The 47783-nt window shown below is 71.2% G+C and carries 43 protein-coding genes, 1 tRNA gene, 3 pseudogenes and 1 riboswitch; of the genes and pseudogenes, 27 read left to right on the plus strand and 20 right to left on the minus strand.

Annotated elements, in window-relative coordinates:
* Positions 1-55 precede the first annotated feature (55 nt).
* From FCN22_RS21935 to FCN22_RS22560, 4 genes and pseudogenes are all read right to left on the minus strand, one after another.
* A pseudogene (locus tag FCN22_RS21935) lies at positions 56-373 on the minus strand (ATP-binding cassette domain-containing protein); the annotation flags it as partial.
* Positions 322-702, minus strand: a complete 381-nt coding sequence (locus FCN22_RS21940) for an ATP-binding cassette domain-containing protein (protein ID WP_338016660.1) — start codon at positions 700-702, stop codon at positions 322-324. The gene FCN22_RS21940 and the pseudogene FCN22_RS21935, both read right to left, overlap by 52 nt.
* Positions 703-751: 49 nt before the next feature.
* A complete protein-coding gene (locus FCN22_RS16345; RefSeq protein ID WP_137122630.1) occupies positions 752-1123 on the minus strand; it encodes an ABC transporter ATP-binding protein C-terminal domain-containing protein in 372 nt (123 codons plus the stop codon).
* Positions 1124-1156: 33 nt separating this feature from the next.
* Positions 1157-1282 (minus strand): hypothetical protein, encoded by a 126-nt coding sequence (locus tag FCN22_RS22560; protein ID WP_274381615.1) that lies wholly within the window; start codon positions 1280-1282, stop codon positions 1157-1159.
* A gap of 74 nt (positions 1283-1356) precedes the next feature.
* Between FCN22_RS22560 and FCN22_RS22725 the strand changes: the two are divergent.
* Positions 1357-1626: pseudogene (locus tag FCN22_RS22725) on the plus strand (FCD domain-containing protein).
* A 155-nt stretch (positions 1627-1781) separates the two neighbouring features.
* Here FCN22_RS22725 and FCN22_RS16350 read toward each other — a convergent pair.
* Positions 1782-2999, minus strand: a complete 1218-nt coding sequence (locus tag FCN22_RS16350) for an MFS transporter (protein WP_137122631.1) — start codon at positions 2997-2999, stop codon at positions 1782-1784.
* Between the two features lie 3 nt (positions 3000-3002).
* Positions 3003-3488: a MarR family winged helix-turn-helix transcriptional regulator gene (locus FCN22_RS16355; protein ID WP_137122632.1), complete on the minus strand. Its 486-nt coding sequence runs from the start codon at positions 3486-3488 to the stop codon at positions 3003-3005.
* Positions 3489-3591: 103 nt separating this feature from the next.
* Here FCN22_RS16355 and FCN22_RS16360 point away from each other — a divergent pair, with 103 nt between their 5' ends.
* Positions 3592-4347, plus strand: a complete 756-nt coding sequence (locus FCN22_RS16360) for a lysophospholipid acyltransferase family protein (RefSeq protein WP_137122633.1) — start codon at positions 3592-3594, stop codon at positions 4345-4347.
* A 37-nt stretch (positions 4348-4384) separates the two neighbouring features.
* Here the strand turns inward: FCN22_RS16360 and FCN22_RS16365 are convergent, their stop codons facing one another.
* Positions 4385-5623, minus strand: coding sequence for an MFS transporter (locus tag FCN22_RS16365; RefSeq protein ID WP_202911633.1), 1239 nt, complete (start codon positions 5621-5623; stop codon positions 4385-4387).
* A gap of 67 nt (positions 5624-5690) precedes the next feature.
* On the opposite strand from FCN22_RS16365, the gene FCN22_RS16370 reads away from it, so the two are divergent.
* Positions 5691-7790 (plus strand): RecQ family ATP-dependent DNA helicase, encoded by a 2100-nt coding sequence (locus tag FCN22_RS16370; protein WP_137122635.1) that lies wholly within the window; start codon positions 5691-5693, stop codon positions 7788-7790.
* Between the two features lie 43 nt (positions 7791-7833).
* Here FCN22_RS16370 and FCN22_RS16375 read toward each other — a convergent pair whose 3' ends face one another.
* Positions 7834-8121, minus strand: a complete 288-nt coding sequence (locus FCN22_RS16375) for a hypothetical protein (protein ID WP_137122636.1) — start codon at positions 8119-8121, stop codon at positions 7834-7836.
* A 79-nt stretch (positions 8122-8200) separates the two neighbouring features.
* Between FCN22_RS16375 and FCN22_RS16380 the strand changes: the two genes are divergently transcribed.
* Entirely contained in the window at positions 8201-9259 is a 1059-nt protein-coding gene (locus FCN22_RS16380) for a glucose 1-dehydrogenase (RefSeq protein WP_137122637.1), read from the plus strand.
* Between the two features lie 107 nt (positions 9260-9366).
* On the opposite strand, the gene FCN22_RS16385 is transcribed toward FCN22_RS16380, so the two are convergent.
* Positions 9367-10194, minus strand: a complete 828-nt coding sequence (locus tag FCN22_RS16385; protein WP_137122638.1) for a UbiA family prenyltransferase — start codon at positions 10192-10194, stop codon at positions 9367-9369.
* A 95-nt stretch (positions 10195-10289) separates the two neighbouring features.
* Here FCN22_RS16385 and rsgA point away from each other — a divergent pair, with 95 nt between their 5' ends.
* Positions 10290-11081 carry a ribosome small subunit-dependent GTPase A gene (rsgA, locus tag FCN22_RS16390; RefSeq protein WP_137122639.1) on the plus strand — a complete coding sequence of 264 codons (792 nt, stop codon included), beginning with the start codon at positions 10290-10292 and terminating at the stop codon, positions 11079-11081.
* Positions 11082-11090: 9 nt separating this feature from the next.
* The gene (locus FCN22_RS16395) at positions 11091-12440 is read left to right on the plus strand and encodes a DNA polymerase IV (protein ID WP_137122640.1); all 1350 of its coding nucleotides are present in this window, start codon (positions 11091-11093) and stop codon (positions 12438-12440) included.
* Positions 12441-12510: 70 nt separating this feature from the next.
* Here the strand turns inward: FCN22_RS16395 and FCN22_RS16400 are convergent, their stop codons facing one another.
* Positions 12511-13767: a threonine/serine exporter family protein gene (locus FCN22_RS16400; protein WP_137122641.1), complete on the minus strand. Its 1257-nt coding sequence runs from the start codon at positions 13765-13767 to the stop codon at positions 12511-12513.
* A 124-nt stretch (positions 13768-13891) separates the two neighbouring features.
* Between FCN22_RS16400 and FCN22_RS16405 the strand changes: the two genes are divergently transcribed.
* Complete coding sequence (locus tag FCN22_RS16405; protein ID WP_137122642.1) at positions 13892-14845, plus strand: anti-sigma factor RsbA family regulatory protein; 954 nt, start codon at positions 13892-13894, stop codon at positions 14843-14845.
* A 72-nt stretch (positions 14846-14917) separates the two neighbouring features.
* Here the strand turns inward: FCN22_RS16405 and FCN22_RS16410 are convergent, their stop codons facing one another.
* Positions 14918-15955, minus strand: coding sequence for a zinc-binding dehydrogenase (locus tag FCN22_RS16410; protein ID WP_137122643.1), 1038 nt, complete (start codon positions 15953-15955; stop codon positions 14918-14920).
* A gap of 71 nt (positions 15956-16026) precedes the next feature.
* Between FCN22_RS16410 and FCN22_RS22565 the strand changes: the two genes are divergently transcribed.
* The 4 genes from FCN22_RS22565 (at position 16027) to FCN22_RS16430 (ending at position 27699) form a co-directional block, all read left to right on the plus strand.
* Positions 16027-19011, plus strand: a complete 2985-nt coding sequence (locus FCN22_RS22565; RefSeq protein WP_137122644.1) for a helix-turn-helix transcriptional regulator — start codon at positions 16027-16029, stop codon at positions 19009-19011.
* Between the two features lie 283 nt (positions 19012-19294).
* Positions 19295-24814: an ATP-binding protein gene (locus tag FCN22_RS16420; protein ID WP_137122645.1), complete on the plus strand. Its 5520-nt coding sequence runs from the start codon at positions 19295-19297 to the stop codon at positions 24812-24814.
* A 50-nt stretch (positions 24815-24864) separates the two neighbouring features.
* Positions 24865-27276: a flippase-like domain-containing protein gene (locus FCN22_RS16425; protein WP_137122646.1), complete on the plus strand. Its 2412-nt coding sequence runs from the start codon at positions 24865-24867 to the stop codon at positions 27274-27276.
* A gap of 177 nt (positions 27277-27453) precedes the next feature.
* On the plus strand, positions 27454-27699 hold the full coding sequence (locus tag FCN22_RS16430) for a hypothetical protein (RefSeq protein WP_137122647.1): 246 nt from the start codon (positions 27454-27456) through the stop codon (positions 27697-27699).
* A gap of 76 nt (positions 27700-27775) precedes the next feature.
* Here the strand turns inward: FCN22_RS16430 and FCN22_RS16435 are convergent, their stop codons facing one another.
* Both FCN22_RS16435 and FCN22_RS16440 read right to left on the minus strand, forming a co-directional pair.
* Positions 27776-28201 (minus strand): RNA polymerase sigma factor, encoded by a 426-nt coding sequence (locus tag FCN22_RS16435; protein ID WP_137122648.1) that lies wholly within the window; start codon positions 28199-28201, stop codon positions 27776-27778.
* Positions 28191-29426 carry a S8 family serine peptidase gene (locus FCN22_RS16440; protein WP_137122649.1) on the minus strand — a complete coding sequence of 412 codons (1236 nt, stop codon included), beginning with the start codon at positions 29424-29426 and terminating at the stop codon, positions 28191-28193. The genes FCN22_RS16435 and FCN22_RS16440 overlap by 11 nt, the downstream gene beginning before the upstream one ends.
* Before the next feature lie 194 nt (positions 29427-29620).
* Positions 29621-29826, plus strand: a riboswitch (cyclic di-AMP (ydaO/yuaA leader).
* A gap of 11 nt (positions 29827-29837) precedes the next feature.
* On the opposite strand from FCN22_RS16440, the gene FCN22_RS16445 reads away from it, so the two are divergent.
* Together FCN22_RS16445 and FCN22_RS16450 are read left to right on the plus strand one after the other, a co-directional pair.
* Positions 29838-30650 (plus strand): C40 family peptidase, encoded by an 813-nt coding sequence (locus FCN22_RS16445; protein WP_137122650.1) that lies wholly within the window; start codon positions 29838-29840, stop codon positions 30648-30650.
* Positions 30651-31052: 402 nt separating this feature from the next.
* A complete protein-coding gene (locus FCN22_RS16450; RefSeq protein ID WP_137122651.1) occupies positions 31053-31886 on the plus strand; it encodes a hypothetical protein in 834 nt (277 codons plus the stop codon).
* A gap of 45 nt (positions 31887-31931) precedes the next feature.
* Here FCN22_RS16450 and bfr read toward each other — a convergent pair whose 3' ends face one another.
* Positions 31932-32417, minus strand: coding sequence for a bacterioferritin (gene bfr, locus FCN22_RS16455; protein ID WP_137122652.1), 486 nt, complete (start codon positions 32415-32417; stop codon positions 31932-31934).
* Positions 32418-32548: 131 nt separating this feature from the next.
* On the minus strand, positions 32549-32752 hold the full coding sequence (locus FCN22_RS16460; RefSeq protein ID WP_137122653.1) for a (2Fe-2S)-binding protein: 204 nt from the start codon (positions 32750-32752) through the stop codon (positions 32549-32551).
* A gap of 225 nt (positions 32753-32977) precedes the next feature.
* Here FCN22_RS16460 and FCN22_RS16465 point away from each other — a divergent pair, with 225 nt between their 5' ends.
* Positions 32978-33421, plus strand: a complete 444-nt coding sequence (locus tag FCN22_RS16465; RefSeq protein WP_137122654.1) for an OsmC family peroxiredoxin — start codon at positions 32978-32980, stop codon at positions 33419-33421.
* Between the two features lie 86 nt (positions 33422-33507).
* On the plus strand, positions 33508-34731 hold the full coding sequence (locus tag FCN22_RS16470; protein WP_137122655.1) for a glucose-1-phosphate adenylyltransferase family protein: 1224 nt from the start codon (positions 33508-33510) through the stop codon (positions 34729-34731).
* A gap of 675 nt (positions 34732-35406) precedes the next feature.
* Here FCN22_RS16470 and FCN22_RS16475 read toward each other — a convergent pair.
* Positions 35407-35676 carry a hypothetical protein gene (locus FCN22_RS16475; protein WP_137122656.1) on the minus strand — a complete coding sequence of 90 codons (270 nt, stop codon included), beginning with the start codon at positions 35674-35676 and terminating at the stop codon, positions 35407-35409.
* A 649-nt stretch (positions 35677-36325) separates the two neighbouring features.
* Here FCN22_RS16475 and FCN22_RS22855 point away from each other — a divergent pair.
* The 3 genes and pseudogenes from FCN22_RS22855 to FCN22_RS16485 form a co-directional block, all read left to right on the plus strand.
* A pseudogene (locus FCN22_RS22855) lies at positions 36326-36754 on the plus strand (tyrosine-type recombinase/integrase); the annotation flags it as partial.
* 13 nt (positions 36755-36767) lie between these two features.
* A complete protein-coding gene (locus FCN22_RS22305) occupies positions 36768-36932 on the plus strand; it encodes a site-specific integrase (protein WP_238384794.1) in 165 nt (54 codons plus the stop codon).
* A gap of 243 nt (positions 36933-37175) precedes the next feature.
* Entirely contained in the window at positions 37176-37454 is a 279-nt protein-coding gene (locus FCN22_RS16485) for a hypothetical protein (RefSeq protein WP_137122658.1), read from the plus strand.
* 89 nt (positions 37455-37543) lie between these two features.
* Here the strand turns inward: FCN22_RS16485 and FCN22_RS16490 are convergent.
* Positions 37544-37628: transfer RNA gene (locus tag FCN22_RS16490), tRNA-Leu, on the minus strand.
* Positions 37629-37779: 151 nt separating this feature from the next.
* Here FCN22_RS16490 and FCN22_RS16495 point away from each other — a divergent pair.
* Positions 37780-39129 (plus strand): M20/M25/M40 family metallo-hydrolase, encoded by a 1350-nt coding sequence (locus FCN22_RS16495; RefSeq protein WP_137122659.1) that lies wholly within the window; start codon positions 37780-37782, stop codon positions 39127-39129.
* Between the two features lie 9 nt (positions 39130-39138).
* On the opposite strand, the gene FCN22_RS16500 is transcribed toward FCN22_RS16495, so the two are convergent.
* The gene (locus FCN22_RS16500; RefSeq protein WP_202911634.1) at positions 39139-39324 is read right to left on the minus strand and encodes a DUF5703 family protein; all 186 of its coding nucleotides are present in this window, start codon (positions 39322-39324) and stop codon (positions 39139-39141) included.
* Between the two features lie 38 nt (positions 39325-39362).
* Between FCN22_RS16500 and FCN22_RS16505 the strand changes: the two genes are divergently transcribed.
* Positions 39363-39701, plus strand: coding sequence for a hypothetical protein (locus FCN22_RS16505; protein WP_137122661.1), 339 nt, complete (start codon positions 39363-39365; stop codon positions 39699-39701).
* Between the two features lie 70 nt (positions 39702-39771).
* Here the strand turns inward: FCN22_RS16505 and FCN22_RS16510 are convergent, their stop codons facing one another.
* The gene (locus tag FCN22_RS16510) at positions 39772-40710 is read right to left on the minus strand and encodes an aldo/keto reductase (protein WP_137122662.1); all 939 of its coding nucleotides are present in this window, start codon (positions 40708-40710) and stop codon (positions 39772-39774) included.
* 63 nt (positions 40711-40773) lie between these two features.
* Here FCN22_RS16510 and FCN22_RS16515 point away from each other — a divergent pair, with 63 nt between their 5' ends.
* Both FCN22_RS16515 and FCN22_RS16520 read left to right on the plus strand, forming a co-directional pair.
* Positions 40774-41838, plus strand: a complete 1065-nt coding sequence (locus tag FCN22_RS16515) for an LLM class F420-dependent oxidoreductase (protein WP_137122663.1) — start codon at positions 40774-40776, stop codon at positions 41836-41838.
* A 45-nt stretch (positions 41839-41883) separates the two neighbouring features.
* Positions 41884-42735 (plus strand): undecaprenyl-diphosphate phosphatase, encoded by an 852-nt coding sequence (locus FCN22_RS16520; RefSeq protein ID WP_137122664.1) that lies wholly within the window; start codon positions 41884-41886, stop codon positions 42733-42735.
* 31 nt (positions 42736-42766) lie between these two features.
* Here the strand turns inward: FCN22_RS16520 and corA are convergent, their stop codons facing one another.
* A complete protein-coding gene (corA, locus tag FCN22_RS16525) occupies positions 42767-43765 on the minus strand; it encodes a magnesium/cobalt transporter CorA (RefSeq protein ID WP_137122665.1) in 999 nt (332 codons plus the stop codon).
* Between the two features lie 61 nt (positions 43766-43826).
* Here corA and FCN22_RS16530 point away from each other — a divergent pair, with 61 nt between their 5' ends.
* The 5 genes from FCN22_RS16530 to FCN22_RS21660 form a co-directional block, all read left to right on the plus strand.
* Positions 43827-44528 carry an Rv2135c family putative phosphatase gene (locus FCN22_RS16530; RefSeq protein WP_137122666.1) on the plus strand — a complete coding sequence of 234 codons (702 nt, stop codon included), beginning with the start codon at positions 43827-43829 and terminating at the stop codon, positions 44526-44528.
* 97 nt (positions 44529-44625) lie between these two features.
* Positions 44626-45183, plus strand: coding sequence for an Rv2134c family protein (locus FCN22_RS16535; RefSeq protein WP_137122667.1), 558 nt, complete (start codon positions 44626-44628; stop codon positions 45181-45183).
* Between the two features lie 35 nt (positions 45184-45218).
* Positions 45219-45992: an Rv2133c family protein gene (locus FCN22_RS16540; protein ID WP_238384795.1), complete on the plus strand. Its 774-nt coding sequence runs from the start codon at positions 45219-45221 to the stop codon at positions 45990-45992.
* A 35-nt stretch (positions 45993-46027) separates the two neighbouring features.
* A complete protein-coding gene (gene mshC / locus FCN22_RS16545) occupies positions 46028-47296 on the plus strand; it encodes a cysteine--1-D-myo-inosityl 2-amino-2-deoxy-alpha-D-glucopyranoside ligase (RefSeq protein ID WP_137122669.1) in 1269 nt (422 codons plus the stop codon).
* A 274-nt stretch (positions 47297-47570) separates the two neighbouring features.
* A partial coding sequence (locus tag FCN22_RS21660; RefSeq protein WP_162308237.1) for a hypothetical protein occupies positions 47571-47783 on the plus strand: 213 nt, incomplete at its 3' end.

The raw sequence follows: 47783 nt of genomic DNA on the forward strand, positions 1-47783 counted from the left end.
ACCTATGACGAAGCAGTCGCCTGGGCACACCGCCAACCAGCAGCCGCTTGACGGATCAGAGCCCTGGGATATCTAGGTGGCTCTCCTGCACGCGGCTGTCGGCGAGCAGGTCCGCCGCCGGGCCGGACAACACGACGTGACCGGTCTCGAGGACGTAGGCGCGTTCGGCGACGGTCAGGGCCGCGTCGACGTCCTGCTCCAGCAACAAGATCGCCGTGCCCGAGCGAGCCACCTCCGGAAGGCGCTCGAGGATCTCGTCGACGACGACCGGGGCCAACCCGAGGGACAGCTCATCGATCATCATCAGGTCGGGCTCGCTCATCAGGCCGCGGGCGATGGCGCACATCTGCTGTTCCCCGCCTGACATGCTGCCGGTGACCTGGGCCCAGGCGTTCGCCCAGGCGGGGGAACAGCTCCACCACCCGGTCGATGTCGCACTTGCCCCGGCGCCAGCCCCCGAGCAGGAGGTTGTCGCGGACGGTCAGGCCGGCGAAGAGGCGGCGGCCCTCGGGCACGTGCGCCATGCCGAGGTCGACGATCGACTCGATCGACCTGCCCTGCAAAGCGGTACCGCGGAAGGTGGCGGCCGTCCACGATCCTCGCCATCCCCGAGAGGGCCCGCAGCAAGGTGGTCTTGCCCGCGCCTTTCGGACCGACCAGGGCCACGATCCCCGCTCGTCCACCTGCAGGTCGATGTTCCACAACACCTGCACCCGGCCGTACCCGGCGGACAGGCCGGACGTCTCGAGCATCATGTCTGGCTCCTGCGCCGTTTGGCGTAGCGGTGACCGAGATAGGCCTCGATCACCCGGTCGTCGGCGAGCACCTCCTGGGGGCCGCACTGGGTGAGCACGCTGCCCTGGTGGAGCACGAGGACCCGGTCACTCACCGCGAGGATCGCCTTCATCACGTGCTCGACGACAAGGATGGTCATCCCCTGCTGCTTGAGACGGCCGATGAGCTCCAGGCTGGGCTCGATCTCGCTGTGTCGCAGGCCCGCCATCACCTCGTTGAGCAGGAGCAGTCTCGGCTTGAGCGCCAGTGCCTTGGCGAACTCCAGCCGCCGCGCGTCTGCGACGGACAGCTCGCTGGGTGCCCGGTCGCCCTGCGCGGCCAGGCCCACCCGCTCGAGCACCTCGTCCGCGGCCTCGAGGGCCTAGGACATCATGCCGGTGCCCTCGGGGCCACAGAGCACGCCGACCGCGACATTCTCCCAGACGGTCATGCCGCGGAAGGGTTGGACGATCTGGAAGGTCCGGGCCACGCGGGCCTTGGCGATCACCCAGGGACGGGCGCCGGTGAGGTCCTTGCCATCTCACCGAGCTGGCCCTGGCAGACCTGCTCGAGGTCTACCGGATCCGGGAGCTGCTCGAGGAGGAAGCAGTGCGCGCCGCCGTGCCGGTGCTCACCGCCGACGACCTCGACCGGTTGCACGAGCTCGAGCTCGACGTGGGTGCCGCGGCTGCAGACGAGGACGTCATCGCGATGACCTAGGCGAACCGCCGGTTCCACTTCGCGCTCATCGACGCCTGCGCGCTGCCTCGGCTGACCCGCCTGATCGGCCAGCTCTCGGATGCCACCGAGGTCTACCGATCGGTCTACTACAACGAGGTGCCCCATCGGTAGCTCGTGCTGGACGAGCACCGTGCGGTGGTCGTCGCCGTGCGCGCGGGCGACGTGGCGCACCTCCGCTGGCTCGGGGAGCACCGCCAGCACGCGGTCGCCGCGCTCCGCCCGGTGCTTGCCCCTTCGCAGCCCTAGCTGCGCTGCCTCCGGAGGGGTCATGCGTCGCCGACGGTGACCGCCTCCGCCTCTGCCGCGCTGTGCGCCGGCTCGGCGCCGTGGTCCGGCTCGGTGTCGATGTGGTGCAGGACGGCCCGGCCAGTGTTGAGCATGATGACGGCGAGCACCACGGCTCCGGCTCCGACCCAGAACGGCAGGTGGACGCTGATGCTCTCACCGAGCTTGCCGGCCAGCCAAGGAGCCACGGCGCCGCCGCCGAAGCGGACGAAACTGTATGCCGCGGAGGCGACTCCGCGCTCGACCGGCGCCGCCTTCATGACCGTCTCGGTGATCAGCGTGTTGTTGACGCCCAGGCACGCGCCCGCGAGGATGACGCACACCGCGAGGACGGCCTTGCTCGACGTGAATACCGCCATGATGGCGAGCAGCACCGCGAAGGCGCCCAGTGCCGCCGAGATCGAGTTGAGCGTGCCGAACCGGCGCTGCAGGCGCGGCGCGACGAAGACCGAGGTGATGGCGAGCAGGATTCCCCAGCCGAAGAAGATGAACCCGATCTGGATCGCGCTGAGGTCCAAGGGAAACGGGGTGAAGGCCAACAGCGTGAAGAAGCCGAAGTTGTAGAGCAGCGCGGTCAGTCCGGTGACCAACAGACCGCGGTGCCGCAGCGCCCGCAGCGGGTCGAGCACGGAGGTCGCCCTCGGAGCACGCGGCGTGGAGGGGAGCAGGAAGACGGTGGCGACGAGGGCGATCAGCATCAGCGCGGAGACCCCGAAGAACGGCCCGCGCCAGGAGATGTTGCCGAGCACCCCGCCCACCAGCGGTCCGGCGGCGATGCCGATGCCCAGTGCCGCCTCGTAGAGGATGATCGCCTGTGCCACCGACCCCTTCGCGGACTGCACGATGGTGGCAAGCGCGGTCGCGACGAACAGCGCGTTGCCGAGTCCCCAGAGGGCTCGCCACGCGATGATCCCGTTGACCCCGTGCTGGGTTCCGGCCATGCCGGCGCCGATGATGATGACCATCAGGCCGAGCAGGAGAGTCCGTTTCGCGCCGAGGCGGCTGGAGACCGCGCCCGTGATCAGCATGGCCAGCCCCATGATGGCCATGTAGCTGGTGAACAGCAACGAGACCTGCGACGGAGTGGCGTCGAGCTGGTCGGCGATCGGCTTGAGGATCGGGTCCACGAGCCCGATGCCCATGAACGCGATCACGCTCGCGAAGGCGACGGCGAGGACGGACTTGGGTTGGCGCCACATGCGTTAGGACTCCTGCGAAGGTCGGGCGGGTTGCCGGTGGTGGGTGGGGTCGGCCGCGCGTTCGGGGCGGTCGGCGGCCTCGAGCAGCCGCCCGAGGCTGGTGATGGCGGTGCGCAGCGCGCGCCGGTCGGCGGGGTCGAGCCGGTCGATGAGCGGCGCGAGGACTGCCGACCTGGCGGCTCTCACCCGTTCCAGCGCTGCGCGGCCGCCCTCGGTCAGCTCGACCAGGGAGGCCCGGGCGTCCTCGGGGTCCTGCCGTCTGGTCGCCAGCCCGCAGGCCTCGAGCCGCTGCACCTGTCCGGTCATGGTCGGTTGGCTGCTGTGGTCGGCACGGGCCAGGTCGCCGATCCGAGCCGGACCGAGCTCGTCGAGCTGGGCCAGCAGCCTGGCCTGGGCGGGCAGCACCTCGAGGTCCGCCTCACGGGTCGCCCAGCGGTTCAGCCGCGCGATGACCGTGAGCAGCTGGGCTCCAAGGGGATTGGTGGACACGACGCCATACTATACATAGGAAACCTATATAAAGCGAACGGTCATCACCCGCTTGCCTGCCTGCGGTTCTCCGTGGCGGGTCCGCGGGCTCTACGGTGTTGCCATGGAGCTCGTCTACTCACCTGTCATCGCGGCGGCCCGCGCACTCTTCGCCGCACAGGGGCTGCGCTTTCGCGTGGAAGGGGCCCAGCACGTGCCGACGAAGGGCGGCGCGGTGATGGTGCTCAACCACATCGGCTACATGGACTTCACGTATGCCGGGCTGGCTGCCCGCCCGTCCGGGCGCCTGATCCGCTTCATGGCCAAGGACGACGTGTTCCGTCACCCGATGAGCGGGCCGTTGATGCGGGGGATGAAGCACATCCCGGTCGACCGCAGTGCGGGGTTGGCGTCCTTCCGCGCGGCCCTGACGGCCCTCAGGGCTGGGGAAGTCGTCGGGGTGTTCCCGGAAGCCACCATCTCGCGCTCGTTCGAGCTCAAGGAGTTCAAGAACGGCGCGGTGCGCATGGCACAGGCGGCACGGGTCCCCTTGATCCCCACGGTGATCTGGGGTTCCCAGCGGGTCTGGACCAAGGATCATCCCAAACGGCTCGGCCGCACGCGGACGCCGATCAGCCTGTCCGTCGGCGAGCCGCTGGTCGTCGACCGCAAGGACGACGCCGACGAGGCCACCGCCCGGCTGAGGCAGGCGATGCAGGAGCTCCTGCACGCAGCCCAGGAGGTCTACCCACCCATGACGGGCGACGACGCGGTCTTCCTGCCCGCGCGGCTGGGCGGGCGCGCCCCGACCCCCGAACGTGCCGCCGAGCTCGATGCGGCCGAGGCTGTCGAACGGGCGGCTCGCCGGTCCGCGGACTGATCGCGAGCACCGGCCACCCGTCCGTGTCGAGGACTGGTCAGGGAGGGTACGCGGCGGCCAGCCGTCGGATGAACGGCAGCGCGACCACCAGGGCGAGGGCCATCGCGCCGAAGGCCGTCGCAGGGTGGTGGACCAGCGCCTGGACGGCGAGAGCGAGCGCCAGACCACCGAGGTTGCCTGCCAGCCAGAGCAGACCCGTGGCCGTGGCGGCACCCACCCCGGCCCGGCGCTCGGCCAGACCCAGGATCAGCGGCAGATCGGTGAGCAGCAGTGCGCCGACGACCACCAGCACGATCAGGGCCGTGAGCGGACCCGGCACGACGGCCAGCACGAGGCAGCCCAGGGCGGCGACCACGACCGAGAGCGCCAGGAACGCCGGCTCCGCGGACCGCTCGGCCACGCGAGGCGGCAGCAGCGCCGAACCGAGCACCCCGGCGACCACCATGAGCAAGAGGAAGAGCCCGGCCTGGGTCTCTCCGACGCCGGCCGGCTCGAGCAGGGCCTGCAACCACGTGGTCAGCGCGACGAAGACCCCGAACCCGATCAGCACCAGTGCCACCAGCACGCGCAGGTAGCCGTCCGCCCACAGGTCTCGCAGGGTGACGGCGCGAATGCCTTCCGCCTGCCCTGGCTGCACCCGCGGGCACGGCTCCGACTGCTCCGGTCGTGTGTCGGGTGGAGTCGCCCGACCCCGGCGTGCCGTCAGGGCGGCGGCCAGCGCGAGTGCCGCCGCGACGGACACCGCGGCCTGGACCCGCAGCAGCGCTGTGAGGTGACCGTCCCCGAACGCCGCTCCCGTGGCGAACGCGAGGACCATACCGGCGAAGATGCCCGCCGAGGAGATCGCGATCCCGGTGGTCCGGTCGGCCGGTCGCAGGTGTTGTCGCGACACGGCGGTCACCGCGTTGAGCACGAGCGGCTGGGCGATGGCGACCAGCAGCTGTCCGGCCAGCGCGACGGTGAAGGACTCGCCCATCAGCCGCAGCAGCGCTCCGCCGGCGGTCAGGACTGCTCCGGCACAGAGTGGGCCGGGGAGGGAACGGTCCAGCAGCCGGCCCGCGGGCAGGGCCAGCACGACATACAGCAGGGGAAACAGCTGGGCGAGCCAGCCGATGGCACCCACGCCGACCCCGTAGTAGGCGGCCGCGCCGGTGGTGACCGGCGCGAAGGTGAGCCAGAGCATCTGGTTGGTGGCGCTGACTGCGGCGTAGGCGAGGACGGGGGCCCAATGGCTGGCCGAGGGCGTGCCGGTCACCACACCGACCTGGTCTCTCACGCGTGGCAGCGTACGACACGCGAATGCCACGGCGGAGGTGTCGGTTGCGGACCGTAGGGTCGCCACCATGGCGATGACGACGACACGGACCGACGTGGCGCAACGCGTGATCGAGGCGCTGGCCGGGCCGGGAGCGCAGCTGCGTCCCGACCAGGTCGAGGCCGTGGCTGCCCTCAGCGAGCCGCGGGCGCGGGCACTGGTGGTGCAGGCGACGGGGTGGGGCAAGTCCGCGGTCTACTGGGCCGCCACCGCAATCCGGCGCGCCGAGGGCGCCGGGCCGACCCTGGTGGTCTCGCCGCTGCTGTCCCTCATGCGCGACCAGGTCGTGGCGGCAGGACGTGGCGGTTTGCGGGCCAGGACGCTCAACTCGAGCAACATCGACGCCTGGCAGCAGATCGAGGCCGAGCTGGCCGACGACCTGGTCGACGTGCTGCTCGTCTCACCCGAGCGACTCGCCAACCCGGGTTTTGGTCGGCGGGTGCTCGACCGGCTCGCCGGACGCATCGGTCTGCTGGTGATCGACGAGGCGCACGCCGTCTCCGACTGGGGACACGACTTCCGCCCCGACTACCGCCGCGTGTCCGACGTGTTGCAGCGACTCAACCCCGAGACCCCCGTCCTCGCCACCACGGCGACCGCCAACGCACGCGTCACCACGGACGTCGCCGCGCAGCTCGGCGAGAGCACGCTGGTCCTGCGTGGTCCACTGGCACGCAGCAGTCTGCAGCTCGCGGTGGTCGACGCCCTGAGTCCGCTGGAGCGGTTCGCCTGGGTGGTGGACCAGCTGCCGCTGCTGCCCGGCTCGGGCATCATCTACACGCTCACCGTGTCGGATGCGCAGCGGCTGACGGCCGTCCTGCGCGATCGGCACGGGAGTGACCTGCTGGTGGCGGCCTACACCGGCCAGCTCGACAGCGCCGAGCGCGAGCGGCTCGAGGACGCGTTGCGCGACAACCGGGTCAAGGCGCTGGTGGCCACCTCTGCTCTCGGCATGGGCTACGACAAGCCGGACCTCGGTTTCGTCGTCCACGTCGGGTCACCGCCCTCGCCGGTCTCCTACTACCAGCAGGTGGGCCGCGCCGGCCGCGGCATCGACCACGCCCAGGTCGCACTGCTGCCCTCCGAGGCCGATGCCGGAGTGTGGGACTACTTCGCCACCGCGACCATCCCCGACCCCGCCCAGGTGCAGCGGCTCCTCGCAGGACTCGAGGCCTACCCGGAGGGCGAGGCGGCCAGTGTGCCCTCGCTCGAGGCCGAGACGGGCCTACGGCGGGGCCGGGTCGAGCTGATGCTCAAGCAGCTGGCCGTGGACGGCGTCGTCGAGCGCACCGAGCGGGGGTGGGTGCGTGCGGCGGTGGAGTGGCACCACGACGCCGAGCACTACGGGGGGATCGTCGCCACCCGGCGCCGCGAAGCCGAGATCATGCGCGACTACACGCGCGGCGCGCGTTGCCTGATGCAGCTGCTGCAGGAGTCGTTGGACGACGAGACGGCCGCGCCGTGCGGCCGGTGTTCGGTCTGCCTCGGCCGGTTGCCCGAGCCGCTGGTCACGCGTCCGTCCGACGACACCGTGGCCGCGGTCACGCGGTCGCTCCGCGGTGAGGTGCACCTGCTCGAGCCGCGGAAGATGTGGCCCGGCGGTGCCTTCGGCAGCCGCGGCCGGATCCCGGCCGAGCTGATGGCAGAGGTCGGCCGGACCCTGGTCTACGCCGACGCGCCCGAGTGGCGGGAGCTGGTGCGATCGGCCATGACCCACGACGGGCCTCCACCGGAACAGTTGTCTTCGGCGGCCGTCGGGGTCCTCGCCGAGTGGAGCGGCTCGTGGTCGTCTCGGCCCGACGTGGTCGTGCCGCTGGCCGCCGCCGGACTCGAACAGCTGGTGGGCGGCGTCGCTGACCACCTGGCCTCCGTGGGGCGGCTCGCGCGCACCGACCTGCGCATCTCCGGGGAGCGTCCCGGGCCCGACCTCAGCTCCCCTGAGGAGGCAGCGGCCTGGCGGTCGGCCATCGTGGTCGATGACGAGATCGTGCCCGAGCTGCGCGGTCGCACCGTGCTGGTGGTGTGCGACGCGTCCTCGTCGCTCTGGCCGCTGACCGTGGCCGCCGCCCATCTGCGCTCGGCTGGGGCGGGGCGGGTACTGCCCCTCCTGCTGCACCGTCGCCCCTGACCGACCAGGGGCCGAGGGCGCCGCGGCCGCGTCGGCACGGCGTTCAGGTCGGCGCGTCGGCGGTCCCCGTGCCTCCGGCCCAGGTACCGGTGATGTAGCGACGCCCGTCCGCGATCTCACCGCTGACCGCGTGCAGCCAGGTCTTCGGGGGCTTCCGGTGACCGGCGGCCACGACGGCGTCCTCCAGCAGGACCTGCAACTCGCTCACGGTCTTGCCGGCGTGCTCGGCGAAGACCAGGTCGATGCACTTCTGCAGGTCGTGCTGGTTCTCCACCTCGTGGTCGGCCATCTCGGAGGCCGACTGCGCCCGAGGCTCCTGCGCCTTGTCCATGGCGAGCTCCCTTCGTCCGGTCCCACACTGGCACGCTCCCGACCTGACGGCCAGCGTCGAGCCGTCTAGATTGAGCTCCATGCGCGCACTGTCCCTCGTCCCCCAGACCCCCGGCACGCTCGATGTGACCGACGTCCCCGACCCCACGCCGCGGGCCGGTGACCTGCTGGTCGACGGGCTGGCCGTCGGGGTCTGCGGCACGGACAAGGAGCTCGCGGCCGGTGACTACGGCTGGGCCCCACCCGGGCGCGACCGGCTGGTGCTCGGCCACGAGTCGCTCGGACGCGTCCGGGAGGCCCCGGAGGGCACCGCTTTTGCCGCGGGAGACCTCGTGGTCGGGGTCGTCCGTCGCCCGGACCCCGAGCCCTGCGGCGCCTGCGCGCACGGCCAGTTCGACATGTGCCGCAACGGGAAGTACACCGAGCGAGGCATCAAGCAGATCGACGGCTACGCGAGCGAGGCCTGGACCGTCGAGGCCGACTACGCGGTCAAGCTCGACCCGCGACTCGAGGCCGTGGGCATGCTGATGGAACCGACGACGGTCGTGGCCAAGGCCTGGGACCAGATCGAGCGGATCGGCAACCGCGCGTGGTTCGAGCCCAAGAACGTCCTGGTGACCGGCGCCGGCCCCATCGGTCTGCTCGGAGCGCTGCTCGGCGCCCAACGCGGACTGGACGTCCACGTCCTCGACGTGGTGAAGGACGGCCCGAAGCCCCAGCTGGTCAAGGACCTCGGAGGCACCTACCACAACGAGCCGGTCGACGAGGTCGTCGAGAAGCTGCGGCCCGAGATCGTGGTGGAGGCCACCGGCGTGCCGCAAGTGATCTTCGGTGCGATGGCGGCGACCGGGACCTACGGAATCCTCTGCCTCACCGGGATCTCCTCCATCGGCAGGGCCATCAAGATCGACGCGGGCGCGCTCAACCGCGACATCGTCCTCGAGAACGACGCGATCTTCGGCTCGGTCAACGCCAACCTGCACCACTACGCCCTCGCCGCGCAGTCCCTGGCGAAGGCGGACGTGTCCTGGCTCGAACGGCTCGTGACCCGGCGAGTGCCACTCGAGAGGTTCGCGGACGCCTTCCAGGCGCAGGACGACGACGTCAAGGTGGCGATCACGCTCGACGGCAGCTCGTGACCGTCGCGGTGCTGCGGCTCGAGCAGTCGCCTGCAGCCCCCGCGTGGGCTCGCCATGAACGGCGCGGACGCCCCCAGTAAGAGGTAGTCGGCCAAAACCGTTGTACCTCAACGCTGTTCAGCGGTGACCAGCAGCACGAGCATCACGACGTCCACGGCCGCGATGGCGATCGCGCCGTAGAAGGGAGTCTTGCCACCGCCCCGGATGCTGACCAGCGCGAGCAGCAGCACGACCGCACCGCTGGCCAGTCCGAGGGCGGAGGGTGGACCGGGCGGAGCGAGCAGGAGCAGGGCGGTTGCGGCGCAGAGCACCACCGGCGTGAGCGCCCGCACCCGTGGCCCGCCGAGTCGGTGCGGCAGCCCGGCCACTCCTGTCGCGGCATCTGCGGCCAGGTCGGGCAGGACGTTGACCAGGTGCGCGCCCACTCCGAGCAGCCCGGATGCCGCCATCACCCACCACGCCGGCCACGCCGGTTGCGGCAGGGTCCACGTCACCACCGCCGGCAGCGTCCCGAAGGCCACCAGGTAGGGCAGGAACGACCATCCGGTCCGCTTCAGGCGCAGGTCGTAGGCCAGCCCGCTCCCCACGACCAGGAAGACGTGGAGGAGGCCCGCCCAGGGACCGCAGGCCAGCGAGGCCACCACGGTGACCCCGGCCGCCACACCGAGCGCCCGCCGCACCAGGTGGGCCTCCAGCTCCCCGGTGACGAGGGGCTTGTCGGTCCGTCCGACGAGCCGGTCCCTGCCGGCGTCCACGAGGTCATTGGTCCAGCCGATCACCAGCTGTCCGCTGCCGACCGCGAGCAGCAGGACGGCGCAGCGAGCCGCGCCGAGCCCGGAGCCGGCCGCGAAGACACCGGCGAGGGCCGTGACCGCGAGGGTCGGGCCGGGATGGCAGGCGCGCGCCAGCGCCACGGTCGTCTTCGCCCAGGGCACGACGCGAGACTAGTCGCACGCGGACGCACGGACTGGTCGTGACCTCACCGTAATCCGTTTGCCGCCCGGGACGGTCCTTCCCTAGCGTCACGGGTATGACCTGTACCCGCGGGCTGGACCGGCTGGGGTGGGACGAGAGCTGGTCCGACACGGTGAGGACGTATGGGAGGTGCGGGCAGCCGGCGCGCGTCGTCTCCACCGACGACGAGGGGATCAGCGCCGTTTTGGGTGCCGATGGGCTGGTGCGGACCAGTCTCGGTGGAGCCGCCCTCGCCAAGCTGGCCGAGGACCCTGACCAGGCCCCCTGCCCCGGCGACTGGGTGGTGGTGCGCCAGTGGCCCGACGGGCCAGCGACCGTGGAACTGGTGCTGCCGCGGCACAACACGGTGCGCAGCCTGGTCGCCGGCGGTGCGAGCGGCCCGGCCATGGCAGCCAACGTCGACCTGGTCGTCGTGGTCCTGCCGATCGAGCAGCTGTCTGCTGCCACGGGAGGTCCCGACGCGCCTCGTGGACTTCCGCCCCGCGGGGGGGACATACCCACCGTTGTCGTCGCGGCAGAAGGGCGGTCGGCGCCTTCGGGGGCCGGCGCGCCGGACTGGTCCGGAGCGCACGGGGTGGAGGTGCTCAGGTGGAACCCGAAGTCCTCCGAGGGCATGGCCCGGTTACGCCAGCGGCTGCACGGTGACGAGACGGCGCTGCTGGTCGGTGCGCCACGACTGCGGTCCGGACTTCTCGCAGCGATGACCGGCGCGATCCCCGTGCCACAGCGGTCTCCTCCGGGTGGCACAGACCGGCTCGTCGTGGTCCCCGGGGGTGGCTGCCTCATTGACCTGTCCCGGGCCGGCGTGGTGCAGACCGGTCGGACCCGACAGGACCCTCCGGGGTAGCGTCGCTGCGTGCGTTCCGAGCCGAGCATCATGCACCTCGACCTGGACGCCTTCTTCGCCGCGGTCGAGCAGCGGGACAAGCCCTCCCTGCGCGGGCGGCCGGTCATCGTCGGCGGCGTCGGGGGTCGCGGCGTGGTGGCCACGGCCTCCTACGAGGCGCGGGCCTACGGCGCACGCTCCGCGATGCCCACGTCCGAGGCCCGCCGCCGCTGCCCGGCTGGGACCGCCTTTCTCTCCGGGCGGTTCGACGCCTACCGCAAGTCCTCGTCGGTGGTCATGGACCTGCTCGCCGAGCTCTCACCGGCCGTGGAGCAGGTGTCCATCGACGAGGCCTACGTCGACCTCGCCGAGGGAGCGCACGACCTGTCGGTCGAGGGGGTGACCGCCCTGGGCACCGAGCTGCTCGACCGGCTCCGAGAGCGCACGGGCGGACTGACCGCGTCGGCCGGGATCGCCTCATCGAAACTCATGGCCAAGATCGGTTCGGAGCTTCACAAACCCGCGGGCCTGACCGTGGTCGCGCCGGGGAAGGAGCTGGAGCTGCTCCACCCGCTCCCCGTGACCGTGATCGCCGGCGTCGGGCCGGCCACCGAGGAACGCCTGCGCACCTTCGGCGTGCGGACCGTAGCCGACCTCGCGGGACTGAGCCTGGTCGACCTGGTCAGCATCCTCGGACAGGCCCACGGCGCGGGCCTCCACCAGCTGGCGCGTGCCGTCGACGACCGTCCCGTCGTGACGGTGCGGGAGGCCAAGAGCATCTCGGCCGAGGAGACCTTTGACGCCGACATCACCGACGACCGCGTCCTCAGGGACGAGATCGAGTCCCTGGCGCGAAGGGTCGGACAGCGGCTGGTGTCCACCGGCCTCTTCGGCCGCACCATCACCCTCAAGGCCCGACACCACGACTTCTCCACCGTGACGCGCTCGTCCACCCTCGGGCAGGCGACCGCGGACGCGGCCCTGGTGGCGGCTGTGGCAGGGCGGCTCCTGGCCGGGCTCGACACCACGAACGGGCTGCGCCTGTTGGGAGTCGGCGTCTCCGGACTGGCCGCTCACGCCCAGGACGAGCTGCAGTGGGAGGAGGTCTCCGCTGCGGAGCAGGTGTCGGAGGCCGCCGGCCCCGCGCCGGCCGGCGTGACAGCGCACCGAGATCCGGTGTGGCGCACCGGTCAGGACGTGATGCACGAACGCCACGGCCCCGGCTGGGTGTGGGGGAGCGGGGCGGGGCGCGTCACGGTGCGATTCGAGGGACCGACGACCCCCGCGGGCCCCGTGCGGACCTTTGCCGCCGACGACCCGGCCCTGGCTCCCACCTCTCCACCGGACTGGGAGGCGACGCCCGTCGGCCGGCACACCTGACCGACGGCTCGGGGACCGGGTGCGTGATCCGACTTCTCCCGCCCGCGACACGCGTCGCGCGCGTCGGCCCTCAGACGCGAGACCCGGCGGCCCGCAGGTCGAGGCGGTGCTCGATCGATCTCCCGAGCGCCGACCCAACGAGCACCCCGAGGGCGATCGACACCACGACCAGCACCGCCGACAGGGCCGACGCCACACCGTCGCCGGTGCTCACGGCGAGCTGGGTCGTGCCGAGCAGGCCGAGGCTGCCGGGCACCAGCAACCAGAACGCCGGCAGGAAGACCACCAGCGACGGCGGCCCGCCGGGGAGACGCTGCACGACCGTGGCGGCGAGAGCGGCCACGACCCCGCCCAGCAGCCCCCCGCCCGGAGCGCCGTAGACGACCTGACCGCTGAGCTGTGCCGCAAACGTCACCAGCAGCACCAACCACATCCACGGGAGCGCACCACGGGGCGCGGACACGTTGTAGTAGACACCGATGCCGACCAGGACCACGCCGAGCCACGGCGCCCACGGGCCGAGCTCGGCGACGCGCGTGTTGACGAGGGCCCCCGGGCCGGAGCCGACGACCTTCGCGGCCCCGAGCACGCCGAGCGCGAACAGGAGAAGCTGCACGGTGCCGAAGGTCAGCCGCGAGGCGCCGGCGACCATCGCACCGGCGGCGAGCTCCGACATACCGGTCACCAGCAGCGCCCCGGGCAGCAGGACGGCGAGTGGCGGAAGCATCGTGCGCAGCGGACCCTCCAGCAGCGCGGCATCTGCGGCGAGCAGCACCAGCGCGGCCACCACGAAGGCGGCGACCACCGGCAGCAGGCTCTGCAGCAACCGCCAACGGACGGCGACGGCCGCGAGCACAGCGACGACGGCGGCGCCGAGCGCCGCGGCCAGGACGTTGGGGAGCGCGGGCTGCAGGATGAGGGCGATGCCGGCGCCCACGGGCAGCAGGCCCAGGGCACGCAGCCAGCCGGGGAAGCGCGCCGGGGCGGCCAAGGCCTCCTCCAGCCCGTCCAGGGCCTGCTGGGGCTGGAGAGTGCCACCGACCAGCGCCGCCGGGAAGTCCGACACCATGGCCAGCTGATCGAGCCGGAGCGCGCCACCGACCTGCTGGAAGCCCGCCGACTGGTCCGGGCCCAACGCGACGAACAAGCCGGTGGGGGTGGCGGCGACCTGGGCCTGCGGCGATCCCAGGGCGGCGGCGACGGCCCGCAGGTCGTCCTCGACCTCGTGGACGCTGCGACCGCCGGCGAGCAGAGCAGACCCGAGGCGCAACAGGATCCGTCGTCGGAGCACGGCAGGCGCCGGTTCGATCGGTTCAGGCCCGGCCATGACCACCGCCTTCGTGTTTCGCCGTGCGGCCGTCAGCGTATCGGCGCGAACACGACCTCGGTGAAAGCGCCACGGGGGCCGTCGCAGGAGGAGTACTCTGGCGCGGTCATCGAAGGGTCCTGGCGTGAGCGTGTTCTGTCCTGGTGAGACCAAGCCGCACAGCGGATACCGCCATGAGGCCCTGCTCTGGCATGGGAGCGACGAGTTCCTCGACGCTGCAGTGCCGTTCGTGCTCGAAGGTGTGGCTGGCGGGCAGCCCGTGATGGTCGCCGTCGTGGAACCGCGACTCGCCCTGCTCCAGGACGCGCTGGATGGCCGGGGGACCAGCGTCCGCTTCGTCGACATGGCTGTCCTGGGCCGCAACCCGGCCCGCATCATCGCGGCCTGGCGAGACTTCATCGAGGAGCAGGGGCCAGAGCCGGGCCCGATGCGAGGGATCGGTGAACCGATCTGGGCGGGGCGGCGGCCGGAGGAGCTGCAGGAGTGCCAGCTTCACGAAGCCCTCCTCAACCAGGCCATCGAGCCCGAGGTGCCCCTGTGGCTCCTGTGCCCCTACGACGCCGAGGCGCTCGACCCCGGCGTGCTCGGGGAGAGCTGGCGCAGCCACCCGAGCGGGCACGGGTCGGAATGGGTGGACAGCGCCAGCTACGGCGGCTCCCACCACGTCGGGGAGCTCTTCGGCATGCCGCTTCCCGAGCCCGAGACACTGGCCCCCCGGATCATGTTCGACCGGCACGACCTCGGCATGCTGCGGGGCGTGGTGTCGCGGTTGGCAGGGTCGTGCGACGTCGCACCGCGCGCCGCCGCCGACCTGGTCCTCGCGGTGCACGAGATCGCCTCCAACAGTGTCATCCACGGAGGTGGTGGGGGAGTGCTGCGGTGGTGGTCGAGCCCCGATGCCGTGGTGGTCGAGGTGCGCGACCTGGGCCACATCACCGACCCGATGGTGGGCCGGGTGCCCCCGTCGCCACAGGGCGCCGGTGGTCGTGGTCTGTGGTTGACCAACCAGCTGTGCGACCTGGTGCAGGTGCGGTCGGGCACCTGGGGGACGTGCGTGCGGATCCACCACTGGCGGTGAGTCACGGACCTCGCCGGCCAGGTGGCGGGCGGCACTTCGGCAGGGTGGCAGGAGCGGTGGTGGCGATCGCGGTCAGGGACGGATGATCGCCATACCGGCGCCCGGTGCCATCGTGGCCAACGCCTGTCCCGCCTGGTCGAGGGTCAGCTCGTGGGTCACGAGGCGGTCGGGCTGCAGGGTGCCTGCTGCGACGAGGGAGAGCAGTTCCGGGTAGGCGTGAGCGGGCATGCCGTGACTGCCGAGCAGGTCCAGCTCCAAGGCGATCACCCGTTCCATGGGGAGCGGCGGGTGGCCCTCGCTCGCCGGGAGCAGCCCCACCTGCACGTGCCGACCACGACGACGCAGGCTCAGTACCGAGGCCGAGCAGGTGTCCGGGCTCCCCAACGCGTCCAGGGAGACGTGACCACCACCCTGGGTCGCGTCGACCACCGCCTGCGCGACCTTCTCCGCGCTGCGCCCGGACCCGTCGACCGCGACGCGTGCGCCCAGGTCGCGGGCCAGGGCCAGAGCTTCGGTGCTGATGTCGACGGCGACGACGTGGGCCCCCGCCGCCGTGGCGATCTGCACGGCGGACAGACCCACACCTCCGCACCCGTGGACCACGACCCACTCGCCGGCCTGGACCCGCGCCCGGTGCACCACGGCACGGAAGGCCGTGGCGTAGCGGCACCCCAGCGCGGCCGCCGCGCCGAAGTCGAGGTTGTCCGGGAGCGAGACGAGGTTGACATCAGCGGCGTCGATCGCGACCAGCTCCGCGAACGAGCCCCAGTGGCTGAAACCCGGCTGGGTCTGCCGCTCGCACACCTGTTGCTGCCCGGCCGCGCACGCGGCGCAACCTCCGCAGGCACACACGAAGGGCACGGTGACGCGCTCACCCGGACGCCAGCGGCGGACCTCCGGACCCACGGCCGCGATGGTCCCGGCGAGCTCGTGACCGGGGACGTGGGGAAGCTCGATGTCGGGGTCGTGCCCCATCCAGCCGTGCCAGTCGCTGCGGCACAGTCCGGTCGCACCCACGCGGACCACCACGCCGGAAGGGGAGGGCCTGGGCGCGGCGACCTCGCGGACCTCCAGGGAGCCGCCGAACCGCTCGAACACGACTGCACGCACGGGCCACATCATGCCCCAGGCCACGGCCCGGGAGACCGCACGGTGTCGGTGTCATCGGTCATGATGGAGCGGTGACCTCTCAGCCTGCGGCCCTGTCTCCCTTCGTAGGACGGCACAGCGCGGTCGAGACCCTGTCGGAGCAGCTCGGGCTGGCCCGACCCGGGGCCACCTTCCGCGGCGTGCTGCTGTCCGGCGACGCCGGCATCGGCAAGACCCGGCTGCTCTCGGTCACGAGCGACCGGGCCCGCGATGCCGGGTGGCGCGTCGCCGCCGGCCACTGCCTCGACCTCGGTGGCACCGCCCTGCCCTACCTGCCCTTCATCGAGGCCTTCGCTGCTCTCGACGCCGAGGTCTCCGGCCTGATCGGGACGGCACTCAAGGAGCACCCGCCGCTGGGTCGGCTCCTGCCCGGGCGCGGAGCCCAGCCGGCGGAGCCGGACCGGCCGGAGGGACGCGAAGGACTGGACGGCTCCGCCGATGCCGCTTCGGTGTCCCACCGGACGGACCTGTTCGAGGCCGTGCTCGCGACGCTGACCGAGTTGGCGTCGGAGCAACCCCTGCTGCTCGTCCTCGAGGACGCCCACTGGGCCGACCAGTCCACCCGTGACCTGCTCACCTTCCTGCTCACCCGGGCAGTCCCGAGCCCGCTCGCCATGGTGCTGTCCTACCGCGCCGAGGACCTGCACCGCCGGCACCCTTTGCGCGGAGCCATCACCCAGTGGAGTCGCCTGCCCAGCGTCCAGCGCCTCGAGCTCGGCCCGCTCGCGGACCGTGACGTGGGGACCCTCGTGCGGACGTTGCGTCCCGGGCACGTACCCGAGGCCGAGGTCCAGGAGGTCGTCCGGCGGGCGGAGGGCAACGCGCTGTTCACCGAGGAGCTGGTCGCCGCCAGCGCGGCCGGCGAGGGTGCCGTGCCACCCGATCTCGCCGGACTGCTCCTCGTGCGTCTCGACCAGCTGGACGACGACGCCCGCAGCGTCGTGCGGCTCGCGGCCGCCGCGGGACGCCGGGTGAGCCACACCGTCCTGGCCAGCGTCTCCGGCCTCGAACCGACGACGCTCGACCACGCCCTGCGCGAGGCCCTCGAACGCAACATCCTGGTCCGCGTCGGTGACGACGCCTATGCGCTCCGGCACGCCCTGCTCCGGGAAGCGGTGTATGACGACCTGTTGCCCGGCGAGCGCGTCCGCGCCCACGCGGCATACGTCAAAGCGCTGTCGGGACTGGCCATCAAGGGCGCGGCGGCCGAGCTGGCGCGCCACGCGCGCGCCGCACACGACAGGGCGACAGCACTGCGGGCCAGCATCCGGGCCGGCGACGAGGCCGTGTCCGTCGGAGGACCCGAGGGGGCGCTGCGGCAGTACGAGTTCGCGCTGGAGCTGGCGTCCGACCCCGAGTTGGCCGCGGGCGAGGTCGACCTGGTGGAGCTGACGACCAAGGCCAGCGCCGCCGCCCTGGCGGCGGGCCACGTCCACAAGGCGGTGGCCCTGGTGCAGGACCGGCTGGACCAGGACCCCTACACCGCCGAACCGCTCGGCCGCGCGAGGCTACTGCTCGCGCTGGCCGGCGCCGCGCTGCTCAGCGACGGCAACGCCGACGTGTTGCCGCTCACCACCGAGATGCTCGAGCTGGTGCCCGCGGAGCCCGTCAGCGCCCTGCGGGCCAAGGTGGCCGTGGTCCACGCCCAGGCGCTGGCGGATCTCCAGCGTGACGAGGAGGCGACACGTTGGGCGCAGGAGGCCGGTGACCTGGCAGACCGGTTGGGGCTGCGCGACGTGGCCGCCGACGCCACGACCCAACTGGCGCGGATCCAGGATCGCGGCGGCGACGCCGAGTCGTCCCGGCAGGCCCTCGAGAAGGTGATCGCGGAGGCACACGAGCGAGGCGACGCGGCCGAGCTGCGCGCGCTGCACCACCTCGGCGGGCTCTACTACGAACAGGGCCGGCTCGCCGATGCACTCGAGGTCTACCGCAAGGGAGCCGCCCGGGCCCGCGACCTGGGCCGGCCCTGGGCGCCGTTCGCCCTGGACGCGCGCCTCCTCGCCGGGCTGGCCGCCTACGAGTCCGGCGACTGGGACACCGCCCTGCAGGTGGTCGACTCCGCCGGTGAGTCCCCGCCGCCACTGGCCGAGGCGGCGCTCTGTTCCGTCGAGATGGTGGTGCGCGCTGCGCAGGGCGACGAGGCCGTGCTGCGGCTGCTCCCGTCGGTGCGCCGTCAGTGGGGCCACGACGGGATCATCGCGATCATGAGTGCTGGTGCAGCCATCGAGGCCTACGGCACCGTCGACGACGTCGATGCCGCTATCGCGGTCCACGACGACGCCGTGGAGACCGTCGGTCGCCTGTGGCAGCACCCCGACTTCCAGGCCCGCATCCGGCTGTCGGCCCTGTTGTTGGGCCAGCTGTGCCGGGCGGCGGCCCGCGCGGGCGGCGCCGAGCGCTCGATCCTCGCGAAGAAGGGGGACGACTTGCTGGCAGCTGCCCTGCGTGCCGTCGCCCACGCGGAGACGCGGCGGCGCCGGCGTGGTCCGGAGTCGTTGGCCTGGGAGGCCCGGGCCCGCGCCGAGCACGAGAGGCTGCGCCTCCTCACGGCGACCGAGGCGCCGCCCGCCGACGAGCTGGTCGCCTCCTGGGAGCGGGCGGTCAGCGCCTTCGAGGACTATCCGAACGTGTTCGAGCTGGCGCGTTCCCGGGCCGGCTTGGCCGCGGTGCTGCGGGCCACGGGCGACTCGGTTCGAGCACGCGAGGTTGCCGACGTGGCCCGCGCAGCGGCCCGCAAGCTCGGCGCCGCGCCGCTGCTGGGTGAGCTGCGGGCCCAGGGCGCTGGTGCCGGACGACGCACGGCAGAGGGGCCGACCACCGCGCTCACGCCCCGGGAGCAGGAGGTCCTCGCCCTGGTGGCCCAGGGACGCAGCAACCGGGAAGTTGCCGGCCAGCTCTACATCAGCACCAAGACCGTCAGCGTCCACGTCTCCAACGTCCTGGCCAAGCTGGGCGTCGGGGGCCGCACCGAGGCCGTGGCGGTGGCTCGCCGGCGGGGACTGCTGCAGGACTGAGCACCCCAGCGACCACGCGGCCGCGGCGACCACACGGCCGCGGCGACCACACGGCCGCGGCGACCACACGGCCGCGGCGACGACACGGCCGCGGCGACGACCAGCGGCGATACTGGAGCGGAGCGACTCTGCCGCGAAGGAGCCGCGGCACAGAACTCTGCGGGGCGCGCGACACTCGAAGCGGTGGTGTACTCGACGGTAGGCGGGTCCGGCTGGAAAGGTGGACCTGCTCGGTGACGTCGGTCGTCACCTCACGGAGCACGTGTTTCCAGGAGGCTGTTCGATGTTCACCCGTGTCGCCGTCGTCAACCGCGGAGAGGCCGCGATGCGGCTGATCCACGCGGTGCGTGAGATCACTGACGAGGGCGGGTCGCAGGTGCAGACCGTCGCTCTCTACACGGACGCGGAGCGCAACGCGACCTTCGTGCGCGAAGCCGACCTCGCCTACCCCCTCGGTCCTGCGTCGGGTCGCCCCTACCTTGACCTGCCGCTGCTCGAGCGCGCCCTTCGGGAGACCGGGGCCGATGCCGCCTGGGTGGGCTGGGGCTTCGTTGCCGAGGATCCGGCGTTCTCCGAGCTGTGCGAAAGGATCGGTGTCACGTTCATCGGCCCGAGCGCCGAGGCGATGCGCAAGCTCGGTGACAAGATCGGCTCCAAGCTGATCGCCGAGGAGGTCGGCGTCCCGGTGGCCCCGTGGAGCCGCGGACCGGTCGAGGACCTCGACGCCGCGCTCGCGGCCGCGCACTCGGTGGGATACCCGTTGATGCTCAAGGCGACCGCCGGTGGCGGCGGGCGGGGGATCCGCGTGGTGACGTCGGACGACGAGCTGGCTGACGCCTTCGAGCGCACCCGCGACGAGGCCGCTCGGTCGTTCGGGAGCGGCGTGGTGTTCCTCGAGCGGCTCGTGACCGGCGCGCGCCACGTCGAGGTGCAGGTGATCGCCGACGGCCAGGGGACCGCCTGGGCACTGGGCGTGAGGGACTGCTCGATCCAGCGCCGCAACCAGAAGGTCATCGAGGAGTCGGCGTCACCGGTCCTCACCGACGCGCAGAACCGCGGGCTCAAGGCGTCGGCCGAGCGACTCGCCGTCGCCGTCGGCTACTGCGGCGCCTGCACGGTCGAGTTCCTCTACCACCCCGGCGACCAGTTCTTCGCCTTCCTCGAGGTCAACACCCGGCTGCAGGTCGAGCACCCCATCACCGAGGTCACGACAGACTTCGACCTGGTCAAGGCGCAGCTGCACGTCGCCTCGGGCGGCCGCCTCGAGGGCACGGCACCGCCGGAGACGGGCCACGCCGTGGAGGCACGGCTCAACGCCGAGGACCCCGACCGCGACTTCGCGCCGGCGCCGGGGCGAATCTCCTTGCTGCGACTGCCGTCCGGGCCGGGCGTCCGCGTCGACACGGGCGTCAGCGAGGGCGACACCATCCCTGCCGACTTCGACTCGATGATCGCCAAGGTGATCGCCTACGGCCGCACCCGCGACGAGGCCCTGGCGCGGCTGCGCCGGGCGCTGGACGAGACCACCGTGGTCATCGAGGGAGGCGCCACCAACAAGAGCTTCCTGCTCGACCTGCTCGCCCAGCCCGAGGTGATCGACGGCAGCGCCGACACCGGCTGGATCGACAGGGTGCGGGCGCAGGGCCGGCTGGTCGAGCACCGGCACTCCGGTGTCGCCCTCGCGGCCGCCGCCATCCAGGGCTACGAGGAGGAGGAGCAGGTCGAACGCGCCCGGCTCTTCGAGACCGCGCACGGTGGCCGGCCGCAGGTCCAGCACGAGATGGGCAGGGTGATCGAGCTGAAGCTGCGCGGCGCGTCCTATCGCGTGACCGTGGCCCGGACCGGTCCCGACCGCTTCCGCGTCGCCATCGGTGACGACGGTGACGCCGTCGTCGTGGACGCCGAGCTCGAGCGGTTGGACGGTTTCACCAGCAGGCTCACCATCGCCGGTCACCGCTACCGCCTGGTCACGGCGACCCACGGCCCGGTGCACCTGGTCGAGGTCGACGGCATCACCCACCGGGTCAGCCGCGACGAGGGCGGCGTGCTCCGGGCGCCGGCCCCCGCGCTGGTTGTCGCGACCCCGGTCGGGGTCGGGGCGCAGGTCGAGGCGGGAGCGCCCGTGCTGGTCCTGGAGAGCATGAAGATGGAGACGGTGCTGCACGCCCCGTTCGCCGGGACCGTGCGCTCGCTGATGGTGTCGGCCGGCAGCCAGGTCGAGTCCGGCGCGCCGCTGCTGCGGCTCGAGGCGATGCCGCAGGAGGACGCGGCCACCACTGCCGCCCCCGAGCAGGCGGTCGTCGACCTGATGATCCCCACACCGGCGGCCGACTCGTCCGCGGCGGACCGGGCGGCACGTTCACTCGAGGACCTGCGCAGCATGCTGCTCGGCTTCGACGTCGACCCGCAGGAGCAGATCAGGACCCTCGACGCCTACCTGGCCGTGCGTTCCGAGCTGCGGGCTGAGGGAGAGACCCCGGTCGTCTCGGAGCTGGACGTGCTGTCGGTCTTCGCCGATCTCAGTGAGCTGATGCGTGCCAAGCCGGCCGGCGACGAGGCTCGGGGCGACACCCAGGTGCACAGCCCGCGCGAGCACTTCCACACCTACCTCCAGAGCCTCGACATCGACCGGGGCCGGCTGCCCGACACCTTCCGGTTACGTCTTGAGCGGGTCCTGTCCCACTACGACATCCACGACCTCGAGCGGACACCGGACCTGGAGGAGGCAGTCTTTCGCATCTTCCTGGCCCAGCAGCGCAGCGCGGCCGACGTGGTGGTCGTGACGACCCTCCTCCAGGCGTGGATCGCAGATCCGCTCCCGGGCGCCGGCGAGCAGCAGGTCCGCGAGGTGCTCGACCGGCTGGTCGTCGCCACCCAGCTGCGCCATCCCGTCGTCGGTGACCTGGCCCGCAGCGTCCGGTTCCGGTGGTTCGACCAGCCGGAGGCGGACGCCGCCCGCAGCCGGGTGATCGCCGGTGTGCCGGAGGAGCTCGACCGACTGGCCGCAATGCCGGACTCGAGCGAGCGGGCCGCCCGCATCGACGAGCTGGTGGCCATCCCGGAGCAGCTGGTCCGTTTCCTGGCCGAGCGCATCGAGGACGGGCGCTACGCCACGCCGGAGCCGATGCTCGAGGTCCTCGTGCGGCGCCACTACCGCGAGCACCAGCTGCACGACCTGCGCGTCCTGGCAGTCGACGGGCGGCCGTTCGTGTCGTGCGACTACACCGTGGACGGGCGACCGACCCGTGTCGTCACCACGGTGGGCGCGGTCTCGGAGCTGGCCACCGCCAGCGGTCTGAACGCCCAGCTCACCGCGCAGCTCGAGGACATGCCCGAGGGGCTCACCGGGGCCGTGGACCTCTACCTCACCTGGCCCGACGAGCCCGAGTCGGCGCAGGCGGCCTCCGACGAGCTGCGCTCGATCCTGTCGGCGGGCCCCCTGCCCGGGCTGGCGCGACGGATCGCCGTGGCCGTCTCGCCCGGTGGAGGTCGGCCGGTGAACTACTTCACCTTCCGGCCCTCGGCGGAAGGGCTCGTCGAGGACGACCTGGTGCGCGGCGTGCACCCCATGGTGGGACGCCGGCTCAACCTCTGGCGGCTGCGCAATTTCCGGGTCACCCGGCTCGAGGCGCCCGAGGACGTGCTGCTCTACCACTGCGTCGCGCTCGACAACCCGGCCGACGAGCGGCTCGTGGCGCTCGCCCAGGTGCGCCGGTTCGCGGTGACCCGCAACGCCGAGGGCGAGGTGACCTCGGTGCCGCACGGCGAGCGCGCGATCGCCGCCTGCCTGGAGGCCATCCGCCGGGTGCGGACGGAGCGCGGGCCGGCCGGCAGCCGCCTCGACATGAACCACGTGTGGCTGCACATCTGGCCCACCGTGGATGCCGGCCTGGACGAGATCGGCGTTCTCCAGCGGACCATCGCGCCACTCACCGCCGGCGCAGGCATCACCGAGGTGCTCGCCCAGGGACGGATCACCGGCCCGGACGGGGCCGACCGCCCGCTCGCGGTGCGGTTCTCCTACGAGCCTGGAGCGGGTGTGGTGGCGGCGGTGCAGGACGCCCCCAGCGACCTGCTCAAGCCCTTGGACGACTACGACCAGAAGGTGCTTCGGGCACGGCGCCGCGGCACGGTCTACCCCTACGAGCTGGCCGGCATGCTGGCGGGGCGGGGCGGCTCCTTCGTCGAGCACGACCTCGACGACCAGGGCCAGCTCGCCCCGGTCGAGCGCCCGGCCGGCCTCAACAAGGCCGGCATCGTCGTGGGCGTCGCCTCCACGCCCACCGATCGTCATCCCGAGGGCGTGACCCGGGTCGTGCTCCTCGGCGACCCGATCAAGGCGCTCGGTGCCGTGTCCGAGCCGGAGTGCACCCGGATCATCGCGGCCATCGACCTCGCCGAGCTCGAAGGGCTGCCCGTGGAGTGGTTCGCGTTGTCCGCCGGCGCCAGGATCTCGATGGATTCGGGCACGGAGAACATGGACTGGGTGGCTCGGGCACTCAAGCGGATCGTGCTGTTCACCCAGGCCGGCGGTGAGATCAACGTCGTGGTGGCCGGCATCAACGTCGGCGCCCAGCCCTACTGGAACGCCGAGGCGACGATGCTGATGCACACCAAGGGAATCCTTGTGATGACGCCGGACAGCGCCATGGTGCTCACCGGCAAGCAGTCGCTGGACTTCTCCGGCGGGGTATCGGCCGAGGACAACTTCGGCATCGGCGGCTACGACCGGGTGATGGGTCCCAACGGGGAGGCGCAGTACTGGGCGCCGCACCTCGCGGGCGCCCGGGACATCCTGATGTCCCACTACGACCACAGCTACCTGGTGCCGGGCGAGTCCGGTCCGCGCCGTGCGCCGACCACGGACCCGATCGACCGTGACGTCTCCAGCTATCCACACGACATACCCGACAGTGAGTTCGCGACCGTCGGCGAGATCTTCTCGGCGACGTCAAACCCCGACCGCAAGAAGGCGTTCGACATCAGGACGCTGATGCGAGCCGTCTCCGACCAGGACCTGCCGGTGCTCGAGCGCTGGGCCGGCATGGCCGACGCGGACACCGCCGTGGTGCAGGACGTGCACCTCGGCGGCTGGCCGGTGTGCCTCGTCGGGATCGAGTCCAGGTCGGTGCCCCGCCGCGGGTTCCCGCCGACCGACGGCCCCGACACCTACACCGCCGGCACGCTGTTCCCACGGTCGTCCAAGAAGGTCGCCCGAGCCCTCAACGCGGCCAGTGGCAACCGGCCCGTGGTGGTCCTCGCCAACCTGTCCGGGTTCGACGGTTCGCCCGACTCACTGCGCAACCTCCAGCTCGAGTACGGCGCCGAGATCGGTCGCGCCATCGTCAACTTCGACGGCCCGATCGTCTTCTGCGTGGTCTCTCGCTACCACGGTGGTGCGTTCGTGGTCTTCTCCAAGGCGCTCAACCCGCAGATGACGGTGTTGGCCGTGGACGGATCGTTCGCGTCCGTGATCGGCGGTGCTCCCGCGGCGGCTGTGGTGTTCTCCCGAGTGGTCGACGGCCGCACCGCGGCGGACCCGCGGGTGCACGAGCTCGAGACCCGCATGGCGGGCGCGGTCGACGCGCACAAGGCCGGGCTGGCGACGGAGCTGGTCGAGCTCAGGGCGAGCGTGCGGGCGGAGAAGCTCGGTGAGGTGGCCGCGGAGTTCGACGGGATCCACAGCATCCACCGGGCGGTCGAAGTCGGCTCCGTCGATGCCGTCATCGCAGGTCACGAGCTTCGACCGCGGCTGGTGCGGGCCATCGAGGAGTCCCTGGCCAAGGGTTCGTCCGACGGCTGAGAGCGACCCTCCGGTTGAGGTATCCGGCGCGGGGGAGCAGCATCCAGAGGGTGGTGGTGAACGGGCGCAGCGAACCTGACGCCGAGAAGTCCTCGGCGCGCCCGGGGAGGTATGCCCGCCTCCGGATGACGATCGGCCGGCACCCGGCCGACGTGGTGCGTCTGGCCATCTCGGCGGGCGTGGTGCTGCTCTGCCTCGCGATCGCTCGAACGCCTGGGGTCAACCCGGTCGAGCTGGCCATCTTCAACGAGGTGCAGCAGCTGCCGCAGTGGCTGCAGGGCGTCCTTCGGGTGGTGGGCTGGGCCGGATCCTGGCCGGGAATCGTCGTGACTGCGGGAATCGCCTTGTATGTCGGCCGGATCCGCATGGGCGTGGCCCTCACCTCAGCGGCGGCGCTGGGCTGGGTGCTGGCTTGGGTCATCGCCTGGCTGGTGGGGCCACGACCGTTGTCGAGCTCGGAAGTGGCCACGATGCTGCACCAGCCGGGGTCGGCCGGCTTCGCCTTTCCCTCGCCGGAGACGGCCGTGGCCGCTGCCCTCGTCACCGTCGCCGCGCCCTACCTGCGCCGGGGTCCGGCACGACTCGGGTGGCTTGCCGTCGTCCTGGTGGGCGCCGCCGGGGACGTGATCGGCAACCACCTGCCGTTGGGCATCTTCGCTGGCGCGGTCCTCGGCTGGGGGTGCGGCACACTGTTCCACCTCGTCCTGGGGGCGCCGGGCCGGCGCACCACGGAGGCGGGCCTGGTGCTCGTCCTCGAACGGGCCGGCGTGCACGTGAAGAGCGTCTCGCCGGTCGCCCGGACCTGGTTGCACCCGTTGGAGTACGAGGTGGTCACCACTGACGGAGAGCCGCTGCGGATGAAGATCGTCCGTCGGCTGCACCGCGTGGCCGGCCCCACCTACCGGCTGCGCCGTCTGCTCGCGTCCCTGGAGGTGGAGTTCGAGCCCAGACTCTCCACGACCCGGCACGAGGTCGAGCACGAGGCCTACGTCAACCTGCTGGCGCAGAGGGCGGGCATCGGCACGGTCCCGGTCCTGTTGGCCGGCGAGTTCGAGCACGGACCGCCTTTCCTGATCATGCGGCACGTGCCGGGGCGGCGACTGTCCACCTTGGCGTCCCGCGAGGTCGACGACGAGCTGTTGGACGGCATCTGGGCTGACGTGCGGGCCCTGGCGGAGGCCCAGATCTCGCACCACGACCTGCGTGCTGACACGATCCTGGTCGATGCCGAGGGGCAGCCGCGCATCACGGACTTCACGTTCAGCCGAGTGGGTGGACCCTCTGCCGGGAGGCCCCAGGACTTCGCGGACGTGCTGGTGTCACTGGCGTCCGTGGTCGGGGTGACCCGCGCCGTCGACAGCGCGCAGCGGACGCTGGACGAGGAGGACCTGGAGCGCGTGCTGCCCTGCCTGCAGCCGCTGGCGCTGCGCCGGCGCATGCGCCGGCAGCTCGAGGACGAACGGACCCTGCTCGCCGACCTGCGCGAAAGGCTGGCCGACCAGCTCGGTTGCGAGGTGCCGCAGTTCCGTTCGCCGGTGCGCGCGACCACCGTCGCGATCATGCTGGCCGTCGGCCTGGCGATCTACCTGTTGCTCCCGCAGGTGGCCAGCCTGCCGCAGGTCCTCACGCTGCTGAAGGACGCGCACTGGATCTGGTTGGGCGTGGCCATCGCGATGGGCGTGCTCTCGATCGTGGCGGCATCGGTGAGCCTGATCGGTTCGAGTCCCACCCCACTGCCCTTCTGGCGCACCACAGCCGTCCAGCTGGCGGCCACCTTCACCGGTCGTACCACCGCGGCCGGGATCGGCTTCTACGCGATCAACATCGTCTACCTCGAACGGCTCGGACTGCGCCGCTCGCGGGCCGTGGCGGTCCTCTTCCTCAACCGGGCGGTGCACGGTCTGGTCACCGGGATCCTGACGTTGCTCGGCGTGCTCGCGATCGGGGCCGCCGCTCCCATCGGCTCCCTGGCCGTGCCCAGCGAATGGGTGATCATCGTCGTGCTGGTGCTGATCGCCATCGTGGCGGGTGTGCTCGCGTCCCCCTGGGGTCGCCGCCGGCTGCTGCGCCCAGCCCTGCGCGGCCTTCGAGAGCTGGTCCGCGAGCTGCTGCCCACCCTGCGCCATCCCGTCCTCGCCACTGAGCTGCTCGTCGGGTCGGTCGCGTTCCTGGTCTTCCAGGCGCTCGGCCTGGCGGCGACGCTGCGCGCCTTCACTCCCGACTTCTCCGTGGTGGCGGTGATGTCGGTCTACATCGTCGGGGCGACCCTCGGGCAGCTGGCGCCGACACCCGGAGGTCTCGGGACGGTTGAGGCGGCGATGGTGGCGGGACTGACCGCCATCGGCATCCAGTCGGGAGAAGCGGTCGCGGCGGTGCTGGCCTCGAGGCTGCTCACGTTCTGGCTGCCGATCCTGCCGGGGTTGGTGGCCTTCCGGCTGCTGCAGCACCACCGCGTCGTGTAGAGGTCAGCTGGAGCCCGAGGAGGCCGCGCGACAGACCGAGTTGTGGCGAAAGTCACTCTGAACAAGGGAAATCCGGCGCCGGAGGGGCCTGTTGTACCAAATACCATGGTGCGGGGCAACCCACGACAACGATCTATCCCAGAGGAGGCAGAACCAATGCGTACTGACGCAACAGGAATGACCAACGTGAAGGTGCGCAACGTGCACGGAGCCCGGCTGGCGCTCGGCGTCGTGGCCGCTGTCTTCTTCGCCGTCATGGCTCCCGTCCTCCTCGTGAACGGTGCTGCTGCGCTCCTCGTGGTCGGCTCCGTCGTCCTGGCCCTCCTGGCCGGGCTCGATGCGACCGTCAGCGCCGACGCACTGTTGCACGGCCCCGCCACGGTGGTCGCCACCAGCGTGCCGGAGCACGGCTTGGCCGCCTGAGCCGCCACTCCGGACCCGACCGGCCGGTGGGCACCGTGAACGCGGTGTCCACCGGCCGAGTTTTGTCCTTTTCCGGTCAGGCCACCCGGTCCACGCGGGTCGGGTGCGACGCCAGCCCCACCATGCGGCGGCAGTGCGCCGGGAGCCGGGCCAGGGCGGCGCGGACCGCCTCCTCGTTCTGCGCGTCGGCGAACTCGACTTCGTCGGCAGCGCGCAGGACCAGGTGCAGGCACTCTCGCCGGGTCGTGGCCGCCACCCATGCCGGCAGCGCCCCGGGCCCGGTCAGCTCCGACAAGTGGCCGAGGGCACGGGTGAGCACCACGCGCGTGACGTGGGCCGTGTCGGCCTCGCAGAGATGGCAACGGCGGCAGATCGCGCACACCAACGCCACGTAGCGAAGGACGAGCTCCTGCCAGGCCGCCTCGTCACCGGTTGCGGCAGACCTGACGAGGACGTCCGTCGGGGTGCGTTGGTCATGCCTCTGGTCGCTCTCAGTACTCATCGGCGCGCCCTGGTCGTCCATCGGCCGGCCAGCCCGACGGGCGGCGCAGGCCGACGAGGGACCGCCCGACATGGTCCCTCTTCGAGGTCTCGGCCAGGTCCCTCCAGGCAGTCGGACCGTCGACCCCGTCGCTGACCCGGGCGGCGATGGCGCCGGCGACGGCGGCGGCCGCGAAGGCGGAGCCACCCCACCGGCCGAGGCCACCGGTGCCATCCCGGTGCACGTCGCAGGTGCTCACGACGTCGGCCCCGGGCGCGAGGGCGTCGACCCAGGGCGCGTCCGGGGTGGAGTCGGCCGGCGCTTCCCCGTCGAGCGCGCCGACGGCGACGACACGTTCCATTGCCGCCGGCCACACCGGTGCGGGTGCCATCCCGTCCGACGCGGGTCCACCGTGGTCGCCGGCTGCGGCCACCACCACGGTCCGCGGGCCGACGGCGCGCACCGCCTCCTGCAGCACCATCGGGGGACGGCCGTCGTCGGTGCGACAGCCGACGCTGAGCTGGATGACGTCGGTGTCCCGCGCCCCGAGGTCGGCCAGATCCTTGGCGAGCGACCATCCGTCGGTGGTCCCGTCGTCCCGGAGACCGGCGCGCAGGTCGACGACGGCTCCGGGAGCCTGCCGCAGCACCAGACCCGTCACGAACGTCGCGTGGTCCGCGTCCCCTCGGTCGCTGATTCCGTCGGCCGTGGCCAGGTCCCGGGCGGCGGCGATCACGGCGCCGTCAAGCCATGGGTGGGGCCGCAGCCGCGAGTCGACCACCCCCACGCGCGCGCCGTTGCCGGGGAACCGCCCCCGGGGGAGCACGTCACCGGGGCTCGAGCCGACGGGCACCACCGACGAGCCGGTGACCCGCTCCAGCAGCCGGTTCTTTCCCAGCGCAGGCAACCACCCGGCATACCGCTGCGCGAAGAGGCGTCGCAGGCAGACCAGGGTGAGGTCCAGGTCAGCAGCCTCGGCGCCCGCATCCTCGGCGCGCGCCACGGCTTCGTTCACCCACGACCGGAACTGTCGGCGCACCTTGCTCACGGCGGCGGAGGGTTCGAGGCAGACGAGGGCGAGGCCGAGGCGCTCGTCCTCGTCTGCGACGCGAGGACTGGCGCCCCACGTGTCGAGCTGGTGCAGGACGAGCCCGAGATGGGGCAGTCCCACCACCAGGTGGTCGCCGTAGAAGCGCTGTTGCTGTCCGCGCACGATGCGCTCGGTCCTGCCCTTGCGGTAGATCATCGTCGTCGCCCGTCTGTGGCCGCCGCTGTGTCATCGGAGAGGACCGGGGCCGTGCCCTCCCTGATACGTCGCCGCCGGGACTTTTTTTCTCCCGCGAGGAAGATCCGTGACCAATTCTTGACCAGCACGTGACATACCCGCCGGGGGTGTGTAGATTCGTGTCCGCTGCCGACGGGGCAGTTCTCCGGGTGGCTCGCCGAATCCTGCCGCCATCGCGGAGATCCACAGACCGCACGGCAGGAGCGGGGGACCCACTTCGGGGCGTCGAGAGATGCCCCTCGGGGTGAAGCGTCCGTGTGTTCCACCGGTCGACACGGGGTCGTCGAGTCGGGGGAGCAGGCGGAGGCCGGGTGATACTCCCACCCGAACCCGACAGCTGACCTCGCAGGCGTCTGGAGAGGCCAGACCCGCGTGTCCACGAAGACCCCCGGGCGCCACCGCGCCCCGAGCCGATTCTCGTTCCGTCCCGCCGCGCAGGCGTCCGCTGTCGTCGCCGTGACCGGCGGCCTCGTCCTCGCCATGGCACCGACGGCCGGTGCCGTCGGTCCGCCGGCCGCCGCACCTGCCCCCACCGCCGTCACCCCGGCCGCGGTGACCACCACGGTGCTTGCGAAGCCGGCCAGGTGGCACACCATCCGGTATGGCGCGCGGGGCGCCATGGTGCGGAAGATCCAGCGCGTCGTCGGTGCCCACCCCGACGGAGTCTTCGGCCCGAGGACGCTGCGAGCCGTCAAGCGCTGGCAGTCGCGCCACCACATGGTGCGCGACGGCATCGTCGGGCCGAGGACGGCCGCCACGATGCGGTTGGTCCGGCACGTGGCGAAGAGGGTCAATAAGGCTCCGGCACGCCACACGACGAAGGCTCCGTCGCGCAGCCTCAAGCGGAAGGCTCCGGTGAACTCGATCGTCTCGATCGCCAAGCGCTACACCGGCATCTACTACCGCTTCGGCGGCACGACCCCCCGCGGGTTCGACTGCTCGGGTTTCACGCAGTTCGTCTACCGGAAGGCGGGCGTCAACCTGCCCCGGACCGCCGCAGGCCAGCAGCGTCGCGCCCACCGGGTCGCCCACCCGCGTCCCGGCGACCTGGTGTTCTTCGGTTACCCGGCCCATCACGTCGGCATCTACGCCGGTCCGGGCCAGATGTTCGACTCGGGCAAGCCCGGGCTGCGCACGCAGAAGCGCCACATCTTCAGCGGGGTCTCCGGCTTCGGTCGCGTCTGAGGTTCTCCTTGCACCCACACGACGGGGCCGGGCAGGTTCGCACTCCTGCCCGGCCCCGTCGTGGTTCGCTGCCGCGCGGCGATGCGGCCCGTGACGGGCGACGGCAGGTAGCACAGTTGACTCTCCGTTGCCCGAACTTTGGTCAAATCCTGAACAAGATTTGGCATTGGCTGCGTTGACCGCAGGACGTGCGTCGGGAGAGAGTGGGCCGCGCGAGAGGCTCACGGGCCTTTCGCGTCCCCGACGGTGACGACAGCGCTGCTACCTCGCAGTTCTGGCGCTCATCAACGTGCCGTCGACCTGCCCTGAGCGGATTCGCCTGACCCTCTCCCCACACCGGCACCGCGCCGGCCACGGGCGAGCCGCGAGCGGCCGGCGTCGGCTCAACCCTGGAGAAGTCACGTGAGCCGCACCCGATCCCGCCCTGTCCGCTCCACCCGGCGACGCCTCGTCCCCGCCCTCGGCGCCGTCGCGCTGTCCTGCGGGCTCCTCGGCGCGTCCGCACCCTCCAGCCAGGCGATTCCGTCCCCCCTCGCCAGCGCTGCCGACTTCAGCCTCGTGCCCATCGTCGGCCAGCTGTCGGCTCATGCCCCCCAGAGGATTGCCGAGTTCGCGCACAACGCAGCGCGAATGGGCCGCGCGGTGCGGGCCGAGCCCACCACCAGCCACCCCTCGGCCCGCCCGTCGCCGGCGACCCCTCCTGCGGCTCGGGCAACGTCTCAGCCGGCCCGCGCCGCCTCACGCAGTGAGGTTGCCCGGACGAGACGTCCTGCCGTCCCGAGCTCGACCGCGACACCGACTGCCTCACCCACACCGCGCCCGGCGCCGAGCAAGGTCACGCCTCGTCCGACCCAGACGCCCAGCCCCACCACGACGCACACGACCGAGCCGACGCTCACCCGCGACGGGCTGATCGCCTCGGTGGCGCGTCGCTATGGCATCACCGTCCACCCCTACGACAACCCGAGCGCGCCGGGGCACTGGGGCACCACAGACCTGTCGAGCTGCCAGGTCTGGGTGGGTCTTTCGACACCGATGGACCGCATCGAGGACGTCATCAAGCACGAGTACGGCCATGTGCTGCAGTGCCGCAAGCACACCTGGGAGGGCGTCTCCACGATCGAGCTGGAGCGCATCGCCGACGCCGTGGCGCTGCGGCTGGGTGCGCACTGGGTGCACTACACCTACTCGCCGACCGCCAGCGAACAAGCAGCAGCCGCAAGGCTTCTGGGCTAGCCGCCACGCGCGGTCCTCGCCCGCCGGGTGGACGCGGCGGCCGGCTCAGGCGGGGGAGTCGGAGCCGATCTGCTGCGCGAGGTACTGCGCGGTGCCCACGATCTTGACGGCCTCGAGCTGCCCCTCGAACCAGTCGGCGTGAGTCTCCTCGTCGCGGGCCATCTCCTCGAAGACGGCGGCCGAGGCGTGGTCGGCCAGGTCGTGGCACTCCTTGGCGGACGCGTTGAACTGGGCCACTGCCGCCTTCTCGCTCTCGAAGCCGAGCTGGAGCATCTCCTCGGCCGACTCGCCGACCTGGATCGAGCCGAGCTTCTGGACGTTCGGGTGGCCGTCGAACATGAGGATCCGGCTGATCAGGTCGTCCGCGTCCTTCATCTCCTCGATCGACAGGTCATAGAAGACCTTGCCGAGCCGCGCCAGCCCCCAGTTGTCGAGCATGCGCGCGTGCAGGAAGTAGGTGTTGGTGACGGTCAGTTCCACAGTGAGCGCGTCGTTGAACAGCTGGACGATGCGAGGGTTGACGGGCTGCACGGCGGCCTCCGGGATCGGGAATCGTGTGGTCGCGTCATGCTTTCACGGCAGCCCCGCGGAGGGAAGGTATGCCGTGCGTCGCCGAGCACACGAGCGTCCGGCCCGCGGGTGCAGACCTCGTGAGCAGGGGCTCAGCTGGCGGCGGCGGTGGTGGCCGGCTGCAGTGGCGCCTTGCCCTCGTGCTCCACGAGGACGCGCTTGAGCGAGAAGACGCACCCGCCGCAGTCCTGCCCCGCGCCCGTGTCGCGGCAGACCTGGCCCAGCGTGCAGGCGCCGCGCTCGATCGACTCGCCGACGGCGCGGTCGGTGACGACCTTGCAGTGGCAGACGATCACGCGGGGCACCCTTCAAGAGGTAGGCAAGGCTTACCTGCGTAAGGCTAGCCTGCCGAGCGCCTGCGCGCCAAGGTGGCGCGGGTCACATCGGGAGGGGGAGGATCATCGAGGGACTGCCGAGGAAGCGCCCGGAGCCAGACGGCGAGTGACGCTCGCGGCCCGTGCCCCGATAGGTTTTACCCGGATGATACCGTGACAAAACCGCACAGACACTTGGAGGACGACATGGCCATCGCATCACGCACCGCCCGCACGACCTGGCAGGGCAGCCTCGCCCGCGGCGCCGGAGAGGTCTCGGGTGACAGCGGCGCCCTGACTGCGCTCCCCGTGACCTGGGCGGCCCGCACCGAGGAGCCCGGTGGCAAGACCAGCCCGGAAGAGCTGGCTGCTGCCGCGCACTCCTCGTGCTTCTCGATGGCGCTCTCCCTGCGGCTCGGCGAGAACAAGCTGGAGGTGACCCGACTTGAGGTCTCCTCCACGGTGACCCTCGACGAGGTCGACGGGCTGCCGACCGTCACGACCGCGGCGATCGAGGTCACCGGCACGGTCGACGGAGTGGACGCGGCGAAGTTCCAGGAGATCGTCGACGAGGCGGCCGCGCTCTGCCCGATCTCCCGACTGTTCGCCGGCGCCAAGATCGAGGTCACCGCGACCCTCGCTGCCGGCTGACGCGCCGGGCGCAGGACAGAGTCAGACCGCGCTGGGCATCGTGACCGGATTCCCGTAGCGTGACGGACTCCGAGCGAGGAGGCGCGATGCGGCGCGGACAGGTGTTGGCGGTCGTGCAGGCCGGGGGTGCGGGCGGCCGGATGGACGTGCTGACCCGTGAGCGGGCCAAGCCGGCGTTGCCGTTCGGTGGCGTGCACCGGCTGATCGACTTCCCGCTGTCGAGCCTGGTGCACTCGCAGGTGAGCGACGTGTGGGTCAGCCTGGAGTACCAGGTCACCTCGCTCGACGACTACCTTGCCGGCGGCCGTCCGTGGAGTCTGGACCGCAACCGGGGCGGCTTCCGCCGGATGGTGCCGCAGACGGGCACCGGTCCCACCAGCGAGGAGGGGTTTGCGCAGGGCAACGCCGATCTGCTGCTGAAGATGGCGGCCGACCTGGCTGCGCGCGGACCGGAGCACGTCCTGGTCAGCAGCGCCGACCACATCTTCAACATGGACCTCGTGCCGGTCGTCGAGGAGCACGTCGCCCGCGGGAGCGCCGCGACGGTGGTCACGGCCGAGGTGACGCGCAAGACGGCGTCGGAGAACGTGGCCGTCGTGGTCGGGAGTGATGGCGTCGTCCAGGAGCTGGAGGTGAAGGTCGCGCGGCCCAGCACTGGCACGGTCGCCACCGAGATCTTCCTGTACCGCACCGACGCCCTGCTGGAGACGCTCTCGGCGCTGCGCGCCGAGCTCGACGAGGCCGTCGAAGGCGACTCCACCGGGCTCGGCGACTTCGGCGAGCACCTCCTGCCTCGACTGATCGAGACCAGTTCGGTCCGGGCCGTGCCGATCGAAGGCTACTGGCGCGACCTGGGCCAGCCGGCGACATACCTGCAGGGCCACCGCGACCTGCTGGCCGGCAAGATCGACGTCTTCGACCACCCCGACCGACCGGTGATCTCGCATTGGCCGGATCGCCCGGCGGCCCGCATCCGGCACACCGCTGGGCTCGCCAACAGCCTGGTCTCCCCAGGGTGCGTTGTCGCTGGCGAGGTCGACGGCTGCGTGCTCGGACCGGGCGTGGTGGTCGAGAAGGGGGCCCGGGTAACCGACAGCGTGATCTTCGACGATGTCGTGATCGCCTCCGGTGCGGTCGTCCACACCGCGGTGATCGACGAAGGATGCATGGTGGGCAGCAAGGCACGGATCGGCGCGGCTCCATCACGGCGGCAGGCCCGTGACGAGGAGATCGTCCTCGTCGGCACCGGATCGACGGTCGACTCGGCCATCGAACCAGGTGCCAGGCTCGAGCCCGGCACCACCGCCTGACCTTCCGATCAAACGCCGGGACGCGCAGACCACGTAGCTGGACGTGGAATGCGAAGTGGCGGCAGTCACACTCCCGCCACTTCCAGCGGCGCCTCTTAACGCCACAGATCAGGTGTCACCTGTCCGTGCAGCAGACCCGGACGCAATCGAGGCGACAGGTGGCGACTCGAACACTGGAGCGTCGCCGCGGATACCAAGGGTCGACCTGAGGCATATCCGGTCTTCCGCCGCCGCTGACTACCTCTGGGCGGGAGGCACGAGGGCGAGCGCGTCCGGAGTCATTCTCTGATCGCAGTAGTAGCCGCAAAACTGCGCGCGAATGCCCCACCCTGCCCGGGGTGGGGGCGCTTTTCGCATCACCGTCAGTCGCCGGCCCGGCGCCTCGACCGGATCAACCGCTCCCACCACCACGCCATCCCCTGGCGGTCCCGCCTACCATTGGCTAGGGTGCAAAAGCATGCACCCTCCCTGCCTACCGTGCCGCCTCCTCCCGGAGGCGCCTGCCGTGATCTGGCATTGGCGCGGTTGGTACCACGAGCAGCCCTGACCGGCTGGCGCAATGAACCGCCCCGCCTCCCTCCGCAGGAGGCGGGGCGCTTTCGTCGGCTCCATGCAGGCGTAGCCTCAGTCTGCGCGCGAACGCCCCCACCCCATCTGAGGGTGGGGGCGCTTATGTCATGCCCTTCGCGAACCGAGCCGGCGCTCCAGCTCGGCTAGCAGCGCGCCATCGCTGATTGAGGTCAGCACTTCCCGGGCGGGGTGATCCTCGAGGCCCATGTCCTCCGCGCTGACCAACCCGGTCACAAGGTGGTGTTCGTCGATCGAGGTGAGGCCGCCCCGGCGAATCTGCGTGATCGTGCCGGGTGGCCATTCCAGCGCCGCCTCCAGCCGCTCGTACGTGCGCAGTGTGTACTCATGCGCGTCCCCTCGCTCGATCTTGGTCACGATCGAAGTTGTAGGTCCACCCCTGGCTGGGATCTGCTCCCGGTACAGGCCGAGCGATTCACGACGGGCCCGGACCAGCCGCGCGAGCCGCCGCCGACCCGACTCGCCCACGGCGATCCACTCCCATCAGTCGATGACCGGAGCCGCGCCCCCCGCGCGACGCATCTGTGCATATCTTGCCGACCTTGTGCATATGTTTGCAACGGCCGTCCGTTGTTTGGACAGGGGTCGTGCTCTGGAACGGGAGGAACAGCGGTCGTATCTGGCTCCCACCCCCAGGCGACCAAGCGCCCCGGCTCTCCCGCGCGGGGCCGGAGCGCCGGTGTCATGCTCGCCGTAACGGAATAACGTTAGTGACGGGCGCGGGAGGAGCCGTGAGGCCTGTCCACTGCTCGACTTGGGAGTGGCGCAGGCCCGCCCGCTGCGCAATGACTCGGGGATCAGGTGAGATTCCGTACCGAGCAGCTTGCGTGAGCAGTCGTGGCGTCTCAGACGCGACTGCCACAGGTTCGTTTCGCCGCCACCCCTGCGAAGACAATTGGATGAACAGGCTACGTGCCCGATGACTGCTGATCACTCCGAGTCGTGAGGCACGAACAATCAGTGCCGACAACGAAATTCCGTAATCAGCCTTCACCCGCAGGTACGCGTGGCTCGTGACGAGCTGGCCATAGCGTGGCAGCTGCTCGCCTCCACCGGGATGCGCCGCGGCGAGGCGCTCGCGCTGCGCTGGGGCGACGTGGACCTCGACGCTGGCCGGCTGTCGGTGCGCCGCTCGGCCACGGTCGTGGAGGTCAAGGGCGAGGGTGAACGGATTATCGTCGGCCCGCCGAAGTCCGGAAAGCCGCGCACGGTCGACCTCGACCCCGATACGGCCGCCGGGCTCAGGACGCACAAGGCGGCCCAAGGCACGCTGTCTCTCTCGCTAGCCCGGGAGGACGCCTACGTCTTTGCCAGCCTCGACGGGACCGTCCGGCATCCTGAGCGGTTTTCCCGCAAGTTCGCGGCGGCCGTCGAGCAGGCACGGGCTGCGGGTGGACAGAAGTCTCTGGCGAAGATCCGGCTTCACGACCTGCGACACACTCACGCGGATGCTGCTCCTCGCGGCCGGTGTGCCCGTCAAGGTCGTCTCGGAACGCCTGGGGCACGCCAACGCGACCATCACACTCGGCGTCTACGCTCACGTCATGCCGGGCATGCGGCAGGAGGCGGCTGCGAAGTTCGGGGCACTGATGGCAGGGGGGGGTAATGGTTGATGTTGGTTGGCTCCAATCTGTTATCAGTGGGGCCGCTGGAGGTGCGTTGACTCTGGTGGGCCAGTGGCTCAACTGCAGGTGGTCGCGATCCGCGCAACGTGAGGCACGATCCCACGAGCAGGCAGCTGCCCGCCAAACGCGACGAGAAGCATTCGAGCTTGACCTTCTCGAGGACCTAGAAAGCGCCACCTACCTGCCATGGGCCGAAGTGTCCGATCGCCAAGCCGCATGTACCAAGACCCCGTGCAACGGGCCGTCGGCCTTAGCCTTGAGTTTTCCACGGATCAGGGGTCGGCTTACCTGACGGCTCGCCCTGAGGTGCTCGCGGCCTCCGCAGCCGCCTTTAACAATGATGTGAAGGAGGCGCTGGAGTGCGTCGCAAGTGCTGCAGATGCGGTCCTGGAGAAGGCAGAGGATGTGCAAGAGAGCGAAGCTCAGGCGTTCCTATCAGCAGAGGAACACGCCCGCAAGGTCGTGGGAGCGACCATTGTGGTGCTCCTTGGAGAGGAGGCGACGTCATGAGGTATCACGCCGGTATCACGGGCCAGCTTTGTCAGGGCAAACGGAAGCGCCCCAAGCCTCTGACCTGCAAAGACTCGGGGCGCTGGGTGTGTCCGGAGGGGGACTTGAACCCCCACGCCCGATAAAGGGCACTAGCACCTCAAGCTAGCGCGTCTGCCATTCCGCCACCCGGACAAGGTGCTCGTGCAGGTGCTGTGGGAGCACCCGCAACGCGGCGAAACTCTAACACGCAGGTGGCACAGATCAGAACTCGCCGAACGGTGGTCGAGACCGGGACCACGCGTGGCCCTCGTGGCCGGCGGCGACCCCAACTATGGTGCTGGGCATGACCCACACCGCGGATCGCCCAGCCACCACCGACATCGCCCCTGAGAGCGAGGTGACCCGCCTCTGCCAGGAGCTCATCAGGATCGACACGAGCAACTACGGGGACGGCAGCGGGCCTGGCGAGCGGGAGGCCGCCGAGTACGTCATGGGCCGGCTCACCGAAGTCGGCCTGGACCCCACGTATGTCGAGAGCGAACCTGGTCGCGCGAGCGTGGTCGTGCGGGTGGAGGGGGAGGACAGCTCCCGCCCGGGACTGGCCATCCACGGCCACCTCGACGTGGTGCCGGCCAACGCGGTGGACTGGCAGGTGGACCCGTTCTCGGCAGAGATCAGGGACGGCTGCGTCTGGGGCCGCGGCGCGGTCGACATGAAGAACATGGACGCGATGATCCTGGCCAATCTGCGCCACCTCGCCCGGACCGGCACGAGGCCACCGCGCGACCTCGTCTTCGCCTTCCTCGCCGACGAGGAGGCGGGCGGCGTCTACGGCAGCCACTGGCTCACCGACCACCGTCCGGAGCTGTTCGAGGGAGTCACCGAGGCGATCAGCGAGGTGGGCGGCTACAGCATCACCTTCCCTGCGGCCGAGACGGGCGAACCGACCCGCGCCTACCTCCTGCAGACAGCGGAGAAGGGCATCATGTGGCTGCGCCTGCACGCGCACGGACGCGCCGGTCACGGCTCGGTCCCCAACAACGAGAACGCGATCGCTCGGCTCGCGGAGGCCATCGCCCGCATCGACGCCCACCCGTGGCCGCGGCACTACCTCGCCTCGGTGCGGCAGCTGCTGGACGGCGTGAGTGACCTGTCCGGCACGGCATACACCGACGAGGACGCTGACGACCTGCTCGCCCACCTGGGCGGAGCGAGGGGCTTCGTGGAGGGCACGCTGCAGGACACCGCGAACTTCACCATGCTCGACAGCGGCTACAAGCACAACGTGATCCCACAGACCGCATCGGCCTCGCTGGACTGCCGGTTCCTGCCCGGCCACGAGGACGAGCTGCTGGCCACGATCCGTGCGCTCGCCGGCGACCTGGTCGAGGTCGAGGTGTACCACCGGGACATCGCGCTCGAGGCGCCTTTCGAGGGGGCGCTCGTCGACCGGATGAAGGCGGCGCTGCTCGCCGAGGACCCGGACGCGCGGGTGCTGCCCTACTGCCTGTCCGGGGGCACCGACAACAAGGCCCTCGCGCAGCTGGGGATCACCGGCTACGGCTTCGCCCCGCTTCAGCTTCCGGCCGACCTCGACTTCGCGCCGATGTTCCATGGCATCGACGAGCGGGTGCCGGTGGCAGCACTCGAGTTCGGGACGCGGGTGTTGGGCCGGTTGATCGCCACCTGCTGACCGGTGGAGCTACGCGGTGCGCCGCACCCGGATGATCTTGCGCCGGATCCAGGCCTTGCGCGCGCCGCCCCAGTAGAGGCGCATGCGGGACAGCTCCCAGTGGCCGTACTCGGCGTGCTCGGTCAGGACCCGGCGCACGTCCCCTCGGGACGCGTCACGGGGGAAGTGCAGGACGCGGTACTCGTACTCGACCATCAGCACCATTCTGACGCAAGAACGGCTAACGTCGTGCCATGACCGCCGATCCGCGTGCCGCGCTGGCCTCCCTCGTCGCCGCCCTCGAGCGCCACCTCGAAGCCGCTGCTTCCCGCAGAGGCGAGAACGACCCCTCGGTCGTGGCCGCCTACCAGGACCTGGCCGATGCGTTCGAGTCCTACGACGACGCGCTGCTCGACTCCTACGGCGAGGTCACGCCGCTCGAGATCTACAGCGACGATGACGATGATGACGACGACGGGGACGACGGAGACGACGGGGATGATGACGAGCTGGAGGACGACGACGAGGACGACGACGGCGTCTACCTCGGCCTCGACGACAGCGACTACGACGTGGACACCCGGCGGAGCTGACGCCCCGCGGGGCTGAGCCGGGAACGCCAGAGCGTCGCTGGCCCGGCAGGGCCGGGCCCCGGCCGGACCCTCAGTCCGAGACGTCCTCCAGAGCCTCGACGATCTCTCTCGGCAGCTCGAGGTCCTCTGCCCCGACCAGGGTGCGCAGCTGCGCAGCGGTGCGCGCTCCGAGCACCGGCGCCGCCACGCCGGGGCGGTCCCGCACCCACGCCAGGGCCACCTCGGCCGCGGAGCACCCCAACCCCTGGGCGGCCGTGGCCACTGCCTCCACGACCTGGGCCGACTCGTCGTCCAGGTAGCGCTGGGCGAAACCGGCAAAGTCGGCCGATGCGGCCCTCGACTGCGCCGGTATGCCGTGCCGGTACTTGCCGGTGAGGACGCCACGTCCGAGCGGCGACCACGCCAGCAGGCCGAAGCCGAGTGCGCCCGCGGCGGGCACGAGCTCGTCCTCGGGGATCCTGCACAGCAAGGAGTACTCCACCTGGTTCGCCACCAGCGGCACCCGGGCGGACTCGAGGAGCGAGCTGGCGCGGGCCGCCTGCCAGCCCGAGTAGTTGGAGACACCGACATAGCGCGCCCTGCCGGAGGTCACGGCCCACTCCAGGGCGGAGAGCGTCTCCTCCAACGGGGCGTCATCGCTCCAGGTGTGCACGAGCCACAGGTCGAGATGGTCGGTGCCGAGTCGCCGGAGAGAGGTGTCCAGCTGCCGCATCAACGTGCCCCGCGAGGTGTCCACGACCCGCTCGCCGCTGGAGCGGGAGATGCCGGCCTTGCTGCACAGGACCAGATCATCCCGAGCTGCCACGTCGTCGAGCAGCTCACCCAGGATCTCCTCGGCCGCGCCGTTACCGTAGCCGTGTGCCGTGTCGACGAGGTTGCCGCCGGCCGCGGCGAAGAGCTCGAGCTGGTCTCGGGCGTCCTCGCGGGAGGTGCTGCTGCCCCACGTCATCGTGCCCAGCCCGGTGCGGGACACCCGCAGGCCGGAACGTCCGAGTCGTCTGTGGCGCATGTCTCCGTACGGTAGCGGGGCTGCGTGGGCGCGGACACCGGCCCCGCCGCTAGCCTCACGGTCATGAAACTCGGTGTGAACCTCGGCTACTGGGGCGCGGGCAACGATCAGGACAACCTGGCCCTGGCGCAGGAGGCGGACCGCCTCGGCTACTCGGTGGTCTGGGCCGCGGAGGCCTACGGCTCCGACGCCCCCACGGTCCTGTCATGGGTGGGTGCGACCACGAAGCAGATCGACCTGGGCTCGGCGGTCATGCAGATCCCGGCCCGCACCCCCGCGACGACCGCGATGACCGCTGCCACGATCGATTCCCTCTCAGGCGGTCGGTTTCGGCTGGGCCTCGGCGTGTCCGGCCCACAGGTCAGCGAGGGCTGGCACGGCGTGCGGTTCGGGTCGCCGCTGGGACGGACTCGCGAGTACGTCGACATCGTGCAGCAGGCCCTGCGACGCGAGAAGGTGCAGTACCAGGGCAAGCACTGGACCCTCCCGCTCCCGGACGGCCCCGGCAAGGCGCTGAAGCTGACCGTGCACCCGGTGCGCTCCCACATCCCGCTCTACCTCGCCGCCGTCGGACCCAAGAACCTCGAGCTGGCCGGAGAGATCGCAGACGGCTGGCTGGCCATCTTCTTCAACCCCGAGCGCTCGGTCGAGCTGCTCGACGCCGTGACAGCCGGGCGTCGCCGGGCCGGTCGGGGCGAGCCGGACGCCCCCCTGGCCGGGTACGACGTCGTCCCCACCGTGCCGGTGGTCATCGACGATGACCTCGAGCGCGCTGCGGCGCCGCTGCGCGGCTACACCGCGCTCTACGTCGGCGGCATGGGCTCCCGGGAGAAGAACTTCTACAACGCCCTCGCCCGCCGGATGGGCTTCGAGGAGGCGGCGCAGCAGGTGCAGGACCTCTACCTGGCCCGGCAGCACCGTGACGCCGCAGCCGCCGTGCCGCTCGAGCTGATCGACCAGACCGCGCTGATCGGTCCCCGCGACCGGATCAAGGACCGGCTCGCCCGCTATGCCGAGGCCGGCGTCACGACGCTCAGCGTCTCGCCGTATGCCGCGTCCCTCCCGGAACGTCTGCATGTCCTGCGGACGTTGGGTGACCTGATGGAAGAGACTGGCCTTCGCGACTGACCGGCCGCACCGACCCGGCACCTGCCCTGACCCGAAAGATCACCTGTGGACCTGAGCTATGTCGACTCGCTCGTGCTGGGGGTCGTGGAAGGACTCACCGAGTTCCTCCCCGTCTCCTCGACCGGCCACCTGACCATCGCGGAGAAGCTCCTCGGGCTCACCGTCGACGACCCGGCGGTCACGGCATACACGGCGGTGATCCAGCTCGGTGCCATCGCGGCGACCTTCCTCTACTTCGCCAAGGACATCGCCCGACTGGTGACGGCGTGGGCCGGTGGGCTCCTGCACGAGGAGCGGCGGTCGCACCCTGACTACCCGCTGGCGTGGGCCGTCATCGCCGGCTCGATCCCGGTGGGGATCGTCGGGTTCCTCGCCAAGGACCTGATCACCGGTGGACTGCGCAGCCTGTGGGTCGTGGCAGTGGCGCTGATCGCGTGGAGTGCCGTCATGTGGGCCTCCGAACGCCGGCACGACGTGCTGCGCGGTCGGGGGCTGCAGCGCGGTGAGGGCCGGGTCACGATCAAGGACGGGCTGATCATCGGCCTGATCCAGTGTCTGTCGCTCATCCCCGGCATCTCCCGCTCGGGCGCGACCATCTCGGCCGGACTGTTCCGCGGCATCGACCGGGTCACGGCCACCCGGCTGTCGTTCTTCATGGCCATCCCCGCCCTGACCGCCGCCGGCCTCTACGAGCTGAAGGACCTCCACCCGGACGTGGTGGGCTGGGGCCAGATGGCACTGGGCATCGTGGTGGCGTTCGTGGTCGCCTACGCCTCGATCGCCTGGCTGATCAAGTTCGTCGGGAACCACTCGATCACGACGTTCGTCTGGTACCGGGTCACCTTGGGTGTCGTGCTGCTCGTGGTCCTCGGGGCCGGCTGGATGAGCGCCACCTGAGCGGGGGTCTCACTGCTCGGGAAGTGGCCCGTCACAGCCAGCCGGAGCGTTTGAAGGCGCGGTACAGGGACACGCAGAACCCCGCCATCACGAGGAGCACCACGAAGTAGCCGTAGTAGAACTCCGACCCGCCCATCCGGATGCTGAGGTGCAGCTCGGGCATGTTGTCGAAGTTCATGCCGTAGATGCCGGCGATCATGGTCGGGACGGCGGCGATCGCCACCCAGGCCGAGATCTTGCGCATGTCGTTGTTCTGCTGCACGGAGATCTGCGCCAGGTGGGCGTTGAGCACGTCCGTCAGCAACCGGTCGTAGGACTCGACGTGGTCGACCACGCGCAGCACGTGGTCGGCGATGTCGCGGAAGAAGGGCCGCGCCTCGGCGGGGATGCTGGGCAGGTCTCCCTCGACGATCCGGCGCAGCGGCTCCGCGAGCGGGACCGCGGCCCGTCGCGTCTCGAGCACCTCGCGCTTGAGCAGGTAGATCTCCGAGGCAGTGACGTTGCGGTCGGACGAGAAGACGTCGCGCTCGATGTTGTCCAAGTCGTCCTGCAGCTCGGCGTCGATGCTGACGTAGCCGTCGACGATGGCGTCCATGACCGAGTACATCACCGAGACCGGGCCGTGCTCGAGGTGAGAGGGTGTGTGCTCGAGATCGGCGCGCACACCGGACAGCGGGTTGGCCTCTCCGCGGCGGACCGTCACGACGAAGTGGTCACCGACGAAGATCATCACCTCACCGGTCTCGACGTCCGAGGTCCGCTCGACGTAGGCCAGCGTCTTCAGGACCACGAACATGCTGTTCTCGTAGACGTCGATCTTGGGGCGCTGGTTGCCCTTGACCGCGTCCTCCACGGCGAGCGGGTGCAGCTGCAGCTCGTCGTTGACGAGCGCGAACTCCTCGTCGGTCGGGTCCTTCAGGCCGATCCAGATGAAACCCTCGTGGCCGGCGCGCAGCCCGTCCAGCTCCGTGCTGAGGTCACCACACGGCATACGCCGGGCTCCCCGGTAGACGGCCTGGTCGACGATCACGTGCACATCGCACCACGGCCACGCCGTTTGTGCACGCACCTCGCCGCGTAGAGTGGCGCCCGTGCCGACCGCCCTGCTCATCCGACACGGACGCACCGCTGCCAATGCCGGTGGAACCCTCGCCGGATGGACCGAGGGGGTCGCGCTCGACGAGGAGGGCCGCACCCAGGTGCGCGCGCTCGCCGACCGCCTCGACGGACTTCCGGTGCGCCGGCTCGTGACCAGCCCGCTGCAACGGTGCCGGGAGAGCGCCGAGGTCCTGGCCAAGCCTCTCAACCTCGAACCGGGCGTCGTCGAGGAGCTGGGGGAGTGCCGGTATGGCGCGTGGACCGGTCGCGCGATCAAGGACCTGGCCGACGAACCGCTCTGGCGCACCGTGCAGGACCACCCCAGTGCGGCCCGGTTTCCCGAGAGCGACGACTTCGCGGCGGAGTCGTTGTCAGGGATGCAGGCGAGGGCCCTGGCGGCGGTCCGGCGGCTCGATGCTGAGGTCGAGGCCGAGCACGGGCCCGACGCGCTGTGGGCGCTCGTCTCGCACGGTGACGTCATCAAGGCGGTCGTCAACGACGCGGTGGGGGCGCACTTCGACCACTTCCAGCGGATCGTCGTGGGGCCGGCTTCGCTGACCGTGATCCGCTACACCGCCCGCCGGCCGTTCCTCGCGCTGCTGAACGACGGTGGATCCGACCTCGCCTGGCTGCAGCCGAAGGACGCACCGGAGGTCGGGGCGGGCGACGCGCCCGTTGGCGGCGGTTCCTCCTGACCAGCGGCCGTCCCGGCTGCCGCTCGCGCACCCGGCGCGGAACTCCGAGGTGGCGGCCCGGTGGTGGATTGCCCGGCCAACTCATTAGAGTCGAGCCATGCCGGTGATCGAGTTCGACCCACCCGAGCGGTTCGTCGCGGGCACCGTGGGCCCGCCCGGGCAGCGCACCTTCTTCCTGCAGGCCCGCAGCGGCCGCCGGTTGACCAGCGTGTCGCTGGAGAAGGAGCAGGTGAGTGTGCTGGCCGACCGGCTCGACGACCTGCTGGACCAGGTCGCCGCGACCGAGGACGCACCCCCGGCCGCGACAGCGGCGGACGAGCCCGACAACGAGCCGCTGGACACCCCGATCGAGGACGAGTTCCGGGTCGGCAGCATGAGCCTGGCCTGGGACGCCGAGCGCTCCGTCGTGGTGATCGAGTGCCATGACGGTGAGGTTGAGGTCGAGGCCGTGCCCGGCGAGGAGGAGGTCACCGTCGTCGAGGTGCCCGAAGACCAGACGATCCTGCGGGTCGTGATCGGTCCGCAGGAGGCCAGGTCCTTCGCCGGACGCTGCCAGCGCACCGTCAAGGCGGGCCGCCCTGACTGTCCCTTCTGCGGTGGCCCGCTGGACCCGACCGGTCACGTCTGCCCCCGCGCCAACGGGTACAAGCGCTGAGCAGCGACATACTGCGGCTGCTGGCGGTCGGTGCCATCGAGGTCGAGGGTCGGCTGCTCGAGTCGTCCAACCGGGCGCTGCGCACCGTGCTCCACCTGTCGGATGCGCAGACCCGCGCCATCTACAAGCCCGCCGTGACCGAACGTCCGCTCTGGGACTTCCCCGACGGCACGCTGGCCCACCGCGAGGTCGCGGCCTACGCGGTCTCGGAGGCGGGGGGGTGGGGCCTCGTGCCGCCGACGATCCTCCGAGAGGGTCCGGCCGGCCACGGCTCGTTCCAGCAGTGGATCGAGAGTCCGGTCGCGACCGAGGGCGAGGCCGACGCCGCGCTGCTGGCGATCTTGCCCCCCGACGAGGTCGCGGACGGCTGGCTCCCGGTGCTCGATGCGCAGGGGCCGGCTGGGGAGCCGGTCGTGGTCGCGCACGCCGACCGACCCGACCTGGCCTCGGCCGCGGTCTTCGACGCGGTGGTGAACAACGCCGACCGCAAGGGCTCGCACCTGCTGCTCGACGCGGCAGGGCACCTGTGGGGCTTCGACCACGGTGTGACCTTCCACTCCGAACCCAAGCTGCGCACCCTGCTGTGGGGATGGGCCGGTCGCTCCCTCCCGGAGTCCGACCTCGCCCGGCTCGAGTCGGTGCACCAGGCCCTCAGCGACACTGACTCGGAGCTGTCCCGACAGCTGACGTCGCTGCTGCTGGCCGACGAGGTCGCCGCGCTGCGCCACCGGGTGGTCGCGCTGCTGGACTCGGGGCGGTTCCCCCGCCCACGCGACGAGGGGCCGGCGATTCCATGGCCGCCCTGGTGACGTTCGCCCTCGAAGGCTGCGGATAGGCTCGGCAAGTGATCGCCTGGCCCGCCCCGTTCCTCCCTGCCGTCCCGGGCTCCGGCCCCGCCGTGCGCGTGCACGACACCGCGACCGGGGAGGTGCGTGAGCTGAACCCCGGTCCCGTGGCGCGCCTCTACGTCTGCGGCATCACGCCGTATGACGCGACGCACCTCGGGCACGCCGCCACCTACGTCACGTTCGACCTGTTGGGGCGCGCGCTACGGGACGCCGGGCACGAGGTCGACTACGTGCAGAACGTCACCGACGTGGACGAGCCGCTGCTCGAACGCGCCGAGCGCGACGGGCTGCACTGGGAGGACCTGGCCGAGCGCGAGATCGCGTTGTTCCGTGAGGACATGACGGCACTGGCCGTCATCCCACCGGACCACTACGTCGGCGCGGTCGAGGGAGTGCCGTCGGACGTCGAGGCGGTCACGAAGATGGTGGCGAGCGGCGCGGCATACCGTCTCCCGGTGCCGGCCGAGGAGGGGGGCGAGGGGCACGACGTCTACCTCGACCTGGCCGCCCAGCCGACCTTCGGCGACGTATCGGGATGGACCCGCGACCAGATGATGGAGGTCTACGCCGAGCGCGGCGGGGACCCCGACCGCGCGGGCAAGCGGGACGCGCTCGACCCACTGCTGTGGCGGGCACACCGCGAGGGCGAACCCTCCTGGGACGGCGGCGAGCTCGGGCAGGGACGCCCCGGCTGGCACATCGAGTGCACCACCATCGCGATCGACCACCTGGGGATCGGCTTCGACGTGCAGGGCGGCGGCTCCGACCTGATCTTCCCGCACCACGAGATGAGCGCGGTGCAGGGCGAGGCGCTGACCGGGCAGGCACCCTTCGCGCAGGTCTACGTCCACCAGGCGATGGTCGGTCTCGAGGGCGAGAAGATGAGCAAGTCCAAGGGCAACCTCGTGCTCGTCTCGCGGCTGCGGGAGTCCGGCGTCGATCCGATGGCCATTCGGCTCGCGCTGCTCGCGCAGCACTACCGCACCCCGTGGGAATGGACCGACGACCACCTCAAGGTCGCGACCACCCGGCTCGAGCGGTGGCGCTCGGCGCTTTCGGTGGTCGCAGCCCCCGACGCCGGCCCGACCATAGAGCAGGTGCGAGCTGCCCTCGCCGACGACCTCGACAGTCCTTCGGCGCTCGAGGCGGTCGACGCCTGGGTGGAACGCACCCTTGCCTGGGGGAGCGACGACGAGGACCGCTCCGAGTCGGCGCCGGGCCTGATGGGCCGCTCGCTCGACGCCCTGCTCGGCATCCGCGTCTGACTCGCTGAATCCCCGCGGCGTGTGGCAGGGGGCCGGGTGGCACGGCATGTCTGGCCGCGTCGAGCCCATTTGGATCCGGCCGGCGCTGTCGGTGGTCACGACTAGCCTCGTTCCTGCGGGGCGGCGAAGCGCTCGAGGGACCGGTATGCCGTTGCCTCGGCGGCGTGCTCGGGCTTCGCCTTGGTGGCCGATTGCGTTTGACGCCAACATAATTCGGCCCAGGAAGTTTGCACAGCGCCTTCCGAAGACCTCGAACAGGTGTATGATAGAACGCATGAACGACGAGCGGTTGAGTGAGGCGTTCGGCCTGGCCGGGCAAGCGTTCACTCAGGCGCGGGCCGGGGCGGTGCACCAGAGCTCCGGTGAGTTGTTGGGGGAGGTGGCGGCGGCGCAGCAGGCGTTGGACGCGCTGGCGGCGGTGCAGGTGGTGCGGATCGCGCAGTTCGCCGCGCGCGGCCGGGTCCGCGACGCCGGGTCGGGGGCGTGG

Origin of the sequence: Segeticoccus rhizosphaerae, from assembly GCF_005222685.1 — a bacterium.
In the GTDB taxonomy this organism is placed as follows: Bacteria; Actinomycetota; Actinomycetes; order Actinomycetales; family Dermatophilaceae; genus Segeticoccus; species Segeticoccus rhizosphaerae.

Coding starts and splice junctions, on each gene's coding strand:
- FCN22_RS16350 (WP_137122631.1), bottom strand. CDS start 2,999: ATGTGGCGCCAACCCAAGTCCGTCCTCGCCGTCGCCTTCGCGAGCGTG.
- FCN22_RS16360 (WP_137122633.1), top strand. CDS start 3,592: ATGGAGCTCGTCTACTCACCTGTCATCGCGGCGGCCCGCGCACTCTTC.
- FCN22_RS16370 (WP_137122635.1), top strand. CDS start 5,691: ATGGCGATGACGACGACACGGACCGACGTGGCGCAACGCGTGATCGAG.
- FCN22_RS16375 (WP_137122636.1), bottom strand. CDS start 8,121: ATGGACAAGGCGCAGGAGCCTCGGGCGCAGTCGGCCTCCGAGATGGCC.
- FCN22_RS16380 (WP_137122637.1), top strand. CDS start 8,201: ATGCGCGCACTGTCCCTCGTCCCCCAGACCCCCGGCACGCTCGATGTG.
- rsgA (WP_137122639.1), top strand. CDS start 10,290: ATGACCTGTACCCGCGGGCTGGACCGGCTGGGGTGGGACGAGAGCTGG.
- FCN22_RS16400 (WP_137122641.1), bottom strand. CDS start 13,767: ATGGCCGGGCCTGAACCGATCGAACCGGCGCCTGCCGTGCTCCGACGA.
- FCN22_RS16420 (WP_137122645.1), top strand. CDS start 19,295: ATGTTCACCCGTGTCGCCGTCGTCAACCGCGGAGAGGCCGCGATGCGG.
- FCN22_RS16430 (WP_137122647.1), top strand. CDS start 27,454: ATGACCAACGTGAAGGTGCGCAACGTGCACGGAGCCCGGCTGGCGCTC.
- FCN22_RS16435 (WP_137122648.1), bottom strand. CDS start 28,201: ATGAGTACTGAGAGCGACCAGAGGCATGACCAACGCACCCCGACGGAC.
- FCN22_RS16440 (WP_137122649.1), bottom strand. CDS start 29,426: ATGATCTACCGCAAGGGCAGGACCGAGCGCATCGTGCGCGGACAGCAA.
- FCN22_RS16465 (WP_137122654.1), top strand. CDS start 32,978: ATGGCCATCGCATCACGCACCGCCCGCACGACCTGGCAGGGCAGCCTC.
- FCN22_RS16470 (WP_137122655.1), top strand. CDS start 33,508: ATGCGGCGCGGACAGGTGTTGGCGGTCGTGCAGGCCGGGGGTGCGGGC.
- FCN22_RS22305 (WP_238384794.1), top strand. CDS start 36,768: ATGCTGCTCCTCGCGGCCGGTGTGCCCGTCAAGGTCGTCTCGGAACGC.
- FCN22_RS16495 (WP_137122659.1), top strand. CDS start 37,780: ATGACCCACACCGCGGATCGCCCAGCCACCACCGACATCGCCCCTGAG.
- FCN22_RS16500 (WP_202911634.1), bottom strand. CDS start 39,324: ATGGTCGAGTACGAGTACCGCGTCCTGCACTTCCCCCGTGACGCGTCC.
- FCN22_RS16505 (WP_137122661.1), top strand. CDS start 39,363: ATGACCGCCGATCCGCGTGCCGCGCTGGCCTCCCTCGTCGCCGCCCTC.
- FCN22_RS16510 (WP_137122662.1), bottom strand. CDS start 40,710: ATGCGCCACAGACGACTCGGACGTTCCGGCCTGCGGGTGTCCCGCACC.
- FCN22_RS16515 (WP_137122663.1), top strand. CDS start 40,774: ATGAAACTCGGTGTGAACCTCGGCTACTGGGGCGCGGGCAACGATCAG.
- FCN22_RS16535 (WP_137122667.1), top strand. CDS start 44,626: ATGCCGGTGATCGAGTTCGACCCACCCGAGCGGTTCGTCGCGGGCACC.